At 73.0% G+C, this 47,021-nt stretch carries 43 protein-coding genes and 1 pseudogene; 19 read left to right on the top strand and 25 right to left on the bottom strand.

Features of this window, described 5'->3' with window-relative positions; genetic code table 11:
• The 3 genes from ADK41_RS28150 to ADK41_RS28140 all read left to right on the top strand — a co-directional run.
• Nucleotides 1-695, top strand: a 695-nt coding sequence (locus tag ADK41_RS28150) for a hypothetical protein (protein ID WP_037804741.1), incomplete at its 5' end; no start/stop codon positions are given.
• 3 nt (nucleotides 696-698) lie between these two features.
• Nucleotides 699-989 (top strand): type II toxin-antitoxin system Phd/YefM family antitoxin, encoded by a 291-nt coding sequence (locus ADK41_RS28145; protein ID WP_420706774.1) that lies wholly within the window; start codon nucleotides 699-701, stop codon nucleotides 987-989.
• A gap of 5 nt (nucleotides 990-994) precedes the next feature.
• Nucleotides 995-1,276, top strand: coding sequence for a type II toxin-antitoxin system RelE family toxin (locus tag ADK41_RS28140; protein ID WP_030831007.1), 282 nt, complete (start codon nucleotides 995-997; stop codon nucleotides 1,274-1,276).
• Between the two features lie 256 nt (nucleotides 1,277-1,532).
• Here the strand turns inward: ADK41_RS28140 and ADK41_RS28135 are convergent, their stop codons facing one another.
• The 4 genes from ADK41_RS28135 to ADK41_RS28120 form a co-directional block, all read right to left on the bottom strand.
• Nucleotides 1,533-2,003 carry a helix-turn-helix transcriptional regulator gene (locus ADK41_RS28135; RefSeq protein ID WP_030831004.1) on the bottom strand — a complete coding sequence of 157 codons (471 nt, stop codon included), beginning with the start codon at nucleotides 2,001-2,003 and terminating at the stop codon, nucleotides 1,533-1,535.
• Entirely contained in the window at nucleotides 2,000-2,554 is a 555-nt protein-coding gene (locus tag ADK41_RS28130; protein WP_051843351.1) for a hypothetical protein, read from the bottom strand. The genes ADK41_RS28135 and ADK41_RS28130 overlap by 4 nt, the downstream gene beginning before the upstream one ends.
• 648 nt (nucleotides 2,555-3,202) lie before the next feature.
• A complete protein-coding gene (locus tag ADK41_RS28125) occupies nucleotides 3,203-6,880 on the bottom strand; it encodes an AMP-binding protein (RefSeq protein WP_051843349.1) in 3,678 nt (1,225 codons plus the stop codon).
• On the bottom strand, nucleotides 6,877-7,815 hold the full coding sequence (locus ADK41_RS28120) for a helix-turn-helix domain-containing protein (RefSeq protein WP_030830995.1): 939 nt from the start codon (nucleotides 7,813-7,815) through the stop codon (nucleotides 6,877-6,879). Before ADK41_RS28120 ends, ADK41_RS28125 begins: the two co-directional genes overlap by 4 nt.
• A 401-nt stretch (nucleotides 7,816-8,216) precedes the next feature.
• Between ADK41_RS28120 and ADK41_RS28115 the strand changes: the two genes are divergently transcribed.
• Complete coding sequence (locus tag ADK41_RS28115; RefSeq protein WP_051843346.1) at nucleotides 8,217-8,687, top strand: hypothetical protein; 471 nt, start codon at nucleotides 8,217-8,219, stop codon at nucleotides 8,685-8,687.
• Between the two features lie 64 nt (nucleotides 8,688-8,751).
• Here ADK41_RS28115 and ADK41_RS28110 read toward each other — a convergent pair whose 3' ends face one another.
• The 7 genes from ADK41_RS28110 to ADK41_RS28080 all read right to left on the bottom strand — a co-directional run bounded on the left by ADK41_RS28110 (nucleotide 8,752) and on the right by ADK41_RS28080 (nucleotide 16,642).
• Nucleotides 8,752-9,489, bottom strand: coding sequence for an SAM-dependent methyltransferase (locus tag ADK41_RS28110; protein ID WP_030830992.1), 738 nt, complete (start codon nucleotides 9,487-9,489; stop codon nucleotides 8,752-8,754).
• 166 nt (nucleotides 9,490-9,655) lie between these two features.
• Nucleotides 9,656-10,591: a transaldolase family protein gene (locus ADK41_RS28105; protein WP_051843344.1), complete on the bottom strand. Its 936-nt coding sequence runs from the start codon at nucleotides 10,589-10,591 to the stop codon at nucleotides 9,656-9,658.
• Nucleotides 10,588-11,859 (bottom strand): IS701 family transposase, encoded by a 1,272-nt coding sequence (locus tag ADK41_RS28100; RefSeq protein ID WP_051843342.1) that lies wholly within the window; start codon nucleotides 11,857-11,859, stop codon nucleotides 10,588-10,590. Before ADK41_RS28100 ends, ADK41_RS28105 begins: the two co-directional genes overlap by 4 nt.
• Complete coding sequence (locus ADK41_RS28095; RefSeq protein ID WP_234318926.1) at nucleotides 11,856-12,956, bottom strand: 3-dehydroquinate synthase family protein; 1,101 nt, start codon at nucleotides 12,954-12,956, stop codon at nucleotides 11,856-11,858. The genes ADK41_RS28100 and ADK41_RS28095 overlap by 4 nt, the downstream gene beginning before the upstream one ends.
• A gap of 8 nt (nucleotides 12,957-12,964) precedes the next feature.
• Complete coding sequence (aroC, locus tag ADK41_RS28090) at nucleotides 12,965-14,149, bottom strand: chorismate synthase (protein WP_078662061.1); 1,185 nt, start codon at nucleotides 14,147-14,149, stop codon at nucleotides 12,965-12,967.
• Nucleotides 14,150-14,243: 94 nt separating this feature from the next.
• Nucleotides 14,244-15,056, bottom strand: a complete 813-nt coding sequence (locus ADK41_RS28085; protein WP_051843340.1) for a class II aldolase/adducin family protein — start codon at nucleotides 15,054-15,056, stop codon at nucleotides 14,244-14,246.
• 47 nt (nucleotides 15,057-15,103) lie between these two features.
• Nucleotides 15,104-16,642: an FAD/NAD(P)-binding protein gene (locus tag ADK41_RS28080; RefSeq protein ID WP_051843338.1), complete on the bottom strand. Its 1,539-nt coding sequence runs from the start codon at nucleotides 16,640-16,642 to the stop codon at nucleotides 15,104-15,106.
• Nucleotides 16,643-17,220: 578 nt separating this feature from the next.
• Here ADK41_RS28080 and ADK41_RS28070 point away from each other — a divergent pair.
• A complete protein-coding gene (locus ADK41_RS28070) occupies nucleotides 17,221-17,757 on the top strand; it encodes a hypothetical protein (protein ID WP_030830967.1) in 537 nt (178 codons plus the stop codon).
• 6 nt (nucleotides 17,758-17,763) lie between these two features.
• Here ADK41_RS28070 and ADK41_RS28065 read toward each other — a convergent pair whose 3' ends face one another.
• From ADK41_RS28065 to ADK41_RS28055, 3 genes are all read right to left on the bottom strand, one after another.
• Nucleotides 17,764-17,946, bottom strand: coding sequence for a hypothetical protein (locus ADK41_RS28065; RefSeq protein ID WP_234318924.1), 183 nt, complete (start codon nucleotides 17,944-17,946; stop codon nucleotides 17,764-17,766).
• A gap of 103 nt (nucleotides 17,947-18,049) precedes the next feature.
• The gene (locus ADK41_RS28060) at nucleotides 18,050-18,973 is read right to left on the bottom strand and encodes an NADP-dependent oxidoreductase (RefSeq protein WP_030830961.1); all 924 of its coding nucleotides are present in this window, start codon (nucleotides 18,971-18,973) and stop codon (nucleotides 18,050-18,052) included.
• A gap of 106 nt (nucleotides 18,974-19,079) precedes the next feature.
• Nucleotides 19,080-19,475, bottom strand: a complete 396-nt coding sequence (locus ADK41_RS28055; protein ID WP_030830958.1) for a MerR family transcriptional regulator — start codon at nucleotides 19,473-19,475, stop codon at nucleotides 19,080-19,082.
• A 111-nt stretch (nucleotides 19,476-19,586) separates the two neighbouring features.
• Here ADK41_RS28055 and ADK41_RS28050 point away from each other — a divergent pair, with 111 nt between their 5' ends.
• On the top strand, nucleotides 19,587-20,162 hold the full coding sequence (locus ADK41_RS28050; protein ID WP_030830955.1) for a hypothetical protein: 576 nt from the start codon (nucleotides 19,587-19,589) through the stop codon (nucleotides 20,160-20,162).
• 82 nt (nucleotides 20,163-20,244) lie between these two features.
• Here the strand turns inward: ADK41_RS28050 and ADK41_RS28045 are convergent, their stop codons facing one another.
• The 3 genes from ADK41_RS28045 to ADK41_RS28035 form a co-directional block, all read right to left on the bottom strand.
• Nucleotides 20,245-20,592, bottom strand: a complete 348-nt coding sequence (locus ADK41_RS28045) for a LysR family transcriptional regulator (RefSeq protein ID WP_063756565.1) — start codon at nucleotides 20,590-20,592, stop codon at nucleotides 20,245-20,247.
• Nucleotides 20,593-20,675: 83 nt separating this feature from the next.
• Nucleotides 20,676-21,053 (bottom strand): AMP-binding enzyme, encoded by a 378-nt coding sequence (locus ADK41_RS28040; RefSeq protein WP_030830949.1) that lies wholly within the window; start codon nucleotides 21,051-21,053, stop codon nucleotides 20,676-20,678.
• Nucleotides 21,050-22,714, bottom strand: coding sequence for a class I adenylate-forming enzyme family protein (locus tag ADK41_RS28035; RefSeq protein ID WP_051843336.1), 1,665 nt, complete (start codon nucleotides 22,712-22,714; stop codon nucleotides 21,050-21,052). Before ADK41_RS28035 ends, ADK41_RS28040 begins: the two co-directional genes overlap by 4 nt.
• Before the next feature lie 354 nt (nucleotides 22,715-23,068).
• Here ADK41_RS28035 and ADK41_RS28030 point away from each other — a divergent pair, with 354 nt between their 5' ends.
• Nucleotides 23,069-23,584, top strand: coding sequence for a shikimate kinase (locus tag ADK41_RS28030; RefSeq protein WP_030830943.1), 516 nt, complete (start codon nucleotides 23,069-23,071; stop codon nucleotides 23,582-23,584).
• 499 nt (nucleotides 23,585-24,083) lie between these two features.
• Here the strand turns inward: ADK41_RS28030 and ADK41_RS28025 are convergent, their stop codons facing one another.
• Nucleotides 24,084-24,752, bottom strand: coding sequence for a ScbR family autoregulator-binding transcription factor (locus ADK41_RS28025; protein WP_030830940.1), 669 nt, complete (start codon nucleotides 24,750-24,752; stop codon nucleotides 24,084-24,086).
• A gap of 171 nt (nucleotides 24,753-24,923) precedes the next feature.
• Here ADK41_RS28025 and ADK41_RS28020 point away from each other — a divergent pair, with 171 nt between their 5' ends.
• Nucleotides 24,924-25,907, top strand: a complete 984-nt coding sequence (locus tag ADK41_RS28020) for a ScbA/BarX family gamma-butyrolactone biosynthesis protein (protein ID WP_078662059.1) — start codon at nucleotides 24,924-24,926, stop codon at nucleotides 25,905-25,907.
• A 393-nt stretch (nucleotides 25,908-26,300) separates the two neighbouring features.
• Here ADK41_RS28020 and ADK41_RS28015 read toward each other — a convergent pair whose 3' ends face one another.
• From ADK41_RS28015 to ADK41_RS42570, 3 genes are all read right to left on the bottom strand, one after another.
• Nucleotides 26,301-27,065 (bottom strand): SDR family NAD(P)-dependent oxidoreductase, encoded by a 765-nt coding sequence (locus tag ADK41_RS28015; RefSeq protein WP_030830933.1) that lies wholly within the window; start codon nucleotides 27,063-27,065, stop codon nucleotides 26,301-26,303.
• A 239-nt stretch (nucleotides 27,066-27,304) separates the two neighbouring features.
• On the bottom strand, nucleotides 27,305-28,513 hold the full coding sequence (locus tag ADK41_RS28010) for an acyl-CoA dehydrogenase family protein (RefSeq protein ID WP_051843333.1): 1,209 nt from the start codon (nucleotides 28,511-28,513) through the stop codon (nucleotides 27,305-27,307).
• Nucleotides 28,514-28,542: 29 nt separating this feature from the next.
• Nucleotides 28,543-30,054 (bottom strand): FAD-binding oxidoreductase, encoded by a 1,512-nt coding sequence (locus ADK41_RS42570; protein WP_063756564.1) that lies wholly within the window; start codon nucleotides 30,052-30,054, stop codon nucleotides 28,543-28,545.
• A gap of 886 nt (nucleotides 30,055-30,940) precedes the next feature.
• Here ADK41_RS42570 and ADK41_RS28000 point away from each other — a divergent pair.
• The 3 genes from ADK41_RS28000 (at nucleotide 30,941) to ADK41_RS27990 (ending at nucleotide 32,469) form a co-directional block, all read left to right on the top strand.
• Nucleotides 30,941-31,462, top strand: coding sequence for a replication/maintenance protein RepL (locus tag ADK41_RS28000; protein ID WP_030830924.1), 522 nt, complete (start codon nucleotides 30,941-30,943; stop codon nucleotides 31,460-31,462).
• A 20-nt stretch (nucleotides 31,463-31,482) separates the two neighbouring features.
• Nucleotides 31,483-31,881, top strand: a complete 399-nt coding sequence (locus tag ADK41_RS27995; protein WP_037804698.1) for a winged helix-turn-helix domain-containing protein — start codon at nucleotides 31,483-31,485, stop codon at nucleotides 31,879-31,881.
• Between the two features lie 378 nt (nucleotides 31,882-32,259).
• Nucleotides 32,260-32,469, top strand: a complete 210-nt coding sequence (locus ADK41_RS27990; RefSeq protein WP_030830918.1) for a hypothetical protein — start codon at nucleotides 32,260-32,262, stop codon at nucleotides 32,467-32,469.
• Nucleotides 32,470-32,614: 145 nt separating this feature from the next.
• Here ADK41_RS27990 and ADK41_RS27985 read toward each other — a convergent pair whose 3' ends face one another.
• Complete coding sequence (locus tag ADK41_RS27985; protein WP_030830915.1) at nucleotides 32,615-33,229, bottom strand: TetR/AcrR family transcriptional regulator; 615 nt, start codon at nucleotides 33,227-33,229, stop codon at nucleotides 32,615-32,617.
• On the bottom strand, nucleotides 33,229-34,077 hold the full coding sequence (locus ADK41_RS27980; RefSeq protein ID WP_030830912.1) for an oxidoreductase: 849 nt from the start codon (nucleotides 34,075-34,077) through the stop codon (nucleotides 33,229-33,231). The genes ADK41_RS27985 and ADK41_RS27980 overlap by 1 nt, the downstream gene beginning before the upstream one ends.
• Before the next feature lie 228 nt (nucleotides 34,078-34,305).
• Between ADK41_RS27980 and ADK41_RS27975 the strand changes: the two genes are divergently transcribed.
• Nucleotides 34,306-34,719: a hypothetical protein gene (locus ADK41_RS27975; protein ID WP_037804696.1), complete on the top strand. Its 414-nt coding sequence runs from the start codon at nucleotides 34,306-34,308 to the stop codon at nucleotides 34,717-34,719.
• 473 nt (nucleotides 34,720-35,192) lie between these two features.
• Nucleotides 35,193-36,119 (top strand): hypothetical protein, encoded by a 927-nt coding sequence (locus ADK41_RS27970; RefSeq protein WP_030830909.1) that lies wholly within the window; start codon nucleotides 35,193-35,195, stop codon nucleotides 36,117-36,119.
• Nucleotides 36,120-36,240: 121 nt separating this feature from the next.
• Here ADK41_RS27970 and ADK41_RS27965 read toward each other — a convergent pair whose 3' ends face one another.
• Nucleotides 36,241-36,978, bottom strand: coding sequence for a dienelactone hydrolase family protein (locus ADK41_RS27965; protein ID WP_030830906.1), 738 nt, complete (start codon nucleotides 36,976-36,978; stop codon nucleotides 36,241-36,243).
• 471 nt (nucleotides 36,979-37,449) lie between these two features.
• On the opposite strand from ADK41_RS27965, the gene rsgA reads away from it, so the two are divergent.
• From rsgA to ADK41_RS27950, 3 genes and pseudogenes are all read left to right on the top strand, one after another.
• Nucleotides 37,450-38,547, top strand: coding sequence for a ribosome small subunit-dependent GTPase A (gene rsgA / locus ADK41_RS27960; RefSeq protein ID WP_030830902.1), 1,098 nt, complete (start codon nucleotides 37,450-37,452; stop codon nucleotides 38,545-38,547).
• Nucleotides 38,544-39,857 (top strand): bifunctional class I SAM-dependent methyltransferase/N-acetyltransferase, encoded by a 1,314-nt coding sequence (locus tag ADK41_RS27955; protein WP_234318921.1) that lies wholly within the window; start codon nucleotides 38,544-38,546, stop codon nucleotides 39,855-39,857. The genes rsgA and ADK41_RS27955 overlap by 4 nt, the downstream gene beginning before the upstream one ends.
• Before the next feature lie 133 nt (nucleotides 39,858-39,990).
• Nucleotides 39,991-40,337 (top strand): annotated as a pseudogene (locus ADK41_RS27950) (Tn3 family transposase); the annotation flags it as partial.
• Here ADK41_RS27950 and ADK41_RS27945 read toward each other — a convergent pair.
• Nucleotides 40,338-40,586 (bottom strand): hypothetical protein, encoded by a 249-nt coding sequence (locus ADK41_RS27945; protein WP_037804694.1) that lies wholly within the window; start codon nucleotides 40,584-40,586, stop codon nucleotides 40,338-40,340.
• Between the two features lie 103 nt (nucleotides 40,587-40,689).
• On the opposite strand from ADK41_RS27945, the gene ADK41_RS27940 reads away from it, so the two are divergent.
• From ADK41_RS27940 to ADK41_RS27930, 3 genes are all read left to right on the top strand, one after another.
• Complete coding sequence (locus ADK41_RS27940) at nucleotides 40,690-43,677, top strand: Tn3 family transposase (protein ID WP_030830896.1); 2,988 nt, start codon at nucleotides 40,690-40,692, stop codon at nucleotides 43,675-43,677.
• 185 nt (nucleotides 43,678-43,862) lie between these two features.
• Nucleotides 43,863-44,330 carry a hypothetical protein gene (locus ADK41_RS27935; protein WP_051843331.1) on the top strand — a complete coding sequence of 156 codons (468 nt, stop codon included), beginning with the start codon at nucleotides 43,863-43,865 and terminating at the stop codon, nucleotides 44,328-44,330.
• A gap of 2 nt (nucleotides 44,331-44,332) precedes the next feature.
• Nucleotides 44,333-47,021, top strand: a 2,689-nt coding sequence (locus ADK41_RS27930) for a tetratricopeptide repeat protein (protein ID WP_053670317.1), incomplete at its 3' end; no start/stop codon positions are given.

The following is a 47,021-nucleotide window of genomic DNA, read 5'->3' as shown; positions in this document are numbered from 1 at the left end:
ACTGGGTGACCCAACAGCTCGTCTCCAACGTGCCGTTGAACGCCGCCGAGGCCGCCAAGATCCTCGCCCGGATGCCCGGCCACACCCCCTCCGCCGACGCGTCACCGCAGGTCGCCCCGAGTCCCCGCATTCCGGCCGTCGGTGCCCCGACCCCTCCGCCCGCCGACGGCTATCCAAGGAAAGACCCAGGGGAAAACACCTCCCACCATCCCGCCCAGCCGGAGTCGGGCCCGGACCCGGAGCCCGCACCGGAGACGACCGAGGTCCCCGAAACCGCCCGCGCCCTCGTCGCCGCCCTCCCGCACCTCTCCCCCGACCTGCGCCGCATCCCCCGGGGCATGCACGACGAACTCGCCCGCCTCGTCTCCCACTGGCTCACCGCCGGCCACACCCCCACCGCCATCCGCACGCACATCCTGCGCGGCCTCCCCGACGACGGCACCCCCGTCCACCGCCCCGGCGGCCTCCTGCGCTACCTGCTCCGCGACGTGCCACCTGTGCCCGACCCCGGTACTGCCTCTGCTGCCGAACGCCCGGCCCCCGCACGTCCGTCCAGCCGTCTCGCCGCCCTCCGCGAATGCGAGGGCGACCACGTACAGGCGACGCTCTTCCGTCCGGCCGGCGACGAAATCCTCTGCCGCCGCTGCCTCAACTCGCCACCGTCCGTGGTCCCGCCCCTTGTGATGTACGTCTGATACATGCGTGACGTGAGTGAGCCGGTAGTGGAATCCATGGCCGAGGTCCGCAGCCACCTCGCCGATGTCATCGACCGCGCCCGCCGTGAGGAAACGCCGACGATCATCACGCGGCGCGGCAAGCAGGAAGCCGTCGTGATCGACATCCAGGAGTACCAGCGGTTGCGCCAACTCGCCGAGGACGCCGAAGAGGAATGGCTCAACCGGCTGGCCGACGAAGTCGAGTCCGAAGGCGCCGACGGGTCGGTCTCGCTCGAAGAGATGGCCGCCCTGCTCCGCGACCAGCAGCGCTGATCCGCATGGGGTACGTCACGCGCTTCACCCCGCACGCCCAGCGGGACATGCTCAAGATCCCGCGCTCTGATGCCCTGCGCGTCCTGTACCGCCTGACCGAACTCCAGAAGGCGATGGACGCCGGGGACACGGCGGCGTTCGACGTGAAGGCCCTGCGAGGGCACAACGCCCGGTGGCGGCTCAGGGTCGGTGACTACCGGGTCGTCCACACCGTCGAGGACGGTCGGCTCGTCGTGTGGGTCCTGACCGTGGGCAACCGGTGGGAGGTCTACCGCCAGGTCCCCTGAAGCGTCAGCGACTCGCGCGGTCCGCACCGGACTGCCCGGAGGCCGCCCCCGACAGCCGCGACACGGTTGTCCGCCCCCCATGGGCAACCCGCCGTAGGGGTGACACACGGGCCTCCAGGCGGTGGGCGCGGGTGCTCAGGCGGCGGTGTTCGGGGGCGCTGCCGCTGCGGAGCTGGTCCACCGGCTTGCGGGAGGCGACGGTGACCAGCCGGCCCCGGGGTTGTCCGGGACGCCGGCCCCGGGCCACTGCGAAGCGTCAGCCCGCGAGCCGGAGCGTCGGCAGTGCCTCGGGCAGGGGCGCGTCCTCGCCGCCGTCGGGGTCGGGGTCCGGGTCGAACATCGTGCCCGCCCTGGGGTCGGACCGGCGCGGCGGCCGCACCCCCGACTCGTACCGCAGGGGCCACAGGTACGTGTCCGGGTCGGAGATGCTGTTGATCATGTGAGCCTCCGACTCGTAGCCGGCCAGCAGTGGGTGGATGCGCAGCGCGCCGCGCCTCGTGCGGCCCTCCAGGATGCCGACGTCCTTCAACTCGCCGACGGCGCGGGACACGGCGGCCTGGCTGATCCCCAGGCGCTCGGACAGTTCCGCTTGGGTGATCCGGACCGCGCCGCCGGGGCACTGCCGGGCGGTGAGGATGTCGAACACGTCGCGCGCCGTGCTCCTGAGCCTGGCGTTCGGGAGGTGCTCCCAGATCGCAGGATTGTGAACCAGAGGTGCGCCTGTCATCGGTTCCTCGTCTCGGACAGGGGCAGCTGAATCGTCCGGGCCTTGAGGACGTCCGTGATCCTCGCGGCCAGGGCGTGCTGCTTGCGGCTTCCCCACCGGTAGGCGTAGCAGGGATTCAGCTGGTACTGGCCTTGCATGTGCTTCCAGGCGAAGTTGTGCGTGTCGAGCATCTTCATGGCCCGGCTGATCTTCGAGCGATGGCACTGGAAGTGCGCGCCGAGGCCCTGCTGGGTTGCCCGTACCAGTCCGTCCTCGTCATGCGTGGCCACTATGTGGTCGAGGAGATCACGGGCCATCGGGCTCAGCTTGAACCGCCACAGGTTCTCGTGGATCTCCGTGGACAGGGCGAGGTGCTTGCCGCCGGGGAAGGCGTAGCCCTTCCGAGGCGGGTCGGCAACGATCGTGCCGCCGTTCCGGCTGATCTTCTCGAGTGCCTTGAGCAGCGTGCGCGACTGGTCTTCCAGGACGTTGCGCGACGGATAAGCGACACGTGACAGCCGAACCGCCCTCCGTGGTCCAGGGACAGCGACGCTACGCCTCGACGGGGGCACTGACCTGCTCCTTTTTCCAGCTTTCCTTGTAAGCGACATGCCTAACGAATCATTCAACTTTTGGTTTCACGCGCGGATCGGAGAGCGGCCCTTGCCATGACCAAGTTGTGCGTGCAGCTGCACAACTTCCAGGGTCCAGGACACCCAAGTTGTGCACCCAGGGTGCACAAAACTCCTGCATCGTCGCAGGTCAGAGAGTCGCCGCTATCTTTAAAGAAAGGGCGCGGGTCCGTGGGCGCGTGCGGCGCCGTGGGGGAGGCCCTGCGGTCCTCGCGCAAGCGCTCCGGTCCTCGGGGTGGTCCCACCGCGTGAGTCGGACCGGACGGTGATCCGGGGTGCGGGGCGATCGGCGACGGGAAGCGTGGCTGATGCCCATCGTGGTTGCCCGAGGCACACGCGCGCCCGACCGTCCGGCTGCCCGTATCGCTGTGGCCGGCTTTCGGTGGTTGCTGTTCCCACGGGCTCCCCGGTTCTTCCAGGGGCGGGACGGCGGGCCCGTCGGGTGGACGGCTCCACCGTGAGGGCCGCCGCCGTTCTCCGGCAGGACGGCAGGACGGCAGGATCCTCACCCGGGGACAGCGCCTACGCCTGCCCCGGTGGACCCCGGCCCGGGGTGACGGGGCCGGGGTGTGCCGTTCGTGAGGGGGTTCAGCCGGTGGAGGTCAGGACCCCGGCCACGGAGCGGCCGCCGAGTGCGCGGTCGGTGCCCGGGAGGACGCGGAGTTCCGCGTCGTCGGGGGAGGGCAAGGACATCCGGATCAGGTCCGGCAACCGGAGGACGAGGGCCGACGGGTCGGGCCGGTCCACCCGCACCACCACATGGTGGTCGAGCAGCCGGCCCATCAGGGACTGCACGGCCCAGGTGTCGCCGGCCAGCACCCGCCCCGCCTCGTCCATGTCGAAGGAGTCCGCCCCGGTCGACGCCAGCAGGACCAGCGCCCGGCGCAGCGACACGGGCAGCCGGGCGACGGCGGCCGACGCCCGGGCCAGCACGTCACAGGCCTCGTCGTGCAGTTCCGCCGCCAGGCGGCCGTCGTGCATCAGCCCGAGAGCCAGGTCGGGAAGCGTCCACATCGGGCGGGCCGCGAACTTCTCGCCCACGGCGCGCAGGGTGAGGGGGTAGTGGCCCATCAGCTCCGTCACCTCGCCCACGGCGCCGGGCCCGCCGGTCATGCGCTCGGGCCCGGCGACGCCCGCGAAGAAGGCTGCCGCGTCCGGGGCCGACAGCGGTCCCAGCGACAGCGTCCGGGCGCCGGGCAGGCCGGGCAGGCGGACCCGGGAGGTCACGAGTACCAGACTCGCGCCGTCGGCCGGCAGCAGCGGCAGCACCTGGTCGGTGCCGGCGGCGTCGTCCAGCAGCACCAGCAGGGACCGCCCGGCGCTGAACGCCCGGAACATCCCGGCGAGTTCGTCGGTGTCGTCGGGCAACTCCGCCAGGCCCGTGCCGCAGTCCCGCAGCAGCCCGCGCAGCACGGAGGCCGCCGCACGGGGGCGGTCGTCGACGCCGTGCAGCCGGGCGTGCAGCACCCCGTCGGGGAAGTCCCCGGCCAGCCGGTGCGCCCCGTGCACGGCGAGCGCGGTCTTGCCCACTCCGACCGGGCCCAGCACCACCACGACCCGCGGGCCCGAGCCGTGCGCCCCCGGTGGTGTTCCGTCCCCGCCCTCGCCCGTCAGGGCGGTCAGTTCGGCCAGCTCCCGGGCGCGGCCGGTGAAGTCCGGGGCGTCCAGGGGCAGTCGGCCGTGGACGGGCCGTGCGGGCTCGGGGGCGGGGGCGGCGGCCGACGTCTGTGCGGGGGGCGGCGCCACGACGGACGCGGCCTCCGGTCCGGGGAGCGCCTCGTTCAGTACGTCCTGCTGGAGCCGCTGGAGCCGCTCGCCCGGTTCGATGCCCAGGTCGTCGACGAGCCGGCGGCGCAGCCGCGCGAACGCCTCCAGGGCGGTGGCGCGCTGCCCCGACCGGTGCGCGGCGAGCATCAGCTGGGCGACGAACTCCTCGTTGAGCGGGTGGTCCGCGGTGAGCTGCCGCAGTTCTCCCACCAGAGCGCGGTGGCGGCCGAGCTGCAGGTCGGCGGTGATGCGCAGCTCCAGCGCGCTGAGCCGGGAGTCGGCGATCTGCGCGATCTGCGCACCGAGCAGCATGCCCGTCTCCAGCCCGGCGAACGGCTCGCCGCGCCACAGCGCGAGCGCCTGGCGCAGCAGTGTCGCGGCGGTGCGCGGGTCCCCTTCGCTCAGCGCGGTGCGGGCGCGCACGACCCCGTGCTCGAACTCCCACAGGTCCAGTTCCCCCGGCCGGAGCTCGATCCGGTAGCCGCCGGGGCCGGTCCGCACGCGCTCGTCCGGATCCCCGGGGCAGCGCAGCGCCTTGCGCATCTGGTAGACGTACGTCTGGACGGTCTTGCGGGCCAGGCGCGGCGGTTCGGTCTCCCAGAGCTCTTCGATCAGGGCCGAGGTGGACACCAGGCGGTTGGCGTTGAGCAGCAGCATCGCCAGGGCGCGCCGGGCCATCGGCGCGGTGGGCGTGCGGTCCTCGTCCTGCGAGCGGATGTCCAGCGGGCCGAGCACCCCGATCCGCAGCGCACCGCCGTCGGCGGCGGTGCGTGCCGTGTCTGTCATGACGTCCTTTTCCTTTCCTGCCCGCGCTGCGGGCCCCTCGCTGACGACGGCAGTGGGGTGCCGGTCCGTGGGTGTGGGGTCGGTCCGGGCGTGCCGTGCCTCGTACCACTGCCGTAGCCGGGTCCTGCGGAGCTTGCCGATGCCGGTCCTGGGGACGTCCCGGGCGTCCACCGGGACCACACGGGCCACGGACAGTCCGAGACGGTCGGCGACCCGGGCGCGGACGGCGGCTTCCGCCTCGTCCGGCGCGGTGCCGGGACGCGGGTGGTAGAAGACGGCGAGCTCGTCGCCGGCGGGGCCGGTGACCGGGCAGGCCACGGTGTGGGACGGGGTGACGAAGTCCAGCTCCTCCACCGCGGCCTCGATCTCGTGGCTGTGGCAGCGCACGCCGCCGCACTCGATCAGGTCGTCGGCGCGACCGGTGACGGTGAGGACGCCGTCCTCGACGAACGCCAGGTCCCCGGTGCGGAACCAGCCGTCCGTGGTGAAGGCGCGGCGGGTGTGCTCGGCGTCGTCGAGGTAGCCGCCGGTGACCGAGGGGCCGCTCACCTGGAGGTGTCCCACGGTGCCGACGGGGACCGGTGCGCCGCGGTCGTCGACGCAGCGCACGGCGGTGCCCGGGTGGGGCCGTCCGGCGGGCACGTAGCGGTCGTCCCCGGTGTCCAGGTCGGACAGCCGGCAGTCGACGACGCCCGCCGCGGTCTCGGACATCCCCCAGCCGGGGAACATCGCGTCCCCGGGCAGGCGGAAGGGGGCGAGCAGTTCCATGAAGCGCCGGACCACGGAGGCGTGCACGGCCTCGCCGCCGTTCATGAGGTAGCGCAGGCGGCTCAGGTCCCAGGTCCGGCCGGCGAGCCGGTGCGCCTGGTCGTTGACGAGCGAGAAGGCGAAGTTGGGCGCCCAGGTGGTGCAGGCCCGGTGCCGGTCGACCAGGGTGAGCCAGCGCAGCGGGTCGGCGAGGACCCAGTCCCGCCGGGCGTGCACCTGGTGGGCGCCGAGGTAGACGTCCCGCACGTGGAACAGCAGCAGTCCGCCGGCGTGGTCCAGCGGCATCCAGTTGACGGTGCGGGTCGCGCCGCCGAGGCCGTTGGCGTGGGCGGTGGCGACGCTGCGGCTGAGGATGTTGCGGTGGGTGAGCATCACGGCCCTGGGCGCGCCGGTGGAGCCCGAGGTGAGCAGCAGGGCCGCGAGGTCGTCGGGGCGGGCCGGGTGCCGGTGGTGGTCGGGGGTGGCGGCGCGCAGGTGGTGCGGGTGGCCGAGCCAGGCCCTGGCCCAGCCGGAGTGCGTCCGGGTGGTCGCGAGGACCCGCTGATCCCGGCCGGTGACGACGCGGGGGCGGCCGTGGCGCTCCCACACCGCGTGCAGCAGGCCGGGCCCGGCGGCGCGGTCGGCGCCGGTGCCGACGAGCAGCGGGACGAACCCGCCCAGCGCGCACGCCCAGAACACGGTCAGCAGCTCGGGTTCGTCGGCGATGTGCAGGACGACCCGTTCCCCGGGGCGGACCCCGGCCTCCCGCATCCCGCCGAGCGTCCGGGCCGCCTCCTCGAGGAGACGCGCGTAGCTCCAGTGGGTCTCGCCGCCGTCGGAGCCGACGAAGCACAGGCCTCCGGATACGGAGGTGAGCGCGGCCCGTACGAGCGCGTTGCCGAGCGTGGCGCACTCCGGCCGCGGGGCGGGACCGCCGTCGAGCAGGGAGAGGCCGGCGTCGGTCATGAACCACCACGCTCCCTGCGGTACTCGCGGGGCGTGATGCCGTAGCGGTCGCGGAAGAGCCGGCTGAAGTGGGACGCCCCGTAGAGTCCGGCCCGCTCCCCGATGAGTGCGACGGGCAGGTGGTTCAGGGAGGCGTCGGCGAGTTCGCTGCGGCAGCGGGACAGCCGTTCGTCGCGTATCCAGCGGGCGGGGCTGATGCCGTGCTCCTGGAAGATCTTCTGCAGGTAGCGCAGGGAGACGTTGTGCTCGCGGGCGATCGTCACCGGGCTCAGACCGGGGTCGGCCAGCCGCTCGCGCACATAGGTCTGGATGTTCAGCATCAGCGTCTGCCGGGCGATCTGCGGGTCCTCGGCGACCTCGCGCATGCGCTCCGCGAAGAGCGCGGCGGTCAGCCCCGCGACGCTGCCGCCGAGCAGGTCGACCGCGGTCTCCACCTCCCTGCCGTGCCGGCCGAGCCCGTCGAGCAGGGAGGACAGCAGGGCGGCGAGCCCTTCGGCGCCGGACCACGGCCGGGCCGTCAGGGGTTCGGCGTCGTGGGCGGTCAGGCCCACCAGACGGTGCGTCACCATGATGTCGACCAGGCGGAAGTTCTCCGGCATGACCACCTTGTAGGGGCGGGTGCTGTCGAAGCAGACGAGGTTGGGGGCGCGGACGATCCCGTGCCGGCCGTCCTGGAACACCCAGACCGTGCCGGTCAGCGGCCGTACCACGCGCAGGCAGCCCGCCGTGCGCGCGTCGATCTGCCGGGCCGGCCGGATCAGTTCCCTCGGGCCGTCGCACTTGACCAGAGCCACCCGCACCCCACCGAACTGGTGGGTCCGCGCGGTCCCGTCGATCGGCTCGTCGTGCCCCCTGACGATCTGCACTCCGTTGCGGCCGACGGGAAGGGGCCCGGCTAAGGCGTGCGTCGGCTTCAACTCGTCGATGCGTGGCACCGCATCAGCCTCCATCCGTGCGTACGGGACGGAACCGGCCACCCCCGTGGGTGCGCCGTCACCTCACCCTCAGGGAAACATACCCGCATGCTGGTATCGTAGCAATATCGGAGGCTTCGATGACGTGCAAGCCGACACATGTTCGATCGATCCGAGCCACGGCGAGGGGACGAGAACCGGACGGCACGGCCCGCACCGGCCCGTACGCGCTCGCGCGGTCGGGGCACCGGCAAGAACGCTGTCACCGGCCGCAGCCGCACACGAGCGGTGTCACGCCCGGTGACGTTCAGCGGGGTCGCGCTCCGCTGCGTGTCGGGCGACCGTGTCCACGCCGGGCGGGCGCACCTCTCCAGGGAGCGGACGGAGGCGTGGCGGGAGCGGGCCGGCGGCATCGGGGGGAGGTGCCAGGCGACCCGGAGGACGCCGCGATCGACGCACTCCGCCGGGGCCTGCGGCCGTCGGCCCTGCGCGAGTGGTTCGTCGAGGTGGCCACCAGCGCCCGCCGCGAACAGCCGACCTGCGAGCAGTCCCCGCTGGACCTGCTGCGGCCGGAGCGCGGCGACCGAGGAGCTCCGCCGCCGGCGGCGGCCGATCCGGGCCGGCCGCTTTCCCCGACCGAAGCGGCCGGAGGACTTCCGGTTCGGGAACCCGCACGTCTCACCCGGGATCATCGGCGGGCTGAAGAACCCCGTCCGGGTTCAGGAGGGCCGCCCCTGGTCCTGACAGGTGACGGCGGCACGGGCAGGACCCGTCTGCTGATCGGGGTCGGTACGGCGATCGCCGGGGCCGTCCTGTCGGTCCGCCGCACCACCACCGCGGCCCCGGTGAACGAGCTCGCCGAGGCCGAACGCGGCAGCCGGAAGACGCGATGACACACGTCGCGTCCTCGGGCTGCCGGCAGGATCGCCGACCTGGCCGGCCGACCCCGCACCGAGGTCAGTCTCTCGTCGGACGCAGGACGAGGCAGACGAAGCCCAGCACGTCCCGGTAGATCCGCAGCCATTGGTCGCGGTGGGTGGCGGCTGCCTCGAGCGCCTGGGCGCTGTCCGGATCGGTGGGGTGGTCCAGGGCCCAGGAGGCCAGCGACCCCGTCCAGGCCCACTCGTAGGCGTCGAGCTCCCGTCGGGTGCTGATGTGCCCCTGGACGGGCGTCCACCCGTCCGCGACGACCCGGCTCAGCGTGGTCGGCAGGTCGGTGAGCTCCCCGAGCAGCTCGACAGCCTCGGGAGAGGGGGCGCGGTCCCAGAATCCGTCACCGACCAGAACGTGCCCCCCGGGAGCCAGATGTCCACGCGCCGCCGCGAGGGTGGGGAGCAGGCCGCCGAAGGCATGCGTGGCTCCCACGCAGAGCACCAGGTCGAAGGCGTGGGAGGCGGCGAAACGCGCAGCGTCCTGAGGGTGGAGTGCCAGGCGGTCCTCCACGCCGAGCCGCCGCGCGGCCTGACGCGCGTGCGCCAGCGAGCTCCCGGAGATGTCGACGCCCTCGGCCCGCAGCCGCGGATGCATGGTCAGGGCCCGCAGGAGCCACTCTCCGCCGCCGCAGCCGAGGTCGAGTACGCGCTCGTCACCGCGTGACAGACCACGTTCCAGCAGCCGGCGCACCGAGTCGTCGTCGAGCGGGGCTGCGATCGGATGATCCGCATGGGCATGCCGGGAGATCTGTTCACGGTCCACCGGCGGAGCCTGACACGCCCGGCGATGCGCACGCACCTGATTTCCGGCGGGGCGCCCCGGGCCGGAAGCCGGATTCGACCGGTTCCGCACACGGCACGGATGACATGCCTTCCTTGAGTCGGCTCCGGTGCGGGCATCGGGACCCAAGGGAGGTGCGGTCCTCTCCTCACCCGCTCGGGTGAGGAGAGGACCGGCGGTGGAGCTCTTCCGCGGCTCCGCGCAGGGCGGTCCCGACGAGGCGGGCCGTCCGGTGTTGCCGGCGGGCGGAGCGGGCCAGGTCGGCCGCCTCCGCGGCGGCGGTCAGCCCGCGGTAGCAGAGGCCGTACGCGGGCAGCGCGTCGAGGGTCCGCCAGGCGCTCGCGTCGTCGTGGCCGTGCGTCCCGGGCGGTGTGTCGGACATCAGCCGGTGCGGGCGGGCGCCCTGCCCGGCGAGCGCGCGCCAGCGCCGCGAGTCGTGGACCTCCTCGCGCATCCGGCGCGCCAGGTGGACGGTGGCGGCCGCCAGGCCCGCCGGCCGGACCGGGGCCGCTCCCGGCTCGTCCAGTCCCGCGGTCGTGAGGGAGACGGCCGACGGGACGGCGGCCGGGGCGAGGCCGCCGGCCGCGGCGCGCTCCAGCCCGGTCAGGACGGCGTCGACGAGGCGGGCGTACCGCTCCAGGGAGGCGACGGACACGGCGTGCACCCCGATGCCCTCGGACAGGCACGCGGTGATCACCTCCAGCCCCGGGTCGGTGGCCGGGACGCGGATCATCAGGTTGGGCCGGCCGACGGCTTCGTGCAGGGCGCGCGCACCCGCCTCGGTGGCGCCGGAGGAGTGGGCCAGGGCGGTGGGGACGGCGGCGCAGACGTGGCCGTCGGCGCGGCCGGAGGCCTCGTAGCGGGGCCGCAGCCGGTCGGCGGCCCGGCGCGCGCCGTGGACGACCAGTTCGGCGAGCGCCTCGGCGGCCGGGCGTCCCCGCCGGGCCAGCGCGCGCAGGTGGGCGTCGTACCCGGGGTACGCCACCGCCGTGCCGTCCGCGCCGTGGGCGTGCAGCAGCCCGTCGAGCGGCCTGTCGGCCGTCGCGTCCCGGGCGGCGGACGCGGTGAGCAGCGCTGCGGTCATGGTGCCTCCTTGGGGCGCGGCCGCCGGTCGGCGGGGGATGTCGGCCGGCGGGGGCCGCCGTGGTTCCGGGAGAGGAGCAGCAGGGCGGCGGCGTGGGCGGTCGAGGCGAGCGTGATGTGGCGGTGCCAGCCGGCGAAGGTGCGGCCCTCGAAGTCGTACAGGCCGGTACGGCGGCCGGTCCCGGCCGCGTCCCGGGCGACCTGCGCCGAGGTGGCGGCCAGCTGGACCAGGGCGCCGGTGGGCCAGGCGGTCAGGTCCGTGAGCCAGAAGGCGGTGTGCAGCGGGCTGAGCAGGTCCTTCTGGGCCAGCAGCAGCTGTCGGCGCTGCGGCCCGGGCGGGGTGTCGGCCGTCCGGCACGGCACCCGGGCGACCTCGTGGTGGCCCGCCCAGGGGTCGGGGGCGCGTACGCGGCTGAAGCGGCGCGGCGGCAGGCCGCCCGCCAGCTGCCGGGCGGTGATCACCCGGCCGGTGGCGCGGCCGTCGGCGGTGAGGGGGGTCAGCAGCTGCGAGGCGCTGATGCGCAGGACGTAGGGGAAGTCCTCGGCGCCGAGCAGGGCGGCGACCCGGCCGGCCGAGGCCTGCCGGGCGTCCAGGAGGACCGGGCGGTGGGGCGCCCCCGCGGTGCGGGCGGAGTCGAGGACCATCTCGAGACCCGCCTCGAGGGGGTCCAGGGCGACCGTGCCGGCGGGGATGCCGGCCTGCTCGCGCAGGCGGGCGTCGCCCAGCCAGCGGGGGCCGAGCCGCAGGTGCCAGTCGACCGGGTAGCCGCCGCACTCGGAGGCGGCCCACAGCCCGACGGCCCGCTGCGCGGTGCGGGAGCGTCCCGTGTGCGGGTCGGCGACGTGGTCGGCCCCCACCCCGCCGTGTCCGGTGCGGGGCATGGTCGTGGTGCGCACGACCCAGGCGCGGGGCGGTGCGAGCGCGCCCATGTGGCGGGCGAGCGCGGCGCGCACCGGGGCCCAGCTCCAGGTCGAGTCGCTGATGAAGTGGTGCAGCCGCTGGGCGTCGGCCGGCACCCCGGTGTGCGAGGCGATGTTGCGGATGGTCTTGCGCCCGCTCGCCGTGAGCAGCCCGCGCAGGTACAGCTCGCCGCTGCGTCGCTGGTCGCGGCGGGCGAGGGGGTGCAGGACCCCGTGGGAGAGGCCGGCGAGCACCTCGGTTTCGGGGTCGGTGCCCGCGGCCGCCCCGAGGCCGGTGCGGGGGAGGCCGTCCGGACCGGCGCCGGGTCGGGCGCCGGTGTCCCGCAGGGCGGCCGCGGGCCCGTTCACCTGCCGACCCGGCCGTAGGCGGCGTCCAGCAGCCCGGCCGCGGGGTCCTCCAGCAGACCGGGGCGGCCCGGCGCGTCCAGGACGACGAACCTGAGCCGGGTCCCGTGGGCCGTGCCGTCGGCGGCGAACGCGGTGCGCAGCCGCTCCCAGGCGTAGCGGGGGTAGGACGTCGGCAGGCCCAGCGACTCCAGCAGGTCCCGGTGCCGCGCCACGTGCTCGGCGTCCAGCCGCCCCGCCTCGCGGGCGAGTTCGGCGGCGAACACCATGCCGATGGACACGGCGCGGCCGTGCCCGACGCGGTAGTTCTCCGCGTGTTCGACGGCGTGGGCGAGCGGGTGGCCGTAGTCGAGGAACTCCCACGGGCCCTCGGCCGGCGGGGCGCCCGCGACCACGGCGGCCTTCGCGCGCATCGCGCCCTCGATCAGCTCCCGGGACCGCTCGTCCGCCGGGTCGGCGGCCGCCCGCGGGTCGTCCTCGATCAGGTCGAGGAGGGCGGGATCGCCGATCAGGCCCGCCTTGACGACCTCGGCGAGGCCGTCGGTGTAGTCGGCGCGCGGCAACTGGGCCAGCAGGTCCAGGTCGCACACCACGCCGGCCGGCCGGTGGCGGACGCCGACCAGGTTCTTGCCCTGCGGGATGTTGAGGGCGGCGCGGCCGCCGACCGCGGCGTCGACCATGGCCGCCGGAGTGGTGGGGGCCAGGACCAGGCCGATGCCGCCCTGCCAGGTGGCGGCGAGGACACCGGCGAGGTCGGCGGTGGCGCCGCCGCCGAGGGCGACCACGGCGTCGGAGCCGGTGAAGCCGGACTCGGCGAGCTGCGACCACAGATAGACGAGGACGCCGGCGTCCTTGGCCCCCTCGCCGGGCGGCACCACCAGCGGCAGCACGTGGCGGCCGTGGCGTTCGAGGTCGCCGGCGATCCGGTGGCAGGCCGCGGCCAGCTTCGGGGGGTGGACGATCGCCACGCGCCGTACGTTCTCGCCGAGCATGCGCCCGGCCTGCTCGTGCAGGCCGCTGCCGACGACGACGGGGTACGGCGCGGGGCCGGCCGCGAGCAGGGTGGTGGACGCGGCGGACGACTGGATCGGAAGGGTCACGTTCTGCCTCATTTGACGGCCAGGTGGGTGAGATAGGCGTGGTGGTTGCGGGCGGTCTCCGGCACGCTGTCGCCGCCGAACTTCTCCAGGGCGGCGTCGGCGATCACCAGGGCGGTCACGGCCTGGGCGACCACGGCGGCCGCCGGTACCGCGCACACGTCGGAACGCTGGTGGTGTGCCACGGTGGCCTCGCCGGTGGCCGTGTCGACGGTGGCCAGGGCCCGCGGCACGGTGGCGATCGGCTTCATCGCGGCGCGCACCCGCAGGAGTTCGCCCGTGGAGATGCCGCCCTCGACACCGCCGGAGCGGCCGCTGGCGCGGCGTACGCCGTCGTCGGCGGGGACGATCTCGTCGTGCGCCTCGGAGCCGGGGACGGCGGCGAGGGCGAAGCCCGCCCCGAACTCGACTCCCTTGATGGCCTGGATGCCCATGAGGGCGCCCGCCAGGCGCGCGTCCAGCCGGCGGTCCCAGTGCACGTGCGAGCCGAGACCCGGCGGCAGTCCGTGCACCAGCACCTCGACGACGCCGCCGAGGGTGTCCCCGGCGCGGTGCGCCCGGTCGACCTCGGCGACCATGGCCGCCGACGCCGTGGCGTCGAAGCAGCGCACGGGGTCGGCGTCGAGCCGCTCGGTGTCCTCGGGGCCGGGCAGCGCGGTCGACGCGGAGCGCTGGGTGCCGAGCGCCACGACGTGGCAGGCCAGTCCGATCCCGTACGCCTGCCGCAGGAAGGCCTCGGCGATGCTGCCCAGCGCGACCCGGGCGGCGGTCTCGCGGGCGCTGGCCCGCTCCAGGACCGGCCGGGCGTCGTCGAAGCCGTACTTCTGCATGCCGGCCAGGTCGGCGTGGCCGGGGCGGGGGCGGGTGAGGGGGGCGTTGCGCGCCTGGCCGGCCAGGTCCTCGGCGGGGACCGGGTCGGCGGCCATCACGGTCTCCCACTTGGGCCACTCGCTGTTGCCGACGCGGACGGCGAGCGGGCTGCCGAGGGTACGGCCGTGCCGTACTCCGCCGAGGAAGTCCACCTCGTCGCGTTCGAACTTCATGCGCGCGCCGCGCCCGTGTCCCAGGCGGCGGCGGGCGAGGGCGTCGGCGACCTCGTGGGTGGAGGTCCGCACACCGGCCGGCAGTCCCTCGAGCACGGCGGTCAGGGCCGGCCCGTGCGACTCGCCGGCGGTGAGCCATCGCAAAGCAGACAATGCACTTCCTTCGGTGGGGTGCGGAGCGCCGGAGCCGGCGCGGGAGGACAGGGGCGGACACCGCCGCGGGGGCCCGGTGTTCCCGCCGCGTCGGCTACTCCTCGAGCAGGTCGGGCTGCTCGGCGACGATCTCGTCCCACAGCAGCTGGAAGCTGAACCGGCCCAGCTGCTGGTTCCCGAAGCCCTCGCGGGCGGCCAGGGCCTGTTCGTGGGTGAGGGTCTGCGGGGTGCCCGCGGCCCGGGCGAGCAGCTGCACCTGGGCGCAGCTGTCGTAGGTGAGGAACCAGTGCACGGCCTCGTCCAGGGAGCCGCCCACCGTGATCAGCCCGTGGTGGCGCAGCAGGACGGCGAGGTTGTCGCCGAGGCTCTCGGCGATGGCGCGGCCCTGGGCCACCGAGACGGAGGGGCCCCGGTAGTCGCCGTAGAGCGCCTGGCGGCCGTAGAACGCGGCGGACTCCTGGTCGACGGGTTCCAGGAGCCGGCCGAGCGCGCCCAGGGCCCGGGAGTGCGGGGTGTGGCCGTGGGCGGCGGCGGTGGCGTCCGGGTGCAGTGCGTGGATCTGCGAGTGGATCACGAAGGCGCTGGGGTTGACCGGGTGGCGGCCGCTGACGACGCGTCCGGTGGAGTCGACGCAGATCAGGTCGGCGACGCGCACCCGGTTGAACGAGATGCCGAAGGGGTTGACCCAGAAGCGGTCCCGGTGCTCGGGGTCGCGCACGGAGATGTGGCCGGATATGCCTTCGCCGAACCCGTGCTTGCCGAACAGTCTCAGCGCGGCCGTGAGCCTCTGCTTGCGGTGGCGGCGGGCCTCCTCGTACGTGGCGAAGTACGGCTCGCCGGGGATCGGCAGCCCGGTGGCGGTGTCGGCCAGGTGGGCGGGGCGGGGCTCGGTGGCGGTCGTGCTCATGTGCGGGTGGGTCCTTCCTGGTAGGGCGGTGCCCGGTCCGGCGGCCGTCAGGCGGCGACCGGTTCGGCCTCGCCGCGGGCGGCCTGCACGGTGGCGGAGTGCTCGAGGATCGCGGCGACGATGTCCTGGCTGCGGTCGACGAGGGAGGGGATGCCGAAGGTGAAGAACAGGGTTCCGGCGGCGATGTTGCCGAGCCCGTACAGACGCGGGTCGGGACGGCCGTTGCTGGTGAGCCGGCTGGTGGCGCGGGCCAGCTGGAGCCCGCCGTGCGGGTGGCGGCTGGCCGCGCGGGCCCGGATCAGCGAGGTGACCAGGGGCATCGCGCCGGCGGGGATGCGCCCCTCGGCGGCGTTGACGGCGCTGATCACCCGGTCGGCGCGGAAGGCGGTGCCGTCGGCCGCGAGCACGTCGAAGCCGCTGTCCTCGGCGGGGGTGACGTCGAGCAGGCCGGAGAACATCTCCAACTGTCCCGCCTCGACCAGTTCGAGCAGGACGGCGGCGCTGCCCGGCGGCATCGGACAGCACAGGCTCATGATGGTGCGGTAGTGGGCGCGCAGGACCTGGATCTTCTCCGCCTCGCGCAGCATCGGCCACACGTCGGGACCGGTCTCCGGCACGGCGCGCTGCAGGATGCGCAGGCCCATCCGGGGCGAGTCGACCTCGTCGATCTGCCGTCGCAACCGGTCGACCGGGTCCTCCAGGTCGACGCGGATGATCTCGTGGATGACGGCGTCCAGGTCGGCCCCGGCGTCGCGGAACTCCGCCCGCAACACCGCGGCGACGTCCTCGACGGCCAGCTCGCGCCGCCCCTTGGCCGTGCCGCGCATCCGGTCCGGCGTCAGGTGGCGCAGCTCCACGTGGACGGGCCGCTGCCGCACGCCCGGCAGCACGCCGCGCCGCGACAGCAGGCTGATCGGGCCCTGGTGGCCCCGGGAGACCAGCGACAGCACGATGTCGACGGCCGTCAGACCGCTGCCGATGACGGCGACGTGCTCGTCCTCGCCGATGTCCCCGAGCGCGCCGGAGACCGGGTAGGGGTCGCCGACGAAGCCGGGGGTGCCGCCGAGCCCGTAGACGTCCTTGGGGCTGTCCCCGCCGACGGACAGCACGACGTAGTCGAAGGCGCGGGAGGAACCCGGGCCGGTGCGCAGCAGCACCCGGTCGGCCAGCCGGGCGGCGGAGGTGACGGCCTCGCCGATGATGTCCACGCGCCAGCCCTTGCGCCGCAGTTCGGCGAGGGCCGCGTACGCGGACTCCTCCAGGTAGGCGCCGTAGACCGGGCGGGGCGCGAACCGGGCCCCCGACATCCGGTCGACGCCCTGGCGGACACCGGTGACGCGGTCGCGGGTCTCCAGCCAGCGTTCGAAGTGGCCGGGGTCGCCGGCGCGGACGGACATGTCGTCGGGGGGCGCGTTCACGCGCAGCGTCTCGGTGTCCACCTGGTAGGCCCGGCCGCGCCACAGGTGGGGCGAGGGCTCGAACACGGTGATGCCGCCCGGGTCGCCCTCGCTGCGGGCCAGGGCGTCGATCAGGCAGACGGTCGCCGCGCCGCCGCCGACGACACCGATCGAGATTCCAGAGGACATGTGTCAGTCACCTATCGGTATGCGGAGGGCTCGGGGCGGGGAGGCCGGGAACCCGGCTCCGCACGGATGCGGGACGCGGCGGCGGCCCGCCCTTGCCGCGGACGGCCGCCGCCGGACCTGACCGGGGGTGTCGCGGGCGCCGTTCCCGCAGAGGCCGTTTCCGCGCCGGTCGCCTTGGCGGGGGCCGCCCGCACGGAGGCCGGGTCCGATGGGGGACGTTCCCGTGGCGGTCATGCCCGCGAGAGCTCGAGCGGCACGGGGGCGGGGGAGCCGGCGGTCACCGCGCCGGGCCGGCGGCCCCGTTCCCCCCGGTGCGTGCCGACGGCGCACACCGCGGTCGCGAAGGGGCACACGACGGCGCGCGGGCCGCTCGGGGCGTCGACGGCGCCCGCCGTCCGATCCGCTGCTGGGGCCTGGCCCATGGTCGATCCTCTCCGGGTGAGGGACGTGCGGCGCCGGGTCCGCGGACGGAGTGCACGGGAGACGGACGCGGAGGTCCGGCGGTGACGGGAACGGTCCGCTGCCGACGACTCTAGGAACGAACCCGATCCACGATTTGCCGCCCCGCGCACGGACCCTTGCGGAAACACGCGCCCCGACGCCCCCTCCGCGTACGCCCGCCGGCCGGCGGGCGGGGAGGAACGGGCCGACAGGGCGAAGGCGCGACCGAGTTCATCGCCGACCGCGATGACATCCGGCTCGCCGCCCGCGCCCGGGCCTGGTTCACCGTGCTCGAGGAGCTCGGCGCCGACGCTCCGGCTCAGCCGGTGTTCCGGGCCCTGACGGCCACCGGCCGGCTCGCCTCCCGGGCGCACGCCACCCGGCGCGGAAAGCCCGTGAAGGGCGGCGCGATCAACGAAAGCGTGCAGCTCCTCGCCGACCGGGCCGGTCATCCCTCCATCGCCGGGAGGAAGGTGAGGGCGCACAGCCTGCGGGCCGGCGCCAACGCCGACATGATCACCGCCGGGGCACCCCGGCGGGAACGCGACCGGCGCGGCCGCCGGTCGCCGGAGTCAAACACGGCGGACACCGTCCATGACCGGCTGGTGATCGATCCGCGGGACGCCCCGCTGTCCAAGGCGCCCCTCTGCGGGCATGTCCGGACGGAGGTCTGAGCGGGATCACTCAGCCGGGGTGCTGACGCATCGGAAGCCGGTGTCGTCGTCGCGCATCGTGGCGTTGGCGTCGTTCGCCAGGGGAGGAGCCGCGCGCGTGAGGGGGCTCGTGAAAGCGCTGCCCTTCACCTCGTAGCGGCCGGGCTCCGACTCAGTGGCGCACCACTCCCGCCACCAGGGTCCGGGCATGGTGGCGGCGTACGCCTGTACGTGCTCGGTTGATGACGCGCTGCCCACGGGTTCTCGTCGGTCCGCAGTGGACGGTCGGCAGCGTCGGAGGGCCGGGCACTTCTCACCCCACCTTGATGACGACCTTGCCCGAGGCGTGACCGTTCTCGACGGTGGCGAGGGCGGCCGGGGCGTCGGGGAGCGGATGGACCGCGGTGATCACGGGTGCGAGGAGTCCGTCGAGGGCCAGCCGGGCCGACCGCTCCAGGTTCTCGCGGTCGACGCGACGCTCGACGAAACGCCCACCGAGATCGGGCACGGACATATCACCCACGGCGATGACGTTGCGGGGATCCTGGGCCAGCGGAGCGACCGTCCGCAGCGAGGCGCCTCCGGCCAGGTCGACGATCCCGTCGAAGCCGTCCGGAACCAGCTCGCGTGCCGCGGCGGCGACGTCCTCGGCGGTGTAGTCGATGAACCCCACCCCGATGGCCTCGGCGTGCTCGCGTTTGGCGGTACTCCCGGTGCCGATCACACGCAGCTCGCGCCCGACGGCCAGCCGGGCGACGGCGAGGCCGACCCCGCCCCCGACCCCGTTGACCAGGACCGTGGCACCGGCCGGGAGGCCGAGCTGGTCGAGCACGTCCACCGCGGTCGTCCCGGCTACCGGCAGCGTTGCCGCCACGGTCGCGGACAGACCCTCCGGGATGCGCGCGGTGTTCGGCGCGGACAGCACCGTCGTCTCGGCGTAGGTGCCGCCACCGGTGAGTGCGAAGCCGAAGACCGCGTCACCCACCTCGAGCCCGTTGACGTCCTCGCCCCGGGCGAGAACGGTTCCGGCCGCCTCCATGCCCAGCACACGGGGAAACGGACGCCCGCCGTCGAGCCCGTCGACCAGACCCGAGCGCAGAAGGTGGTCGAGGGGGTTCACGCCGGCGACGTCGACCCGGATCAGCACCTCGCCGCGACCGGGGACGGGATCAGGACGATCGAAGAACTCCTGCACCTCGGGCCCGCCATACCTGCCGAAACCCCACGCCTGCCCCATCTTCCGCCGCCTCTCGTACGACCGGCCCGGTGATTCCGGGCGCTGTCGCCATCCTCACCTCTGACATGGATGTGAGGGGCAACCGGCTGAGACGCAGATCACAGCATCAGGCCGACAGGGCCGCCGGTTCCGGGGCCGTGGACAGCTCCGTCCGGTGCCGGCTGTTGGCCCTGATCAGCACGTCGAGTGCGTCCCGGGTCTCGATCAGGTGCGCGATGTCGGCGTCGATCCGGTCGCGCTCGCGCATCATCGCCGTGAACGTCTCCTCGGCGACGCCCAGGTCATCCGGGACGTCCACACACGGCAGCACAGTCGCGATCACCCTGCTGGACATACCCGCATCGAACAACTGTCGGATGAGTGACACGCGCTGGACCGCGGCATCGGAATAGTGACGCTGCCCCGCGTCGGAGCGTGAGCTGGTCAGCAGGCCCTGCTCTTCGTAGTACCGCAGTGAGCGCGGACTCACGCCCGTGCGCTTGGACAACTCGCCTATCCGCATCCTTCGGAGCCTACGCCCGCGTGCTCCGGGTTCGGACCGCCGCTGAACTCACGGCCGTCATGCCGGTGAGAACTCTGTCACCAGCCGCAACCGGTCGGCAGGATGCACACCATGAGCGGCACAGCGGCAACCGTCTTCACTGCCATGGCGGGCGGCGTCTTCGCCCTCGCAGTGGCGTACATCGGCTACAGGGCCGGTCGGCGGCAGACCACCGACCAAGCCACCGTCGAACACGGTCAATGGTTACGCGGGCAACGCCAGCAGGCCTACCTGGCGTTCGTCGACACGTGGGACTCGTGGATGGAGGCCCTGCAGGGCCTGCAGCAGTCGTGGGAGCCGTGGGTGCGTGAGTATGAGCAAGGTGACCGACTCGATGACCCGACCGAGGAATCGAGCCGTCTGCTGGGAGATGCGTGGCGCGCGGTCCGCAGGGATCTCGAGCGGGTGGAGTTGTTGGGCCCTCAGGAGATCGACGTCGCGGTACAGGCGATGGTGGACGCCTTCCGGGAGATGCGGGACGTGATCACAGTTCAGATGTCGGCCGGCGCGACCTGTCCGAACTGGGATGAGTGGAACCCGGTGACGGTCCGGGCCAACACGGCACGGCTCGACTTCCATGCGGCGGCGATCCGGACGTTGCGGCAGCCGCCGAGCCCGGAGGGGGAGAGTGAGCGCGTGGAGGAGTAACCGAGACCATGTGTGGCTGGTGACACGGTTCTCGCCGACACCCCCGCTCCGGCGGGGGGCGGGAACTGCCGGCGAGCCGAGGTCAGTAAGGCAGGCCGGCGCTCACCGGCCCCGGGGGCCGTCCGGTCGTCGCGCGGGGGCGGGGGCCGCCGCGCGGGCGCTGCGCCGTCGACGTGGACAGGATGATCTCGCGCCGGGCCGTCTCCGCGATCTCGATGATGCGCTCGGCGTGCGGCAGCAGCCGCGCGCCCGCCTCGGTCAGGGACAGCCGGCGCCGGCTGCGGTCGAACAGCTCGGTCCCGAGGGCCTCTTCGAGGTTCTTGATCTGGGCGGTCACGGTCGACTGGGCGTAGTGCAGGTTCTTGGCGGCCCGCGTGAAGCTCAGCTCGGCCGCCACCTCGCGAAAGGCCCGTAACTGTTGGAACTGCATGACATGGCCCCTTCCTCCGACCACGCTTCTGAGACAGACAAAGATACCAGCGTGCCCGTTTCTTTTCGACCCCGATCGGTCGTTCAGTCGGCCATCGCCACCGGCGACATCAGGTCCCGGGCGAGCTGCGGCATCACGCCGTCCAGCAACTCCCCCTTCCGCACGGCCCCTTCCGCGGTGCGCGGCAGCTCGTCCACGGCCACGGCGTGCGCGTACAGGGCGGGCAGATTGCGCTGGCAGGCCGCGAGCACGGCCCGCCGCCCGGAGATCTCCCGTTCCGGCGAGAGCGGGACGAACGCCACCACCAGCGCGCCGCCCAGCTCGGGCAGCTCGGTGTGGACCACGGCGCACTCCCGTACGCAGGCCAGCTCGAGCAGCTCCCCCTCCAGGGCGAAGAAGCCGCTGTCCAGGTCGGCGTCCGGGACGTCCTCGAAGAGGTCGAACGAGGGGTGGGCGGTCATGCGGAAACCTCCTGATGCACGCTCTGCTCCAGCTGGAGGTTCAGGGTGATGATCGGAAGCACCGCTTCCAGCAGCTCGGCGGTCCGGATCCGGCCCGTGGGGCTGTAGGGGATGTGGTCGACCGCGATCACGTGGGCCGGGATCGACGGCACCCGGCGGGCGCAGGCGGTGCGCAGCGCGGTGTGCCCCGAGACCTCGCGGCCGACGGCGACGGCGATGAACGGCACGACGAGCGCGTCGCCGAGCCCGGGCAGGCCGACCCGCACCACGGCGGTGTCGCGCAGGCAGGGCAGGTTGAGCAGGTCCGACTCGAGGCGGAACAGTGCCGCGTCGAGGGCGCGGTCGCGGGCGGGCGACGTCACGCCCGCACCGCGCCCGGTCAGGGTGAGCCGGCCCTGTTCGTCGAGGACGCCCAGGTCGTCGGTGACGAAGAAGCGCTGCTCCCCCGCTCCCGCGTCGAGGGTGACGAACGCGTCCTCGCCGTCGAGGTGACCGTCCATCACGTGGTGCCCGCAGACGGCGACCCGGCCGGGTCTTCCGGCCGGCAGCACGGCTCCCTCCGCGTCCAGGACCGCGAGCGTGGTGCCGAGCACCGCCCGTCCCGTGCGCATCCGGGAGACCTGCCCCTCCTCGGGGGTGAGGATCGCGCTCAGCCCGGTCTCGGGTGTCGTGTACGCCAGGTGCAGCACGGGGCCGAGCCGTTCCCAGGCGGCGTTGACCGTCCAGCGGCCCACGTGCCGGCCCGGGGCGATCACGCAGCGCAGACGTCCCAGGGACGCCAGCGGCGCGGACGCCGGGTGGGCCAGCAGCCGGCCCAGCGTGCCCGGGTCGAACACCGCGGTGGTGACGTGTTCGGCGGTGACGAGCGCGGCCAGGGTCTGCGCGTCCCGTGTGGCGTCCAGCACCACGGTGGCGCCCACCGCGAGCAGGGTGCGCGCCAGTTGCAGGGAGAGGGGCAGCCACAGGGGCGCGGCCACCAGGTGGGTGTCGTGCGCGTCGAATCCGAACTCGTCGATCAGAGCGACCAGTCCACGCCCCTCGGTGGCGGCCCGGCGCACCGTGATCCGCTGCCCGCCGGGCACCACGCCGAGGGACTCCCGGTGCCGTGGTTCGGGCAGCCGGCGCAACGGCTCGCTCTCCGACAGGCGGCGAAACGACACCTCCGGGTGCGGCGCACCGGAGGCCTCCGGGGTCCCGGCTCCGCCCGGCACGGGCTCGCACGCGGGCTCGCGCACGTCCTGCGCCGGTTCGGTCCCGTCGGCCGCCGTGGCGTCCAGCGTGATCCACGAGGACGCGGGTCCGCCCGGCCACGTACGCCCCTCCAGCAGCGGCCGGTGGTGCGGGTCGACGAACACCGCGCACGGGTCGAGCGCGCCGAGGAGGGCGTCGAGCCGGTCGCCGTCCTGCGCGGGGTCGAGCCCCGTGCAGGGGACGCCGAGCGTCGTGCAGGCGGCCAGGGCGACCGTGAGCTGCCCGCTCGGGTCGGCCAGGAACACCGCACGGACGGGGCCGGCTTCCGGCAGCCGGGCCACCAGGCCGGCCGCGAACCGGTCCACCGCGTCGGCGAAGTCCGTCCAGGACAGACGCGTCGCGCCGTCCACGACGGCGATCGCGTCGGGGCGGGCGGCCGCATGTCGGCGGATGTCGTCAAGTTTGATCATGTGGCTTCTCCGTGGTCGGTGAGCCCGGGCTCCGGCGTCCGGCCCTCGTCGCGCCTCCGCGCCGAGCGGCGGGCGTCGGGTACGGCACGCACGGCGGGCGCGGAGGCGGATCAAGCACCAGGGGAGCTGGAGACAGCAAAACAAACCCGCATGCGGGTTTTCAATGTGTATCGGAAAGTGCGATGCCACGGCGCCGGTGTGTCAGGTCCGCGCGCCCCACGCGCTCGGGGGCGCCGATCATCCGAGGGTGGCCCCGTCGGCCCGCCGCCCCGAGGAGGATGCCTTGCCCATCGCCCGGACCCATCCGCCGGCCGCCGGCCGCCTACCCGGCCCACTCGACCGGACGGTGCCCGCGTGAGGCCCCTCGCCGTACTCGTCGGCCTGCCCGGGGCGGGCAAGTCCACCGTGGGGCGGCTGATGGCCGGACACCTCGGCGTCGGCTTCCGGGACACCGACGAGGACATCGAGGCCGGCACCGGACGGTCCGTCGCGCAGCTCTTCGCCCAGGACGGGGAACGCCGCTTCCGGGAACTGGAGAGGGCGGCGGTGCGCACCGCGCTCGCCGAGCACACGGGAGTGCTCGCGCTGGGCGGGGGCGCCGTCGTGGATCCGGACACGCGCGGGCTGCTCACGGGCGGTCCGGTGGTCCACGTCGACGCCGGGGTCCGGGACGTGCTGGGCCGCCGCGGGGGCGTTACGGGCCGTCCGCTGCTCGCCGGGGACGCCGCCGCCCGGCTGCGGGAACTGGCCGCGCAGCGCGCGCCGTTCTACCGCGAGGTCGCCCGGGTGACCGTCCCCACCCGGGGCCGCGACGCCGCGCAGGTCGCGTGGGTGGCTCTGCGGTCCCTGTCCCTCCGGCCGGCCCGCTGACCGGCGGCGCCGGCTCCGCACCACGCCGTGGGGCGGCCACGGCCCGCCGGTACCGCGCGCACCCGGGCGTGAACGGGCCGGGCCCTCGACGGCAGGCCGCCCTGTTTGGAACCGGACGGCACGGTGGGCCGCGGGCGCCCGCCGGTGCGCGACGTGAACGTCGCAGCCCTCGAGCAGGTCTCCGAACCGGGCCGCAGCGGCTGTCGGGAGCGTGCCGCCGGGACTCCGGAGCGCGGACCCGGCACATCTGAGGCGGCCGTGGCGGACCGGTCGTGGCGCCGTCCCGGAGCCGGAGCGTCGTCGCTCACGGCGGACGGGCGGCACCACCGGATCGCCGCGGCAGGCCGTCCGCGGCCGGCGACCGCAGCCGGCCGAGCGGTCGCGGCAGCTGGTCGTCCGTTCCCGCGGGCGGCTGGGCAGCCTGTTCGAACCGGACCGGCCGCGTGGCCGCCCGGGCGCCGAGGGGCCGCCGCGCTCCCCCTGCCTGCGGCGGACCCGTTCACTCGGCGGCGGCCTGCTCCTGTTCGGACCTGGCCATCAGCCGCTTGCCGCGGTCGGTCGTGAGGTCGAGCTGCTCGTACGTCTCGGAGGTCGCGATCACACGGGCGAGCCCCCGGTAGAGCACCGCTATCCGTTCCTCCAGGTCACTGCGGTCGCTCATCACCTCCGACATCAGCTGCACCCCGCTGAACGCGCCGACGATCATCTGCGCGGCGTCGGGGATGTCGACGTCCGGCAGCAGCTCGCCCCGCTCGTCCGCCTCGGTGAGGATCCTGAGGTGCGCGTCGATCCACGCCTGGTACGGAATCCGGCGGTTGAGCTCGTGCACCTGGTCCACCGCCAGCCGGATGCTGCCCTGCAGCATCCGGTCGAAGGTGAGGCGGTGGGCGACGAGCAGCCCCATGTCGAACACTTCCTGGAGCTTGACCGTGCGCTCGCCGGGCGGCACCTCCAGGTAGCCGATCTGACCGCTGACCTGTTCGTCCAGGACGGCCTGGGCGAGTTCCACCTTGGACGCGAAGTGGAAGTAGAAGGCTCCTTTCGTCACCCCGCACCGGTTGTAGACGTCGTAGATCGTGGCCCCCGCGTAACCATGTTCGGCGAAGACCTCCCCAGCTGCGTCAAGGATTGCTTTCCTGGTCCTGACCGCACGCTCCTGCCGTGCCACGCGGCCTCCCATCTGTGCTCCGCCGCCCCGGAAGGACGGCTTCCTGTTCCTGATCTGCGGGTCCGTCGTTCATTCCATTGAAAAACAAACCCGCATGCCTGTACTTTACCGACCGCGGGGGGCGATCGGCCATACCTCACCGCGTGCACCTTCACCGACGAAGGGACAGCAATGACTTCGAGTGCTATGGCTTCACAGACCCGGGGACTTTACAAAGGGGCGTCCTACGCCCTGTTCCCCCAGGTCAAAGCCGTAAGACCCCCCGTCGCGCCGACACCGGTGGCCCGGGAACTCGTCCACCGGGCACAAGCGCACGACGTGCTCCCCACCAAACTGACCCGCCATGACGACACGAACTTCACGGTCTCCGCACGCCTCCCCCACCGCCACCGGCTCTTCACGACGACGGACGGCCGGTACACGGCCTCCTACGTGCTGGAGGCGATCCGGCAGACCACCCTCCTGGTCTCGCACGCCGAACTGGGCGTCCCCCTGGGCCACCACTTCGTGATGTGGGACATGGGCCACCGCCTCGACACGGAACTGCCGACCCTCGACACCCCCTCCGAAGGGCTCACCCTGGACGTCGAGGTGACGGACCTGCGCCGGCGCGGCGCCGTGCCGTCCGCCGTGGCGCTGGAGATGACGATCCGCGCCGCGGGACGCGCCGTCGGCACCGGCTCCATCCGCTTCAACATCACCTCGCCCGCCGCCTACACCCGCATACGCGGCTCCCTCCCCACCACCGGCGCCCCCGACCTGGCCGCCGCGCTGCCCGCCCCGATGGACCCGCCGACCGTCCACCACACCCGGGCGTGCGACGTCGTCCTCGCGGCACCCGACCGGACCGGCCGCTGGCAGCTGCGCGCCGACCCGGCCAACACGCTCTTCTTCGACCGGGTCAACGACCACATCCCGGCGATGGTCCTCGTCGAGGCCGCACAGCAGGCCGCCGGCCTGACCGTCCCCCCGGGCCGGTTCGTCCCCTCGTCCTCCAGGATGAACTTCAGCCGGTACGTCGAGCTCGACCAGCCGTGCTGGATCGAGGCCCACCAGGACACCGCCGAGGACGGAACGACCTCGGTCCGCGTGACCGGCCACCAGAACGAGCGACTCGCCTTCACGATCGAGTTCGCCGACACCGCCGCCCGCTAGGGCACCGCGGCGCCACGCCGCCTTCCCGCGGGAGACCGCCCGACAGGGCCGCCGGTCCCGCTCTCCGACGGAGCCGAACCGCCGTCGCCGTACGAGTCCTTGAACGACTCCCCTCCTCGGGTGCCGCCCGACCGTCCCCTCGTGCCGGCATCCCCCCACGGCCTGCCCCGGCAGAGCACGTCACCGGATGCGTTCCCTTCGTACGCGCGCCACGTGCCGCCCCCTCCACCGGCCCGTCACCCTCCCTCCCCCAGCGGAAGAACCCCCGGCCACACCTGTACGCCGAGGGGACCGACGCCGTGCGCCTCCCGGGTCCCGACCGCGCCCCACCGCGCCGGAGCCCGGGAGCGCACACCCGCGGCCACGCCGGGAGCGGCACCCCGCCGCAGCCGGTCACCGGACCGTCCAGCCGCCGTCCACCGGCACGGTGGCGCCGACGACGAACGAAGCCCGGTCGCTGCCGAGCCAGGCGGCGGCCTCGGCGATCTCCTCCGGGTCGGCCAGACGCGGCAGGGGCGTGGCACTGCGGATCAACTCCTCGGCGCCGGGCTGCCGTTCGAGCCAGTCGTCGAGCATCTCGCCACGCGTCGAACCCGGCGCGATGGCGTTGATGCGGATACCGTGCGCCGCGTACTCCGCGGCCGCCGCCTTCGTCAGCCCGACCACGGCGTGCTTGGAGGCGACGTAGGGGGCCGCGACGGGGGTGGCGACCAGCCCCGCGGTACTGCTGGTGTTCACGATGGCCCCGCCGTGCGGCAGCATCGCGCGGATCTGGTGCCGCATGCAGTTCCACACCCCGCGCACATTGGTGTCCATGATCAGGTCGTACAGCTCGTCCGCCGTCTCGTGCAGGGGGACCTGGGGGGCCGCGGCGCCGGCGTTGTTGAAGGCGACGTCCAGCCGCCCGAAGCAGGCGAGCGTGCGCTCCACCGCGGCGGCCACCTCGGCGCCGCGCACGACGTCGGCGGTCGTGAACTCCGCCTCGTACCCCGCGGCGCGCAACTCGTCGGTGAGGGCCCGCAGTCTCTCCTCGCGGCGGGCCACCAGCATCACCGCCGCGCCGTCGCGGCAGAACACCCGCGCGGCCGCGGCGCCGATCCCGCTGCTCGCCCCGCTGATGAAGACGCACTTACCTGCCAAAGGGCCGTCCCGCTTCATGATCCCCAAACTATCGGAGGAACGTCTTCCGCTATCGCCGGTGCACACAATCGACCTGATTCCTCCGTCGTCCCACGGGACTTCGCCCCGACTTCACCCACCGGACGGCTCTCCCGCCCGGCCACCGACCTGACACACGTGGCCGGATACGGGCTTTCGCCCGCCGCACGGCCGGGGCGGCCACGCCGCGAGGAGACCGCACCGGCAAGGCCGCCGTGCGGCCGTCCCGCGCCGGACGCCTACGGGACCACGCCCACGGTGTAGGCGTTGTGCGGGACACCGCCCAGCAGACGGGCGCCCGCGGACTGGAGGACCTGGTCCTGGGCGACCACGTGCTGGCACATCGTGTTCAGGTCGCGCAGCCAGCGGTCCAGCACGGAGGGCCGGTAGACCGCGGCGGTCGCCACCAGGTCGAAGAGGGAGGCCACGACGGAACGGGCCGTACGGAAGGCGCCCGCCCGGGCCAGCACGGTCGCCACCTGCTCGTCGGCCGTGGGCACGTCGCCGGCCTGGAGGACCTCCCACTGCTCGCGCAGACTGCCGTAGACGGCGTACCGGGCCGCGGCCAGTTCCATCTCCGCCCGCGCGACGGCCGTCTGGACGCGATAGCTCTCCGCCCACGGCGTCCGCGCGGCGTGGTCGACCCGGGTCGTGGCCATCCGGCGCACATGGTCGATCGCGGCACGCGCCACCCCCAGCGGCACACCGGGCATGTTGCGCAGCACCGCGTCGGACGTGGCGGCGGCCCCGGTGACCCGCGGCCGGGCGAAGCTGAACGTGTACTCCTCGGGCACGTACAGGTTCTCCGTGCGGTAGTCCCTGCTGCCGGAACCGGCCAGGCCGGTGGTGTACCAGGTGTCCTCGGTCTCGAAGTCCTCGACCGGAGCCACCACGATGCGCCAGTCGCCCGGAGCCCCGGGCGGCCCGGGCTCGAGTTCGCCGCGGCGGGTGACCAGCACACCGCCGACGACCCAGGTGCTGTGGGTGATCCCGCTGCCGAAGCGCCACTGCCCCGTGACCCGGTAACCGCCGGGCACCCGCTCGGCACGGCCCGTCGGCGTGATCGCCCCGGCGGTGACGGCGTCCGGGTCGGCCAGCAGCCGGCGCGCGACGTCCTCGCGGAGGAACCCCGCGTAGATCGGGGTGTCCATGCCGATCATCGCGCACCAGGCGGCGGAGGCGTCACCGGTGGCCAGGGCCTCGATCACCTCCGTCTGCTGCACGGCGTCGAGCTCGGGACCGCCCCACGCCCTCGGACGGGCCATGCGGAAGACACCGGTCCCGCGCAGCAGCTCGACCACGTCCGGCGGCAACTGCCGGCTGTTCTCGATGTCCTCGGCCCGCTCGCGCAGCCGGGGCGCGACGGCGCGGGCCCGCGCCAGGATCTCCTCCGCGGTGAGGGCGCCCTCCTCGGCGGAGACGGAATCCAGCAAGTCGACGAGGCTCATACGGCCTCCTCCTTCCCGGCGCGCGGCACTCACGCGTAGCGCCCCGCGGCGATGACGTGATGGGGATCGACGGCGTCCTTCAGCCGCCGGGCGAAGGCCCGCGCACCGGCGCCCGCGGGCAGCCGGCCGGCCCAGCCGGCGTGATCGACGTCGAGGCGGTAGGGGAGGAACCCCTCACCCGCGAACAGTTCGTAGAGCCGGTCCAGCGCCCGGTGGGCCCGCTCGGCCTCCTCGCCGTCACGGGCGAACCTCATCGTCACGACGCAGTCGACGACGTCCGCGCCGAGCACGTTGAGCGTCACACCGCACCGGATCCCGGTCTCCGCCCGCACCCGCCCGACCAGTTCGTCCGCCCGCGCCAGCGCCGCCCCGTCGAACGGCACCAGCGGCAGGAAGAACAGGAAGCCGCCCTCCTCGTCCAGCCGCACGGCCGGACGGCCCGTCTTCGCCTCGAACAGCGCGTCCGTCGGATCCGGATCACCGCCGTACGCGCGCTCCACCCGCACGGCGACGTCATGGCCGGCCGCGGCCGGATCGGCCGCGTCGGAGTCCGACACCGCGCCGAACAGGCGGGACCTGACGGCCTCCACGGCGAGGATGCCGCTCAGCGCGTCCACGACCTCCGGCGTCCCGTCGACGCACACATGGACCAGGTACTGGCCGGGCTCGCCGCCGTACGCCCGGGCGGCCACCTCGTTGTAGATCTTCACCACACCGCGGGTCAGCCCCTGTGCCACCCAGCGCCGCACCTCGGCGGTGGCCGCCTCCACCCGGTCGGGGGCGAAGGTGAGCCGGACCACCCGCAGCGCCTCGGGCCGCGGCAGCAACCGCACGGTGGCCGCGGTGACCACGCCGAGGTCGGACTGCACGAACAGCTGCACCAGCGAGGGGCCGAGGCCGTGGGCGTAGACCGGGGTCGGCCGGTCCTGCTCGGGCCACCAGCCGACCCGGATCAACTCCCCGTCCGGCAGCACGACCTCCAGGCCCGTCAGGTCCTCCACCCGCTGGTGACGCAGGCCCACACCGCGGTCCAGGGCGTTGCCGACCACGCTGGTGTGCGCGGAGGAGGCCGTCACGTTCAGCATGCGCTCGCCGCCCTCGAGGAGCCGGGCGAGGCGGGCCTGGGTGACGCCGGGTTCCACGACGGCCCAGCCCCGGGCGACGTCGATGTCGCGGATCTGGTCGAGGCCGGACAGGTCGAGCACGACCGCCCCGTCCCGGGCCGGTTCACGCGAGCCGAGCCCCCAGTTCCCTCCGGTGCTGAAGGCGTGCAGCGCGGCGGGGGTCTCCCCGTCGGCGAACAGCTCCACCACGCGCCGCACGTCCTCGGCCGTCTGCGGCCGTACCACCCCGAAGACGGCGCGCGAGCGGTAGAGGCTGACGTTGGGTCCGAGTGTGGTGGCCGGTGTGCCGGTCGTCTCCTCGTCGGGGTAGGTGACCCGGTCCGCGCCGACCACCTGAGCCGCCTTGGCGAGCACGGCCCTGAGACGGCCGGCGGCGGACGCCTCGTGCCGGGTGCCTGCTTCGGGAAGAACGGTCATCGAGACACCTCGGGGTTCCTTCGACAGCGGCGTGGACGTGGTGGACACGGGGGTGCTGGAAAGGGCGGACGGCCATGGGGACACGGCTCGTCATCCGCGGCTTCCACGCTAGGAAGGCACGTGCGTTTTCGGTCACCCGTTCGCGCACGCCCATTGAGTGGTTCGCGCACACCTTCCGCCGTCGAAAACGACCTCCTCGCTCCGGCCCCGGCCCACGAACGGACGGTGCGACGGGCCGCGGCCGGCCGACCGGGTGCGGAGGTACGGAGTCCTCCGGGCCGGAGGCTCGGAGGACGGCCCACCCCCTGCCGCCACCACGCTTTCGATGCTGTTTTTCCGTCACGGCCGGCACCACCCGGGACTCGGTACCGCTGCTGCTGACCAGGGCCTTCACCGGTCAACGGCCCCGCACGCGAAGCGAGCTGAGCCACCGGGGGTTCTTTTTTTAAGAGGGATTTCCGAAAACCGGCCTCTGACCTGTGGGTTTACGTGAGCAAATGTCGGTGGCCGCCGACATTACGCCTCCCTGGATGTCGTTGAGCGCCGACATTCAGAGGGGAAAGTTGCGCCTGGTCGCAACTTCCGTCGGAAACATGCGAGGAGGCGCAACTTTCCCCTGCCGGGGGCGTTCACAGGCAGAACCTGGCCGGTCTCGGCCGGATGCCCTGGTTCCACATCAGGGCCGGGACAGCGGATGTCGACGGTCGCCGACACAGACTTGCCGCCACTCGCAACTCTCCGGGGCGGAACATGCGGATGGCCACAACTTTTGCCGTACAGTGCCCAGCACCTGTATGCGAAAGGACCCCTCATGGGTGAATCTGCACAGCCTCTGCGTGGATCGCACGCGGGGCCCGAGCCACGGCAGGCGAGACCGGTACGGGCGGTGAGAGCCGACGACGGCCCGGACCTGGCGCGCCTGATCGCCGAGCAGTTCGGCAAGACCCCGGTGCACGAGGTGAGGACGACCGTCTACCGGCGGCCCCCGCACGACATGCTCGGCGCCGACGGCTACTCGCTCGTCAGCAACTACTTCCTGCGGCGTGTGCTGCCCTACTGCCTGATGCACAACGCCATCACGAAGCTGCAGTCGGCCGTGCTGTCGAACATCATCGGCCGGCAGAAGAAGGGCAGGATCGCGGTCACCCACGCGGAGATCGCGGAGGAGCTCGGCGTGAAGCGCACCAGCATCGGCCACGCCCTGGACGCCCTGTGCGAGAAGAACCTGATCCACCGGACCAAGAGGTCGACCTATCAGCTCAATCCCCGTGTGGCCTACAACGGCAACGGGCAGGAGCAGTACGACTTCCTCGCCGAACTGCGGGCCCTCGCGCTGGACTCCCGCTTCCCCGACGAGCTCTCACCCGAACTGACCCGGTTCCCCAAGACCGGCACCGGCACCGGCTGACGGAAGGGATACTGATCGCCATGCTCTTCAACACCACGGGTCTGCTGGGCATGCTGCACCAGCTCCGGCTGACGCCGACGGCCATCGACGTCCTGTCGGTGATGGTGGCCCATCAGCAGCCGGGCGGCTCGGTCGGCATGAACCAGTCCGAGATCGACGAGATCCTCGGCGTGGGCCAGGCCTCGATGAGCCGTGCCATGGCCCTGCTCGTCGAGCGGGGCATCGTCCTGCGTTCGGGAGGCGGCCGGGGCCACCGCTACGCCCTCAACCCGGCCGTCGCCGGCTACGAGTCGCAGACCGAGCTGGAGAAGGAGATGACCCAGCTGCTGTCGGTGGGCGGCCCGCCCTCCATCAGGGTCCCCGGCTACGGCAAGCGTCCTCCCAAGCCCGGCAAGGGCGGCCTGCACGCCGTCGCCTGACGCCGAGAAGCACCAAGGCCCCGGCGGGACTGCCGGGGCCTTGCCGCACCTGTACGCGAATCTGCGACCACCCCAGTATGCCTCCCGGGCCCGGCACGGCACCACGCGAAGCGGGGCGGATGGCCGAGGAGCAGCGCAGCGAGGACCGGCGCCGGGCCTACCCGGCCTCGCCCTGGCCGGGTGCCGGCCAGGGCGTCGAGCCCGCCGACCGAGCCTTCCTTCGAGGGGGGAGGAGCGCGGTCGTGCCGCGAGGCGGGTGCCGCGGCGCCGGACGGCACGGGTGCCGAGGATGTCGCCGATGCCGCGGCCGGGTCGCCGTCGACCGGCGGGAGGCCTTCGGCGGTCCGCCCCCGGTCGCCGAGGCGGAAGCGGCGGGCCGTGGTCGCGGTGGCCGCGCGCAGGGCCCGTGCGGGCGTGGGGCCGGCCGCGGCCGAGCGGGCGCTCTCCTCACTGTTCCGGACCCACGTGAATCCCTACGACCGGGTCGAGCTGAACATGAACAGACGCCTCGACCTGGACCTGACCGCCCGGGACGCCGTGCCCGGGCCGCGCGCCCCCGGGGGTGGACCGGCGGCGGCCCTGGGGTGAGGAGCTGGGGCTCCGATCGCCTACGGACAGCATCCGGTCACCACCACCCTCGCCGCACAACGACGCGAACAGGTGTCCACTTCACTGGGCAAGGCCCGACCGGAACTTCGTGGTTCCGCGCCGCACCGCGTCCATGGCAGATACCTCAGGTGGTCAGACCGGCGCTGGTCAGCCAGATGTGTTCGCACGTCGCCGACGCATCTTGGAGCTTTTCGCGGGATTCCTGTGAGGCGTGGTAGAAGGTCCGTTCGATCATCCAGCACAGGGCGCGTGCCATCGCCGGGGCCTGGTCCGGTGCGGTGCCGGCCTGGATGCCGGCGCGTTCCAGGACGGCGGTGATGGCCGCGATGAACAGGTCAGCCGTGTGGTTCCACAGCTCGCCGATCTCCGGCACGGTCAACGACAGGTCGATCGCCGTGCGCATGACCAGGCCGTGCTCATTCCACAGCTCGACCGTGCGCTGCATGGCTGCCGCGATGGCCCGGCGCGGCTCGTCGGCCTCCGCGGTGGCCCTCGACCGCTCCCACAGGTGCTCGACGGTCCGGGCCACGAGCGCCGTGACCACTTCTTGCTTGGAACCGTAGTAGAAGTACAGCGCGCCGCGGGTGATGCCGGCGCCCTGGGCGATGTCGCCGACGGTCATGGCGTCGTAGCCCTTGTGCGCCAGCAGGGCCTCGCAGGTGTCGAGGATGGCCCGCTCCCGGACATCCCCCTTGCGTTCGGCGGCGCGACGGCTCCGCGCGGGGTGGTGGCCGGGCATCAGAGCTGCGCGCCGTCGGCGAAGTCGGTCGTACGGGAGAGTGCCTCCCATGCGCGGATGTCCTCGTCCACGGCCGTGCGGGCGGCGGTGACCAGTCGCAGCGCGTCCGAGCCCAGGACGAGGTGGGCCGGCGGGCGCTCGACCGAAGTGATGTGCACGAGGGCGTCCCCGGCTTTGGCCGGGTTGCCCAGCTGGTTGCCGCTGGCCTTCTGCCGCGCTTCGCGGATGGGGGTGAACAACTCGTCGTAGTCGTCGACGGTCCGCGCGGCGCGTGTCATGGACCGTCCGGCCCAGTCGGTGCGGAAGGAGCCGGGCTCGATCGCCGTCACGTGGATGCCGAACTGCGCGACTTCCTTGCCCAGCGCCTCGAGGATGCCTTCCAGGGCGAACTTGCTGCCACAGTAGGCGGACATGCCGGGCACGGCCATGAGCCCTCCCATGGAGGTGACGGCCATCAGGTGTCCGCGGCGACGTCGGCGCATGTGGGGCAGCGCCGCCCGCAGCGTGGCCACCGCCCCGAACACGTTGACCTCGAACTGCCGCCGCACCTCGGCCAGCGGGGTTTCCTCGAAGGTTCCCTCCAGGCCGTAGCCGGCGTTGGCGACGACGACGTCCAAAGGGCCGACGCTCTGCTCCACCTCCGCGACCACACCGGGGACGGCGTCATCGTCCGTCACGTCCAGCAGGCGACCGTGAGCGTTGCCGGGCCTGAGCTCTTCGAAGGCCCGCAGGTCCTCCTCGGAGCGGACTGTGCCGACGACGGTATGACCTGCGGTCAGGGCGGCCTCGGCGAAGGCACGTCCAAGGCCCGTGCTGACGCCGGTGATGAGCCAGTTCTGCTTTTGCACTGTTCCTCCAGAGAGGTCTTGCGAGAAGCCGGAGCGCTCCTCCACCAGAAAGTCTACACAGTGTCGATTTTTATCGTCATCATGTCGACTCTGGTAGTACTCGCGGGGTGGAGTACTCGAAGTCATCCGCGTGCCCCGCACCGCCCGAATCGGCGCCGCCGAGGCCAAGGGCAGCAAGGGCGGGCACCGCCCCGCCGCCCCGCCGTCCCGGCCGACAGACTCGAAGACGTGCGCGCCGCGTACCTGGGCGGCCGGTCCGTCGCCGGCCTCGCCCGCGAACACGACGTCAGCCGCGGCGCCATCCGTACAGCCGTCGCCGACCTCCTGCCTGGGCACACCGTCGGCCACGAGGACAGCCCGGCCCTGGAGGTGCTGATGACTTTCGGCATGCCGGGCAAGGTCGCCGACTTCCTCCGCGCAGCCGAACTGGAACCCGCCGAGCGGGCCGCGCTCGACCAGGGCGTGACCGTACGACGCGGCCAGGGCTGCATCCTGCGCGTCAGCGCCATCCCGGCGGTACGTCGCCGGCTCCTCGACCGCCGCCGGCCGCTCGACAACGCCGCAGCGATCCCGGCACAGCGCAAGGCCCGCCGCGCGCACGAGAACCGCGTCAACTCCCTCGTGGCCGACGCGCGGCGCTGACAGACCGCCGAGACCGCAGCCCAGAACGCTGCACAGGGCTACTCGCCACCTGGCCGTAGCCATACGAGGACAGGGCCTGGACGGGTGCGCCCCCGGTTCCCGCAGGCTCCGCGCGCTCCGTTCGTCCTCGGCGGGCCTCGACATCGATCACGGACGGGTGATCCCGTCCGTGATTCCGCACATGACCGGCACGCGTACCCGAGGATCGATCACAGCAGCTGTTCGACCTGGGCGCCGAGCGGACGAGAGCTCAGTGATCGAAGTGGTTGAACTTTACGGAACAGACCAGGTTCCCCAGCCCAGTGAAAGGGCAGCGCGGGGCCCGGCGCCGTCCCGCGGGTTCCGCACGGCGCTCAGCCGACCCGTGGCTGTTGACGAAGGTCAGGGTCTGTTCCGTAAAGTTCAAAGTGCTGAGTCGGGGAGCGCCACCGGCCCGGGTCCCACCACTGCGCGCGAGTTCCTGGGGTGACGCGATGGCCTTCCCGACCGAAGCACCGGACCCGTACACGATCCTGCGCGGATGGCTGTCCGGGATCTACCTGCGGCCCGACGGCCAGGAGGTCCGAGGACGGGCCTGGGACGACGACACCCGCTACCGCTACGGACTGCTCCTCGCCGGCATCGACGCCCCACCCGGATGGCACCAGGACTGGTTCACCCACATCGGCCACCTCGTCTGGCACTTCACACCCTCCCACATCCAGCACTGGGCCAGCCGGCTCACCAACCTCGACGGCAGCCCCATGGCCGCCGCCTCCCGCGGCCGCGCCGTCTCCGCCGTCCGCTCCTTCTACGCCCACTGCACCGAAGACCTCGGAGCCGCCCACTGGAACCTCCCCCCACGCCGCGCACTGGCCGGACCCACCCCGCCCGCCGAACGCGAAAGCCTCACCCGGTTCCAGACCGACGCCCTGCGCACCGCCGCCGACCGCTACCGCGGCCCCCACGCCGAACGCGCCCGCCTCGCCGTCTACATGACCCTCGCAGGCCTGCGCCCCGGCCAGTCCATCGCCGTGATCCTCCAGCACATCCACCGCGACAACGCCGCCGGACCCACCTGGCGCCTGCCCGCCAAGAACAACAGCGCCTCCGCCGTCACCCGCCCCCAGCCCGTCCCCCGACCCGTGGTGTGGGCCCTGGACGACTACCTGCCGGTACGCACCCACAAAGCCCCCCACTCCACCGGGACCACAGGCCCCCTGCTCCTCTCCCGCACCGGACGCGCCCTGGACCGGGTCACCTTCCCCCGCCTGCTGCGCGGCGTCGCAGCCACCCACCCCGACCTCAAGGACATCGCCCCCACCCTCCTGCCCGACGTCGTCGCCCACTCCCCCTCCCCCTTCGCCGACGAAACGAGCACCGACACGAGGCGACGACCGATCGGCCAGGGCAACGAGTAGATCCTGATACGGCTCCACGCGCGCACAACGGTCCGCACGCGGGTCCGCTGTGCGGGCCCGAGGGGAGGAGACGGTCGGTGCGCGACGCCGACCAGCCCTGGCGCCGGCAGGTTCGCCCGGGTCATGCCCCCAGATCCTCCGTCACGGGCAGGCACTCGGCGAGCAGGTCGACGACGTCGCGCCAGGCTCGCCGCGCGTGCTGTCGGTGGTAGCCGACGCCGGGGACCACGGGGTGGTCGACCGGCGGGTGGTGGAAGGCGTGCAGGGCTCCGCCGTAGACCGTGAGGCGCCAGTCGACGCCCGCGGCCCGCATCTCGGCGGCGAACGCGTCCCGTCGCGCGGGCGGCATGATCGGGTCTTCCGACCCGACCCCGGCCCACACCGGGCAGCGAATGCGCGCCGCCTCGCCCGGCCGGCCCGTGGTGGTCGCGTTGACCGTCCCGATCGCGCGCAGGTGGGCGCCGGCTCGCCCGAGTTCCAGCGCGACGGCGCCCCCGGTTCCGTAGCCGACGGCGGCGATCCGGTCGGGGTCGGTCCGGGGCTCGGTGCGCAACACGTCGAGCGCCGCACGGCCGATCCCCCGCATCCGGTCGGGGTCAGCGAGCAGTGGCATGCAACGGGCCAGCATCTCCTCGGGGTCACCCACGTAGCGCCCGCCGTGAAGGTCGAAGGCCAGCGCTACGTATCCCAGCTCGGCGAGAGCATCGGCCCGGCGGCGCTCGACGTCGCTGAGCCCCATGCCCTCCGGTCCGAGCAGCACCCCGGGCCGGCGGTCGGCACCGGCCGGGAGCGCGAGGTGCCCGATCATCGTCAGACCGTCGGCCGGGTACTCGACCGTACGCGTCGTCATCGTCGTCATGGGACCGGACTGTAGGGATCGTCGAGCCCGGTCCGGCCGGTGTTCTGCCGCCGGCAGAGCAGCACGGTGTCCCTCCGGAATACGGGACGGGCCCGGCGCTCAGGGCTTCGAGGCCATCTCTCCGGGCCGAGGCCGCCGGCCCGCTCCCGGCACGTCGCGGAGCGCGATCCTGCCGCCCGCCGCCGGGCCTGAGCCCTCGTGCACCGACGCCCTCCGTCCCCGGCGTTGTCCGGTGCCGGGGGAAGGGACGTGTTAGCGTTGGGGAGCAGGGACAATCGGGTCAACTGCGGGACCGGAAGGGGGAGGTGAGTTGATGTCTGCCGTGAAGGCCGCTGCCGTGTGCAGCGCACGCCGGACCATCCTCACGTCCCGGGCCCCGGTCTGACCTGACGTTCACCCCCCGCCCAAGCTCGATGGCTCACGGGGGCGGAGCTTCGCGCTCGACGGGGTCCCTGTTCAAGGGTCTCTACGTTGTCCCCTTCTCCTTTCCATCATGCTCAGCCGTACTCCCTGGCGGACTACGGCTGGGACGAGGCGTGCGAGCACGCCTTCGCGCCCCATCGCGATGCCGGCCTGGTCCCGGCCCGTATCGTGCGAGCCGAACGCGGCTCGTGCGAAGCGGTCACCGACGCCGGAATCCTCCGTGCGGAGATCCCCGGTGCCGCCGACCGGAGGAATCCGCTGTCGCCGCCGTGCACGGGCGACTGGGCCGCCCTGCGTCCTGCCGCCACCGGTCACGGACCGGTGCTGCACGCGGTACTGGAGCGACGCACCGCCCTGGTGCGATCCACCGCTTCGCGTACCTCCCGTGGCCAGGTCCTGGCCGCCAACATCGACACGGTCGTGGTGACGGTGTCGCTGGGCACCCCGCTGAAGCACGGCAGGACCGAACGCATGCTCGCCCTGGCCTGGGAGAGCGGCGCCCAGCCGGTCGTGGTGCTCACCAAGGCCGACCAGTGCGCCGACGCGCAACTGGCCGCAGCCGAGGTGTCCGAGCTGGCACCAGGCACAGATGTGCTGGTCACCAGCGCCGTGACCGGGCTGGGCCTGGACACCCTGACGGCCGTCCTGAACGGCACCGTCGTGCTGCTGGGCCCCTCCGGCGCGGGCAAGTCCACTTTGGGCAACCGGCTGCTGGGCGAGGGACGGCTGGCGACCTCCGCTGTGCGTGACGTGGACGGCAAGGGGCGGCACACCACCGCATGGCGGGAGCTGATTCCACTGCCCGGCGGCGGGGTCCTGCTGGACACCCCCGGTCTGCGCGCGATCGGCCTGCACGACGCCCAGGACGGGCTGGAGCAGACCTTCGCCGAGGTCGAACACCTCGCCCAGGACTGCCGGTTCACGGACTGCGCACATGGGAGCGAACCCGGCTGCGCGGTGCTGGCCGCCGTCGAGGCAGGCGAGATTCCCCAGCGCCGTCTGGAGAGCTACCGCCGACTGCTGAGGGAGAACGCCTACGCGGCCTCCCGCACCGACGCTCGGCTGCGCACCGACCGCGAGGCCGCCAAGAAGGACATCACGCGGCATCTGCGTGCCACCTACCGGTTCCGGGAACGCCGGCTGTGAACGACACCGGCACACCCGGCCACGCTCCTGGCGCCGACCCGGTGACGGAGGCGTTCTTCGCCCTGCACCACGATCTGCCCCGGCAGGGCCCCGGCTCGGACGCCACCACACGGCGCCTGCTGGAGATGGCCGGGCCATTGCCCGAGTGCCCGCGGGTGCTGGACGCGGGCTGCGGCCCCGGCCGCTCCACCCTGCTGCTGGCGGAGGAAGCCGGTGCGCACGTGACCGCGGTCGACTTGCACCAGCCCTTCCTGGACGGTCTCGCCGCCGAGGCGGCCCGCCGGGGCCTGGGCGACCGGGTCACGGTCGTCAACTGCTCGATGGACCGACTGCCCGTCCCCGATCACAGCTTCGACGTGGTCTGGGCCGAGGGGTCCGTATACACCATCGGCTTCGACGTCGCCCTGCGCGCCTGGCGTCGCCTGCTCGCCCCGGGCGGCGTCCTCGTCGTCACCGAAATCGAATGGACCGTGCCCCACCCCGCTGCCCCGGCGCGCGCCTACTGGGACGCGGCCTACCCACTGCGCACCCACGCCGCGAACACCGACATCGCGCTGGCCGCCGGCTATCGCCTCCGCGCGTACTGGCCGCTGCCGGAAAGCGACTGGTGGGACGAGTACTACACGCCGCTCACCCAGCGCCTGGCCCGAGCGGACCCGCAGCGGCCCGGCATGCCGGAGGCCCTGGCCGCGCACCGGACGGAGATCGGCATGCGGCGTGAACACGGCAGCGACTACGACTACGCCGCCTACATCCTCCGCCCCCACGACACGAATGAGAACGGAACCATGACCACCTGGACCGCCCGTCCCGAAACCGCCGACGACATCCCCGTCGTCCGAGACATCCTCCTCGCGGCCTTCCCCACCGCCCTCGAGGCCGACATCGTCGACGCCCTGCGCGCCGACCCGAAGGCGTGGATCGACGGCCTGTCGATGGTCGCCGCAGCCCCCGACGGCACCCCGGTCGGGTACGCGCTCCTCACCCGCTGCCACGTCGACGGTCGACCTGCCCTCGCCTTGGCCCCGTGCGCGGTACTGCCCTCAGCCCAGCGCACCGGCGCCGGCTCCGCGGCCGTCCGCGCCGCCCTGGCCGCGGCCCGGGCCGCGGCCCGGGCCGCGGGGGAGAACCTCGTCGTCGTCCTGGGACACGCCGACTACTACCCCCGGTTCGGCTTCACGCCGGCCTCCCGCTTCGGCATCCGTGCCTCCTTCGACGTACCTGACGAGGCCATGATGGCCATGGCTCTGGACGGCACCCGTCCGGTCCCGGCGGGCACGATCCAGTACCCCGCCGCGTTTGGCGTCTGACCGTTCCCGTGGCGCCCCGGGGCTTGTTCCCCGGGGCGCCACGGCCTTTCCGGGCCGGGCAGCACACTCGTGCCGCGCAGTCCCCGGTCCAACCGCCTGCTCATGTCCGGGTGGATGTCGTCCGGTTCGACCTCGGCTCCTTCTCGACCTTTCGCTCCGCCGGCGTGCTGCTCTTCAGTACGAGCTGGATGAACAGGTCCACCAGCGAATCGGTGATCTCCGTCTGCCGGACATGGAAGAGCGGATCGGCGGTCTCGGACTGGTCCTCAATGCCCTCGTGCTCTTCAACACGAGGGCGGGGACGCCTCGGTGAACCAGCTGCGCGCCGACGGCTTCGACGTCCGCGACGAGGACATCGCCCGCCTCTCCCCGTTCGTCCGCCACCACATCAACGTGCTCGGCCGGTACTCCTTCCAGCTCCCCGACCTGTCCGGCGGCCTGCGGCCCCTGCGCGACAAGCACGCCACCGACGACGAGTGACTACGCGTCCTCGCCGTACTCGGCGACGTCGGCCGCGCAGTTCTCCGCGAGGACGGCCCGGCCGCCCTCCGCGATGAGGCGTTCGACCAAGGCCACGGCCGGGACCTGCCGGTCCCCGACGGCGGTGGTGATCAGCCCGACCTGGCGGGCCAGCTCGGCCACGACGCCGGGCGCCGACTCGACCAGCGGCTTCCCCTTCCGCCACGAGAACCGCGGCGCCCGGCCGATGCCGGTGCGGCGTAGCGTCACGCGGGTTGGGGTGTCATTAACGAACGTGCCACCAGCCCCAAATCGGTGGAGCTTTGATGGATCTGCCGTTCGGAGCTGGGGTGCTTCGGCATGATGTGCGGCCATGGGGCGGCGGTCGGTGGGGATGGACAAGCTGGTCGAGCACTGGACGGTGCTCGATGACGAGTTGGAGCTCGTGGCGGGGAAGCGCGGCGCGACGCGGCTGGGCTTCGCGTTGCTGCTGAAGCACTACACGCAGCACGGACGGTTTCCCAGGGGACGGGCGGAGTTCCCGGACGAGGTGGTCGCCTTCGTCGCCGGGCAGATGAAGGTGTCGGCCGCGGAGTTCGACTCCTATCAGTGGGCCGGCAGCACGATCGAGTACCACCGGGCCCAGATACGCGAGCACCTGGGGTTCCGGGTGTGCTCGGTGCAGGACGCAGAGAAGCTGACGGCCTGGCTGGCTGCCGACGTCGCGCATGCGGAGCGGAACGGCGACCGGGTGCGCGAGGAGTTGCTGAAGCACTGCCGCGAGGAGTCCATCGAACCGCCGACGCCGGACCGGATCACCCGGATGGTCCGCTCGGCCCTGCACACTGCGGAGGATGCCTGGTTCGGGCGCATCGCGGCGCGGCTGACGGCGCAGGTGCGGGCCCGGGTCCTCGCTCTGGTCGCAGCCGCTGACGATGCCGAGGAAGACCGGGACGGTGCCGAGGCAGGGGGCGGCGAATCGGTGCTGTCCCTGGTCAAGGCGATGCCGGGCAACGTCAGCCTGGAGTCGATGCTGCGGGAGATCCGCAAGCTGACCGCGATCCGAGCGATCGGCCTGCCCGCGTCGCTGTTCGCCGACGTAGCGCCGAAGGTACTGGCCTCCTGGCGGCAGCGGGCGGCCGTCGAATCGCCGTCTCACCTGCGGCGCCGGTCGGACGAGGCGACCGTGACCCTGCTGTCCGCGCTGCTGGTGGAGCGGGAGCGCGAGGTCACCGATTCGTTGGTGGATCTGCTGATCGCCACGGTGCACCGGATCGGCGCCCGCGCCGAGCGGAAGGTGACGAACGAGCTGATCAACGCCTTCAAGCGGGTGTCGGGCAAGGAGAACATTTTGTTCGCCGTCGCCGAGGCGTCGCTGGCCGAGCCGGACGGCGAGGTACGCGAGGTGGTCTTCCCGGCCGTGCGGGGTGGCGAGCAGACGTTGAGGGAGCTGGTGCACGAGTACAAGACGAAGGGGCCGGTGTATCGGCGGACGGTGCAGACCACGCTGAAGGCGTCGTACACCAACCACTACCGCAAGGGTTTGATCGAGTTGCTGGGCGTGCTGGAGTTCCGCTCCAGCAACTCCGCGTACCGCCCGGTCATCGATGCGCTGGAGCTCGTGCAGCGGTACGCGAAGGCGGGGAACACCACCTACTACCCGCTGGGCGAGGTGGCGCCGGCCCATCGCGGGACCACCGGGCAGTGGGCGGAGATGGTGCACCGGGCGGACCGGCGCGGTCGGCAGCGGATCGTTCGCATGGTGTACGAGGTGGCCACCTTCCAGGCCCTGCGGGAGCGGCTGCGGTGCAAGGAGGTGTGGGTGGTCGGCGCCGGGCGGTGGCGCAACCCGGACGAGGACCTGCCACGCGACTTCGAGGCCCGCCGCACCGAGCACTACGGCGAACTGCGCAAGCCGCTGAACCCGGCGGTGTTCACCGCGTCCCTGCGCCAGGAGATGGAGCAGGCCCTGGGCAGCCTCGACGAGGCCCTGCCGGAGCTGGACTGGGTGCAGGTCACCGAGCGCAAGGCCGGGGCGATCAAGTTCACCGCGCCGGAAGCCCAGGAGGAGCCGCGCAACCTGCGCCGGGTCAAGAGCGAGGTGAGCCGCCGGTGGAACGCGGTGCCGCTGATCGACATGCTCAAGGAGGCGGTGCTGCGCACTGGCTGTCTCAAGGCGGTCGCCGTGTTGGCCAGCAGCGGGCACCTGGCGCCCGAGGTGCTGGCCGAGCGGCTGATGCTCGCGATCTACGCCTATGGGACCAACGCGGGGATCCGGTCGGTGGCTGGCGGCGCGCACGGCCATACCGAGGAGGAGATCCGTTACGTCCGCCGCCGCTACCTGACCCCGGAGGCGGCCCGACAGATCGCCATCGAGATCGCCAATGCCACCTTCGCCGCCCGTGATGCGGGGCTGTGGGGTTCCGGGTCGACGGCGGTGGCCTCGGACTCCACGCACTTTCGCTCGTGGGACCAGAACCTGTTCACCGAGTGGCATTCCCGCTATGGCGGCCGGGGCATCCTGGTGTACTGGCACGTCGAGCGGGGGGCGGTGGTGGTGCACTCCCAGACCCTGCGGGCCTCCGCCTCGGAGGTCGCGGCGATGGTCGAGGGCGCCATCCGGCACGGCACCACGATGCGCGTCGAGGGCAACTATGTGGACAGCCATGGCCAGTCCGAAATCGGCTTCGGGGTGACGCGGCTGTTGAACGTGGACCTGCTGCCGCGGATCAAGCAGATCAACCGGGTGCGGCTGTACCGGCCGAACGCCGGCGAGCCCGGCGCCTACCCGAACCTCCAGGCGGCGTTGACCCGGCCGATCCGCTGGGACGTGATCAACGCCAACTACGACCAGGTCATCAAGTACGCCACCGCGATCCGCACCGGCACCGCCTCCACCGAGGCGATCCTGTCCCGCTTCACCCGGGCCGCCTCTCACCCGGCCTACCAGGCGATGCTGGAGATCGGTCGCGCCCAGCGCACCTGCTTTGTCGCCCGTTACCTGCGCGACCGGGATCTCCAGCGGGAGATCGAGGAGGGGCTGAACGTGGTGGAGTCCTGGAACGCGGCGAACGCGGTGATCTACTACGGCAAGGGCGGAGAGATCTCCACCAACCGGCGCGAAGAGGTGGAGATGGCCGCGCTGTGCCTGCGGATCCTCCAGGCGTCGCTGGTGTACGTCAACACCCTCATGCTCCAGGACGTCCTGGCCGAACCCCCGTGGGCCGCTCTGCTCGGCCCGGCCGACCGGCGCGGCCTGACCCCGCTCTTCTGGCAACACGTCCGCCCCTACGGCGAGGTCCGCCTCGACCTGGGCGCCCGGCTGGACATCGGCACCCGCGCCTCGGCCGGGGGCAACTAGTGACGCCACAGCACGGCCAGGCCCGGGCCGGTCCTCCCGCCCGCGCGTGGCACGGATCACGATGGCGACGGTCAGGAGGACTGCTGCCCGTTCCCGCGCAGCGGTGCCCTGCGATGCGACGGTGACGATCAGTCCGGCTGCCGTGGCCGTGACCAGCATGCATTCGTGAGCAACAAGGAGGATTTATGGAACCGCAGGAGATCCAGACGTTGGCCATGGTCGGTGCGACGACAATTGTGGCCGCGATGGCCACCGATGCCTGGGCCACCGCTCGCGACCGCGCCGCGGAACTCTTCCATCGCCGAAGCCCCGACCGGCAGGCCGATATCGAGGCGCAACTGGACGCCAATGCAGCCTTGGTCGCCCGAGCCGAAGACGGCGAGCGAGCCCGGGGGGCGCTGATAGGGCTGTGGCAACTGGAGCTGGAAGGGTTCCTCGCCCGTCACCCCGATGCGGCCGGGGACCTGAGCGCACTGGCGGCCGAGATCCAGGCGGTGCTGCCGGCGGCACAGCAGCAGTGGGTGCAGAACAACACCGCCCGCGATCACGGCGTGGTCAACGCCGTGCAGCACGGCGCCCAGCACAACTACTACATGGACGCCACGAGCGCCCGGCCCCCGGAGGGGCCGGCACCCGACGAGAGCCAGGGCTGAGCATGGACGCGCCGAGGGGCCCACAGGACGGGGTCGTCTTCACACAGAACATCGCGGCCATCAGCGCCGGCCGGGTAAACGCGGTGCAGCGCGGGGACCAGTACAACTACATCTACCGCGGTGTCCCGCCGTACCGGGTGGAACCCTTCCCCCTGGCCGAGCCTGCGGTGCCGGCCGGGTTGGCGCGGGTGCCCAGCCGGCTTCTGACGGCCCGCCACCGGGTGGTGCCGTTCTTCCCCCGCCCGGAACTCGCACTCCTGGAGTCATGGCGCGACGACGAGCCACCTGGGCTCTCGGTGCGCCTGGTGCACGCCGAGGGCGGGTCGGGCAAGACCCGGCTGGCCGCCGAGTTCGCCGCACGCTCGGCCGGCGCCGGATGGGCCGTCGCGCTGGCCCGTCACCGCAGTGAGGTCGCCTCGGCCGGGGGCGGTGACCAGTCCTTGACCGTGCGGGCACCGGGCCTGGTCCTGATCGTGGACTACGCCGAGCGATGGCCGCTGGACGACTTGATCACGCTGGTGCGCCAGCACCGTGACGCCGCCCGCGACCGGCTGCGCATCCTGCTGCTGGCCCGCCCCGCCGGAACCTGGTGGCAGGGCCTGGCCCACCAGCTCGCGAAACTCGACATCCTCAACGTCGACGCCTTCCGGCTCGAAGGGCTCCCGGACACCCCGGGGGCGCGCGCCGACATGTACGTCGCGGCCCGCGACCGGTTCGCCGAGATCTTCACTCATACCCACACCGCCAGGATTGGTGTACCCGGCAATCTCGACGACCGTGTGTTCGCCCTGCCTCTGACCATCCACATGCGTGCCCTGGTCGACGTGGACGCCGCCAGTCGCGGGACGACACCACCGTCCGGCAGCGGCCAGGCGAGTTTGTCCTCCTACCTGCTGGACCGTGAACACGACCACTGGCGCTCCTCCCACGATCAGGGCCGTGGCCCGCTGCGTGCCACCGAGCAGACCATGGGCCGGGCCGTGTACGTGGCCACCCTCACCGGTGCCCTGGCCCCCGCCGATGCCGCAGCAGCCCTGACCCGCACCGGTGCCGCCGACACCCCAGCCGCCGGCAGGCAACTGGTTGAAGACCACACCCGCTGCTACCCGCTCGCCAACACGGGCCTGGTACTGGACCCGCTGTCCCCCGACCGCCTCGGCGAGGACTACCTCGCGCTGACCCTGCCCGGCCGCGAGGAAGAGTTCGGATACCACGCCACCGACCCCTGGACCCTCACCACACCCGCCGCGCTGCTCGCCCCTGACCCCCAGGACACCGGACCGGCCGCCTACACCCGCCAGGCCCTGTCGGTCATGATCGAGGCAGCCCGCCGATGGCCCCACCTGACCATCCAGCACCTCGACCCGCTCCTGCGCAGCCACCCCGAACTCGCCTTGGCTGCGGGCGGCGCCGCCCTGACCCGCCTGGCCGACCTGCCCACCCTCGACATCACGGTCCTGAGAGCCATTGCACTCCACTTTCCCGAAGACCGACACACCGACCTAGACATCGGTATCGCCGCCGTCATCGCGCGCCTTGCGCACCACCGCCTGGCCATCACCCACGACCTCACCACCCGCGCCCGCATCCACGACACTCTCGCGCTACGCCAGTCCTACGCCGGCCTGTACAACGAAGCGCTCACCAACAGCCAGCAAGCCGTGCAAACCTGGGGCGGCCTCACCCTCACACACCCCAAACACTTACCCAACTTCGCTGGCTCGCTGTCCAACCTCGGCATCCGTCTGTGGGAGGTGGGGCGGCGGGGCGAGGCCCTGACCGCCGCCGAACAGGCCGTATCCCTCTGGCGTCGGCTTGCGGCGGCCAACCCGGCTGAGTACGAGATGGCCCTCGCCAACTCGCTGTCTAACCTCGGCAACTGGCTGTCGGAGGTGGGGCGTCGGGCCGAGGCCCTGACCGCCACCGAACAGGCCGTAACCCTCTGGCGCCGGCTTGCAGCGGCCAACCCGGCCGCCCACGAGCCCGACCTCGCTGGCTCGCTGACCCACCTCGGCAACCACCTGTCGGAGGTGGGGCGGCGGGGCGAGGCCCTGACCGCCGCCGAACAGGCCGTAACCCTCTGGCGCCGGCTTGCAGCGGCCAACCCGGCCGCCCACGAGCCCGGCCTCGCTGGCTCGCTGTCCAACCTCAGCCGCCGCCTGTCAGGGGTGGGTCGTGGGGGCGAGGCCCTGACCGTTACCGAACAGGCGGTGGAGATTCGGCGGCGGCTTGCGGCGGCCAACCCGGCCGCCCACGCGCCCGGCCTCGCCAACTCGCTAAACGACCTCGGCAACTGGCTGTCGGGGGTGGGTCGTGGGGGCGAGGCCCTGACCGTTACCGAACAGGCGGTGGAGATCCGGCGCCGGCTTGCGGCGGCCAACCCGGCCGCCCACGAGCCCGACCTCGCCCGCTCGCTATCCAACCTTGGCGTCCGTCTGTCGGAGGTGGGGCGGCGGGGCGAGGCCCTGACCGTCACCGAACAGGCCGTAACCCTCTGGCGCCGGCTTGCAGCGGCCAACCCGGCCGCCCACGAGCCCGACCTCGCTGGCTCGCTGACCAACCTCGGCAACCACCTGTCGGGGGTCGGTCGTGGGGGCGAGGCCCTGACCGTCACCGAACAGGCCGTAACCCTCTGGCGCCGGCTTGCGGCGGCCAACCCGGCCGCCCACGAGCCCGGCCTCGCCAACTCGC

Source organism: Streptomyces caelestis (genome assembly GCF_001279005.1).
GTDB lineage: Bacteria > Actinomycetota > Actinomycetes > Streptomycetales > Streptomycetaceae > Streptomyces > Streptomyces heliomycini.
This window is presented reverse-complemented; position numbering and strand designations above follow the sequence as displayed.

Bases quoted from the DNA above. Each gene is read 5' to 3' on its own strand.
- ADK41_RS27965 (WP_030830906.1), bottom strand. From the start codon at position 36,978: ATGACGACGATGACGACGCGTACGGTCGAGTACCCGGCCGACGGTCTG.
- ADK41_RS27935 (WP_051843331.1), top strand. From the start codon at position 43,863: ATGGAACCGCAGGAGATCCAGACGTTGGCCATGGTCGGTGCGACGACA.
- ADK41_RS27970 (WP_030830909.1), top strand. From the start codon at position 35,193: ATGGCCTTCCCGACCGAAGCACCGGACCCGTACACGATCCTGCGCGGA.
- ADK41_RS28015 (WP_030830933.1), bottom strand. From the start codon at position 27,065: ATGAAGCGGGACGGCCCTTTGGCAGGTAAGTGCGTCTTCATCAGCGGG.
- ADK41_RS28065 (WP_234318924.1), bottom strand. From the start codon at position 17,946: ATGCCCGGACCCTGGTGGCGGGAGTGGTGCGCCACTGAGTCGGAGCCC.
- ADK41_RS28105 (WP_051843344.1), bottom strand. From the start codon at position 10,591: ATGACCGCAGCGCTGCTCACCGCGTCCGCCGCCCGGGACGCGACGGCC.
- ADK41_RS27995 (WP_037804698.1), top strand. From the start codon at position 31,483: ATGCTCTTCAACACCACGGGTCTGCTGGGCATGCTGCACCAGCTCCGG.
- ADK41_RS28050 (WP_030830955.1), top strand. From the start codon at position 19,587: ATGAGCGGCACAGCGGCAACCGTCTTCACTGCCATGGCGGGCGGCGTC.
- ADK41_RS27940 (WP_030830896.1), top strand. From the start codon at position 40,690: ATGGGGCGGCGGTCGGTGGGGATGGACAAGCTGGTCGAGCACTGGACG.
- ADK41_RS28010 (WP_051843333.1), bottom strand. From the start codon at position 28,513: ATGAGCCTCGTCGACTTGCTGGATTCCGTCTCCGCCGAGGAGGGCGCC.
- ADK41_RS28060 (WP_030830961.1), bottom strand. From the start codon at position 18,973: ATGGGGCAGGCGTGGGGTTTCGGCAGGTATGGCGGGCCCGAGGTGCAG.
- ADK41_RS28080 (WP_051843338.1), bottom strand. From the start codon at position 16,642: ATGTCCTCTGGAATCTCGATCGGTGTCGTCGGCGGCGGCGCGGCGACC.
- ADK41_RS28020 (WP_078662059.1), top strand. From the start codon at position 24,924: ATGACTTCGAGTGCTATGGCTTCACAGACCCGGGGACTTTACAAAGGG.
- ADK41_RS28045 (WP_063756565.1), bottom strand. From the start codon at position 20,592: ATGCAGTTCCAACAGTTACGGGCCTTTCGCGAGGTGGCGGCCGAGCTG.
- ADK41_RS27985 (WP_030830915.1), bottom strand. From the start codon at position 33,229: ATGCCCGGCCACCACCCCGCGCGGAGCCGTCGCGCCGCCGAACGCAAG.
- ADK41_RS28085 (WP_051843340.1), bottom strand. From the start codon at position 15,056: ATGAGCACGACCGCCACCGAGCCCCGCCCCGCCCACCTGGCCGACACC.
- ADK41_RS28055 (WP_030830958.1), bottom strand. From the start codon at position 19,475: ATGCGGATAGGCGAGTTGTCCAAGCGCACGGGCGTGAGTCCGCGCTCA.
- ADK41_RS28125 (WP_051843349.1), bottom strand. From the start codon at position 6,880: ATGACCGACGCCGGCCTCTCCCTGCTCGACGGCGGTCCCGCCCCGCGG.
- ADK41_RS28135 (WP_030831004.1), bottom strand. From the start codon at position 2,003: ATGACAGGCGCACCTCTGGTTCACAATCCTGCGATCTGGGAGCACCTC.
- ADK41_RS28145 (WP_420706774.1), top strand. From the start codon at position 699: ATGCGTGACGTGAGTGAGCCGGTAGTGGAATCCATGGCCGAGGTCCGC.
- ADK41_RS28040 (WP_030830949.1), bottom strand. From the start codon at position 21,053: ATGACCGCCCACCCCTCGTTCGACCTCTTCGAGGACGTCCCGGACGCC.
- ADK41_RS42570 (WP_063756564.1), bottom strand. From the start codon at position 30,054: ATGACCGTTCTTCCCGAAGCAGGCACCCGGCACGAGGCGTCCGCCGCC.
- ADK41_RS28140 (WP_030831007.1), top strand. From the start codon at position 995: ATGGGGTACGTCACGCGCTTCACCCCGCACGCCCAGCGGGACATGCTC.
- ADK41_RS28035 (WP_051843336.1), bottom strand. From the start codon at position 22,714: ATGATCAAACTTGACGACATCCGCCGACATGCGGCCGCCCGCCCCGAC.